The sequence below is a fragment of the Halochromatium glycolicum genome (genome assembly GCF_016584085.1).
Classification (GTDB): domain Bacteria; phylum Pseudomonadota; class Gammaproteobacteria; order Chromatiales; family Chromatiaceae; genus Lamprobacter; species Lamprobacter glycolicus.
In genome coordinates this window covers 57,672-100,724 of the sequence record NZ_NRSJ01000013.1, presented here as the reverse complement: position 1 = coordinate 100,724, position 43,053 = coordinate 57,672, and the positions used below count along the sequence as shown (strand labels likewise).

Below are 43,053 nucleotides of genomic sequence, written 5' to 3'. Positions count from 1 at the left end.
CCCAAGGGCCACCCCCGAAGGGCGCGCCGCCCGGCGGGCGCGCGATCAGGCTTCAACGGTATCGGGAGTGCGGCTCCAGTAGGCTGCAGCGAGCCCGAGCGCCGCAAAGCCGGCGGCAACGCTGAAGGTCCAGCCGGCCCCGGCCGACGACCAAAGCATCCCGCTGATCAGGCTGCCGATCGCGCCGCCGACCCCGAAGCTCAGGCTGTTGTAGAGGGCCTGCCCGCGGCCCTGGGTCGGGCCTGGGAAATACTGATGCGTCAGATGGATGGCCGCGGCATGAAACACCCCGAACGAGGCCGCATGCAGGGTCTGCGCAAGGATCTGCAGCGCAACGATCTCGACGAAGAACCCGATCATGAGCCACCGCAGCGCGGCCAGCGCCAGGCTGGCGAGGATCAGCCGGCGCGCGCCGAAGCGTTCCAGCAACCGATGCATCCGCAGGAACACCAGCACCTCGATCGCGACCCCGAGCGCCCAGAGCATCCCGATCGACATCTCGCGGTAGCCCGCGGACTCGAGAAAGATCGAATAGAAGGCGTAATAGGCGCCATGACTGGCCTGCATTAGCATGCAGGCGGTCAGGAACAACAGCAGCTCGCGGCGGCGCAGCAGCTGTCGCAACGATAGATGCTGAGTCGCCTGATGCGCATGCGGACGGTCCGGCACCAGCAGCACGCTCAGCAGGATACCGATGAACATCGCCAGCACCGCAACCGGCACCACGCCGCTACCGGCCTGCTGCTGCCACCAGCCGACCACGAGCACGGTCAGGATGAACCCGATGCTGCCCCAGACCCGCACCTGGGCATAGCGGCTGACCCGGGTGCCAAGGTGATTGAAGGTCACCGCCTCCATCAGCGGCAGTGGACCGTTCCAGAAGAAGCTCCAGACCGCCATCGTCAGGGCCATCAGCCAGAAGCCGTCGGCCCAGAACACGGCAGCGAAGCCGAGCAGCGCGAGCAGCGCGCCGAGCCGGACGATCGGCATCCGCTCGCCGCGCCAGTCGGCGAGCGCGCCGAACAGGTTTGGGGCGACAATCTTGGTGCCCATCAGGATCGCCATCAGCACCCCGATCGCGACCGGCGCAAACCCACGCTCGAGCAGATACGGTCCCCAGAAGGGCACCAGCGCACCAAGGGCGCCAAAGTGGAAGAGGTAGAAGGCGGAAAGACGCGCGTAGGGCATCGGTTCAGCCGAGCGCGGAACCTGAGTCAATGGGCCCGAGCCTCTAAAGGGCTGGAGCTCAAGGGGCCTGGGACGGGATCGGCGCGAGCGGCGGCTCCACGTGGGCGTTCTGGGCGCGGTGGCGCAGCAGGTGGTCGGCCAGCACCAGCGCCAGCATCGCCTCGGCAATCGGCGTCGCGCGAATGCCCACGCAGGGGTCATGGCGGCCCTTGGTGACGATCTCGGTGGCGGCGCCGCTGAGATCCACCGAGCGGCCCGGCAGGCGGATGCTCGAGGTCGGCTTCAGCGCCAGCCGGGCGACGATGTCCTGGCCGGTCGAGATGCCGCCGAGCACGCCACCGGCGTTGTTCGAGAGGAAGCCGGTCGGTGACATCTCGTCACGATGTTCGGTGCCGCGCTGGGCGACGCTGGCGAACCCGGCGCCGAGCTCGACGCCCTTCACCGCGTTGATGCTCATCAGCGCATGCGCGATCTCGGCGTCCAAGCGATCAAAGATCGGCTCACCGAGGCCCGGCGGCAGCCCTTGAGCGATCACGGTGACCTCGGCGCCAATCGAATCCCCGGATTTGCGCAGCTCATCCATGAACGCCTCGAGCTCGGCGACCCGCTCCACGGCCCCGCAGAAGAACGGGTTCTGCTCCACCTGCGCCCAGTCGAACCCCGCATCGCCCGGGGCGGGCAGCGTGATCGGCCCGAGCCGCGACAGGCAGCCGCGCACCTCGATTCCGGCGAGCTGGCGCAGGCAGACCTTGGCGATGCCGCCGGCGGCGACCCGGATCGCGGTCTCGCGCGCCGACGAGCGCCCACCACCGCGGTAGTCGCGACGGCCGTACTTCATCGTGTAGCTGTAGTCGGCGTGACCGGGGCGGAAGCGCGTCGCGATCTCGCTGTAGTCCTTCGAGCGCTGGTCCTGGTTCTCGATCAGCAGCCCGATCGGGGCGCCGGTGGTCTCGCCCTCGAACAGGCCGGAGAGGATGCGCACCTGGTCCGCCTCGCGCCGCTGCGTCGTGTGGCGCGACTTGCCCGGGGCGCGCCGATCGAGATCCTGCTGCAGATCGGCCTCGCAGAGCGGCAAGCCGGGCGGACAACCGTCGACGATGCCGCCGATCGCCGGTCCATGGCTCTCGCCGAAGCTGGTGAGGACGAACGAGCGCCCGAAGCTGTTACCGGACACGAGCGGCTATTACCCGAGCAGCGATCAATAGGACGGAGGTGGTACCTGATCGGCATTGGTCAGCCAGGCGTTCCCCTTCGCGAGCACGTCGCGCGTCAGGGTGCTGGTCGCCTGGTGCAGCAGGATGCCGTTGATGATGTAGTCGTAGCGCGCCGAGAGGTAGTCGAACTCGGCCTGGAACAGATTGCGCTGCGCGTTCAGGACATCGACCTGCGTGCGCGTGCCGACCTCGAGGCCGGCCTCGGTGGATTCCAGCGAGCTGCGTGCCGAGACGATCGCCGCTTGGCGCGCCTTGACGTCGCTGATGCTCGAGAGGATGCCGCGGAAGGAGTCCTTGACCTGATTGATCACCGCGCGGCGCTGCTGGTCGAGCCGATCCTGGGCGGCCCGGAACTCATGGCCGGCCTGCCGGGTCCGCGAGGCGACCGCACCGCCCTGATAGATCGGGATATTGACGTTCAGGCCGATGAACCCCGAATCGGTATCGGTGCCGAACTCCTGCTCGGTGCGGGAGAGGTCATAGCCGGCCTGCATGTCGAGGCTCGGGTAGTAGCCCGAGCGCTCGATCTCGATGCCCTTGCGCGCCGCCTCGGCCGCCGCCTTCGCTGCGGCGATGCCGTAATTGTTGGCCAGCGCGGTCTCGGCCCAGACATCGATGTCATTGGGCTGCGGAGGCGAAAGGGGCAGCCGGTCGCCGAGCCGCGCGAGCGGCACCTGCACCGGTCCGACGATCCGGCGCAGGGCCTCCCAGGCATTGTCCAGACCATTGCGCGCGGTGATCAGATCGGCACGGGAGCGGTCATAAGCGGCCTGGTTGTCGTTGACATCGGTGATCGCGACCAGCCCGACCTCGAAGCGCTGCTTGGACTGTTCGAGCTGGCGCTCGTCAGCGGCGACCAGCGCCTCCCGGACCCGGACCAGGTCCGAGGCACGCAGCACGCCGAAGTAGGCCTCGGTGGTGCGCACCATCAGGTCGATCTGGGCGTTCTGATACTGGGCCTGGGCCTGCGCGATGGTGTCATCGGCTTGGCTTAGCCGCATCCAGTCACCACGGTTATAGAGAGACTGAGAGACGACCGCTGATGCGGTCCGGCTCTGGAACTCATCCTGACGGCTGAAATCATTGCCGAGTTGGCTGCGGCCGCTCGACTCGACATCGGTGTACTCGACGCTGCCGCTGATGCCGAAGTTCGGCAGCAGCAGCGCGCGCGCCTGCGGTTTCGCCTCGCGGGTCGCGTACAGGGTCTGTTCCTCTTCGCGCAAGGTCGGGTCGCTTCTGACCGCCAGATCATAGATGTCGAGCAGATCGGCAGCCGAGGCCTGTGCGGTCCACAGCACAGCGGGGAGCATCAGACTGCATAGCAGCAGCGGGCGCAGGGTTCTGCAGAGCGGTCTCATCATCTTGGTCGGGCGCATCCGTTTTCCAGGGGCGAGCGGCAGGGCGTCGGTCTCAACTGGCGCGAGTATAGGCGAGCGCCCCGATGCGTCACAATGTCGGTTGCCGATCGATCCTGCCGCGGGAACCGAAGCCGACGATCAGCTGCCGAGACGCTTGAGCCAAATCAGTCATAGCGCCGTCGCAAATCGCCGCAACAGATCGCCGCGAACCGTTCGCCGCATTGGAGCAGACGAGATTGCCGGAATCCATGCCCGCCTCCACCGTCGCCAGCCCAGACACCGCAGCCGCCCCAGCGCGTCGCTCGCGTGCGGCGCATCCCGAGGCACCGCAACGCAGCCATTACGCCTGGCGCGACCTGCTCGGGATGATGCGCCGCCACCGGCGCGCGCTGGTGCTGGCCAATCTGATCGCGATCCTCGGCACGCTCGCCGCGGTGCCGATCCCGATGCTGATGCCGATCCTGGTCGACGAGGTCTTGTTGGATCAGCCGGGTACCGCCGTCGCGCTGATGGACCGGATCTTCCCCGCAGACTGGCAGGGGCCGGTGCTCTACATCCTCGCGGTCCTCGGCCTGACGGTGCTGCTGCGCGCGGTCGCGCTGGCGCTGCAGGTCTGGCAGACACGCGAGTTCACGGTCGTCGCCAAGGAGGTGGTCTATCGGATCAGGCGCGATCTGCTCACCCGCCTGCAGCGGGTCTCAATGGCCGAGTACGAGACCCTCGGCTCGGGCACCGTGGCCTCGTACCTGGTCACCGACCTCGATGCGCTGGATCAATTCATCGGCGGCGCGGTCTCGAAGCTGCTGGTCGCGGTGCTCAGCATCATCGGCACCGCGATCATCCTGCTCTGGATGCACTGGCAGCTCGGGCTGTTCATCCTATTGCTGAACCCGGTCGTGATCTACGTGACCACGGTCTTCGGCCGCCGCGTCAAGGAGATGAAGCGACGCGAGAACGGCGCCTATCAGGCCTTCCAGGAGAGCCTCGCCGAGACCCTGGATGCGATCCAGCAGATCCGGGCCGGCAACCGCGAGCGTTTCTATATCGACCGCAGCATCGCCACCGCCGACCGGATGCGCCAGTTCTCGAGCGCCTTTACCTGGAAGAGCGAGGCCGCCAGCCGCGCCTCGTTCATGGTCTTCCTGGTCGGCTTCGATCTGTTCCGCGCCGTCAGCATGCTGATGGTGCTGTTCTCTGGTCTCAGCATCGGCGAGATGCTAGCGGTGTTCGCCTACCTCTGGTTCATGATGGGGCCGGTGCAGGAGGTGCTGACCGTGCAGTATTCCTTCCACGCCGCCGATGCGGCGCTCAAGCGCATCAACCAGCTGACGCAGATGCATCAGGAGCCGGACTATCCGCACCGGCTGGACCCGTTCGCCGGCAAGACCACGGTCGGCGTCGCGCTCGAGGACGTGCGCTTCGCCTATGGCGACGGCCCCAATGTGCTCGATGGGGTCGGCTTTCGGATCGCGCCGGGTGAGAAGCTCGCGATCGTCGGCGCCAGCGGCAGCGGCAAGACGACACTGGTGCAGGTGCTGCTCGGGCTCTATCCGCCGACCTCCGGCAGCATCCGTTTCGACGGCGCGCCGGTCGATCAGGTCGGCATGGACGTGGTGCGCGATCATGTCTCGACCGTGCTGCAGCATCCGGCCCTGTTCAATGACACGGTGCGGATGAATCTGACGCTCGGCCGCGACCTCGACGACGAGCGCCTCTGGCATGCGCTGCGGATCGCCCAGCTCGAGCAGGTGGTCAGCGAGCTCGACGACGGCCTCGACCAGCGCATCGGCCGCGACGGGGTGCGGCTGTCGGGCGGGCAGCGGCAGCGCCTGGCGATCGCCCGGATGGTGCTCGCCGACCCGGCCGTGGTGATCCTGGACGAGGCGACCTCGGCCCTCGACAGCGCCACCGAGGGCCGGCTGCATGGCGCACTCGAGGACTTTCTCGCGAACCGCACGACCCTGATCATCGCCCACCGGCTCAGCGCGGTGCGCCGCGCCGACCGCATCCTGGTCCTGGAGCACGGGCGCGTCGTCGAGGAAGGGCGCCATGATGAGCTGATCGAGCGCGGTGGGAGCTATGCGGCGCTCTATGCGCGCCAGCGGGGCTGAGCCGCGCTCACTGGCGGAACGGGCTTCGCCAAAAACCCGCAGACCACAGCAGCGCCCCCGGAACGGACAAACGAGATCATGTCACCCGCCTCGCGCCCGACAAGCCCGACAAGCCCGCCCCACGGCCGCATCGTTGAGAGCGATTTCCGCCCCGCCTGGTGGCTGCGGAATCCGCATCTGCAGACGCTCTGGCCGAAGATCCGAATGCATCTCGGTGGCCGCCGCCAATCAAGCAACCCAGGGCGCACGGAGCTCGAGCGCCGCCGCTTCGAGCTCAGCGATGGCGACTTCATCGATCTCTCGATCCCAGTCGGCATCGAGGGACTACGGGTGCTGATCGTGCACGGTCTCGAGGGCGGGCTCGATTCCCACTACGCTGCCAGCCTGGTGGACAGCCTGGCCGACGCTGGACTTCAGCCTCTGTTCATGCACCTGCGCGGCGCCAGCGGCGAGCCCAACCGGCTCGCCCGGTCCTATCACTCCGGCGCGACCGACGACCTGGCCGAGGTGCTCGCCAAACTGGCTGAGGACCCGGAAGGCCCCGTCCAGGCCGCGATCGGCTTCTCGCTCGGGGGGAATCTGCTGCTGAAGTATCTCGGTGAGCGCACCGATCCGCTGCTCGGCCGTGCCATCGCGGTCTCGGTGCCGTTCGTCCTGCGTGATGCGATGCTGCGGCTCGACATCGGCCTCTCGCGCCTCTACCGCGGCTACCTGGTGAGCCGGTTGAAGGCGAGCTACCGCGACAAGTTCAAGCACCGGCCCGCGCCCTTGCAGGTCGATCTCGACCGCATCCGTGATTTCAATACCTTCGATGATCAGATCACCGCGCCGCTGAACGGCTTCGCCGGTGTCTTCGACTACTATGAGCAGGCGAGCTGCCGACGCTACCTGCGCGCGATTCAGACCCCGACGCTGATCATCCACGCCGCCGATGATCCGTTCATGTTCCCGACGACCGTGCCGTTCGCGCACGAGCTCGGTTCGGGCGTCACCCTCGAGCTCGCCCGCCGCGGCGGCCATGTCGGCTTCATCGCCGGCCCCTGGCCCTGGCGCTCGGGGAGCTGGCTCGAGACGCGCATCCTGGAAGCCCTAAGAGGCCCTATCAAAATGCCCGGCTAGCCCGTACAAGCTGCTGATTTGATCAACCCCGCGGCGACCACCATCGCGAGAGGCGCTGCGAAAAGGTCCGATCCGGCACGCCCTCATAGTGAGACACATCGTTGAACAGGCGCAGACGCGCCCGCACCGGGCTGACGAAGTCGAGGATGTTCAGTGCGGCAGGGCTTTGATCGAGCCGGTCCCGATAGCCGCGCGCATCGAAGCCGAGCAGGCTGCTGATCAGCAGCCGATTGGTCCCCTTGTGGCAGACCACCAGCACCGAGCCGTGCTGATGCTGCTCGACGATGCGCCGCACCACCGGCAGCGCCCGCGCGAGCACATGGACGCCGGATTCGCCCTCGCGCGGCGCAATGGTCAGCGGGTCTTCCTGCCAGTTCTCGTATTCCTCGCCATACTGGGCCTCGACCTCGGCGCGGGTCTTGCCTTCCCAGTGGCCGTAGTCGATCTCGCGCAGCGCCGAATCGACCCGGACCTCAGCCGCGTGCGGTTTGGCCAGGATGCGCGCGGTCTCGACCGTGCGTCCCATCGGGCTGGCATAGACGGCGTCGATCTGCTCGTTGGCGAGGCGCTCGGCGAGGTTCGCGACCTGCTTGCGCCCTTCATCGGAGAGCGGCACATCGGTCGCGCCTGAGAAACGATCCTCCGCAGTCAGCTCGGTCGCGCCATGGCGAACTAGAAACAGACGGGTCGGCATGCTGGGTCCCTCTTGGTCGAGTATTGGTCGAGCAATTGTCGATGAAGAAGAAGATGCGGCCCGGCCCTGAGATGGCAACGATACCTCTGCGATTGCGGCACCGCCGTTAAAACCCAGTCCACGCCCGCATGAGACTGGCCCCGGCCTGGTCTTGGTGCGCCTGCGACTCTGCGGAGGAATCAAGGCACTCCGGCTGCGGCTGCGGCTGCGGCTGCGGCTGCAAGGACAGCTCGCGCTGCGACGGCTGCTCGCGCAGCACGGCGGTACACTGAGCGTGGCTGAAGTCGCCGAACTGCTTGGTATCACCCCGGATGCGGTGCGCAAGCGCGCCCGCTGCGGCGGACTCCTCGCGCTACCGCACGGTTGCGCGTGCTCAGCGTACCGCCGGGACAGCTCTGGTATCGAATCACCTACCGCCGCCATTAGAATGCGCAGCTCGGGTCAAGTGCGATGCACCGGTTGAAATCCGGTTCCGCGTCCAGATTTCCCGAGAGCGGTATCGACAAAACCCGGACAATGCCCTTCATGCGCAGACAGATCGCCGTCATCGGCAGCGGAATCGCCGGCTTGGCATCGGCCTGGCTCATCGGCCGGTCGCACGACGTCACCCTCATCGAGCGCAACGACTACGTCGGCGGCCATACGCATACGATCGATTGCGACGAGGACGGCCGCAGCGTCCCGGTCGACACCGGCTTTATTGTCTACAACGTCGCCAATTATCCGCTGTTGACCCGGCTGTTCGAGGTGCTCGGGGTCGCGACACGCGAGGGCGACATGTCGTTCTCGGCCTCGATCGGCCCCGGCGCGATCGAATACTCCGGCGACAGCCTGAACACCCTGTTCGCGCAGCGGCGCAACCTGCTCGACCCGCGCTTCCTGCGCATGGCAGCGGACATCGTTCGCTTCAACCGGCGCTGCAAGCGGATGCTGCGCTGCGGCGGCTTCAACGGCCTCAGTGTCGGCGAGCTGATCAAGCGCGAACGGATGAGTGACGGCTTTCGCGATCATTTCTTACTGCCGATGGCGGCCGCGATCTGGTCCTGCCCGACCCGGACGATGCTCGACTTCCCGGCCGAGAGCCTGGCGCGATTCTTCAACAACCACGGTCTACTGAACCTGATCGACCGACCGCTCTGGCGGACGGTCACCGGCGGCAGCGCACGCTACGTCGAGCGGCTGCTCGATGAGATCGGCCGTGAGCGCGTCAAGCTCGATGCAGCCCGTTCGCTGCGCCGCACCGGACAGGGCGTCGATATCACGCTCGCTTCCGGTGAGCAGATGCAGTTCGACGATGCCGTGCTCGCCTGCCACGCCGATCAGGCCTTGGCCTTGCTCGAACAGCCCAACGAGGCCGAGCGCGAGCTGCTGGGCCGCTTCCGCTATCAGCCCAATCGGACCTTTCTGCACACCGACACGGCGCTGATGCCGCGCCGACGCCAGGTCTGGTCCTCCTGGAACTACCTCTCCCAGGTCAATCAGGATGGTTCCCAGGCGGTCTCGGTGACCTATTGGATGAACCGGCTGCAAGGGCTCGAGACCGAGCGCGAGTACCTGGTCTCGCTGAACCCGCTCAGCCCGCCGCGTGCAGAGCACATCATCGCCGAGATGACCTATGACCACCCGGTCTTCGTCCAGGCCGCGATGGATGCCCAGCCGCGCTTGGCGGCGCTGCAAGGGCGCGACCGGGTCTGGTTCTGCGGCAGCTACTTCGGCTACGGCTTCCATGAGGACGCCCTCGCCTCGGCGGTCGAGATGGCCGCTCACCTCGGCGTCGAGACTGGCATCTTGACCGATTCACTGCCAGACCAAGCGAGCATCCCGCGTCCGCAGCGGACCGGCAACCCTGCAACGACGACGCCCGCCGGCTCCACCGTATGAACGACACCCCGCACCGGATCTACTTCACCAAGGTGATGCACCGGCGGCTGTTCCCGGTGCAGTACCGCTTCACCTATCGGGTCTTCAGCCTGTTGCTCGATCTGGACGCGCTCGATCGTCTGCCGCCGCTGCTCAAGACCGAGGGCCGCGGGCTGTTCCGCTTCGACCGCGCCGATCACGGTCCGCGCGACGGCTCGCCGCTGCGCCCCTGGGCCGAGCAGGTGCTCGCCGCGCATGGGATCGAGCTCGCGGGCGGGCGCATCCGGCTGCTCTGCTTCCCGCGCGTGCTCGGCTACGGCTTCAACCCGCTGAGCCTTTGGTACTGCGAGCATGCCGACGGGCGGCTGCGCGCGGTGCTTGCCGAGGTCAGCAATACCTTTGGCGAGCACCATTTCTACCTGCTGGCCAACGACGGCGCGCCGCTCGAGTGGCCGGTGCGCGACACCGCCAGCAAGTGCTTCTACGTCTCGCCGCTGATGGAGGTGGCCGGGGAGTATCGCTTCCGGCTCGCCGAGCCCGGCGACAAGCTCGCGGTCTTCATCCGGCAGTTCCACGAGGACGGCCGGCTCGAGCTCGTGGCCAGTCAAACCGGCGACGGCGAGCCCTTGACCAATCGGGCGCTGTGGCGCGCCTTTGGTCGAACCCCATTGATGACCTTCAAGGTCATGGCCGCCATCCATTGGCAGGCGCTCAAGATTTGGCTGCGCGGCGCGCGCTATGTCCCGAAAACCGACCCGCCCCGTCAAGAGGTGACCTGATGGCAAGTGACAAGACGGCCGAGGCCGCCCTCCCCCGTTTGCAGCAGCCGCTGTTCGGCCCGGTCGTCAAGACCCTGCTGCGCCCGCTGATGTGGCCGATCACCAGATTGTTCGATCAGATCGCCGCCGGACAGCTCAGGCTCACGCTCGGCAAGCGCAGCTACCTGCTCGAGAGCGAGCATGAAGGCCCAAGTGCCGAGATCCGCATCCTGCGACCGGTCCGGATGGCACGCCGTCTCGCGACCAAGGGCCATCTTGGACTCGGCGAGAGCTGGATGGCAGGCGACTGGGACAGCCCGGACCCGACTGCGGCGCTGCACCTGCTTGCCGTCAATGAGCACCGCTGGCGCGAACGCCAGCGCGGCGGCCCTTTGCACCGGCTGCTCTCGCCGCTGCGCCACCAGCGCCGCAGCAATACGCGCACCGGCAGCCGGCGCAACATCGCCTATCACTACGATCTCGGCAACGACTTCTACCAGCTCTGGCTCGACCCGAGCATGACCTATTCGAGCGCGGTCTTCGACGCCGACGCTCTCGGCAACGACGCGCAGCCGGACGAGACCGCGGGCGACGACGAGCAGGGCCTGAACCCAGCTCTGAGCCCCGTTCTGAGCCCTGCTCTGAACCGGGCCCAACAGCGCAAATATCAGCACCTACTTGGGATGCTGAACGCCGAGGCCGGACAGCGCCTGCTCGAGATCGGCTGTGGCTGGGGGGCAATGGCCGAGGTCGCCGTTGCCGAGGGCCTTCGGCTCACCGGCATCACGCTCTCCGAGGAGCAGCTCGCCTGGGCCAAGGCGCGTTTCGAAGGCTCGCCACGAGCGGATCAGGTCGAGCTCCGCCTTCAGGACTACCGCGATGTCACCGAGACCTTCGACCACATCGTCTCGATCGAGATGTTCGAGGCCGTTGGCGAGGACTATTGGCCGATCTATATGCAGACCCTGCACGATCGGCTGAAGCCCGGCGGGACCGCTGCGCTGCAGGTGATCACGATTGCCGACGCCATCTTCGAGGACTACAAGGCGAGCCCGGATTTCATCCAGCACTACATCTTCCCGGGTGGCATGCTGCCGACGGTCGACCGCTTCGACGCCGCCGCGCACGATGCCGGTCTCGAGGTCGTCGAGCGCCGCTTCTACGGCAAGGACTATGCGCGCACGTTGAGCGCCTGGCACCGGCGTTTCCTGGCCCATGAGGAGGCCGTGCGTGCGCTCGGCTACGACGAGCGGTTCATCCGGATGTGGCGCTACTACCTCAGTTACTGCGAGGCCGGCTTCCTAGACGACCGGATCGATGTGATGCAGGTAGCGTTGCGGCATCGGCGCGGTTGAAAGGCGCTCGAGCGAACAAAGGGGCTCGAGTCGAATGGGCGGTCTGCCACGCGCGTACAGAGGGCGCTCAAATCGGAAAAAGCTCGCCGACAAGCTGGTTGATCACCGGGCTGGTGTTGGCCAACGTCAGGGCCAGCAGCACCAGCAGCAATGATCCCAGCAGCCAGAGGCTCAGCAGTCCATATCGCAGCAAGCGAAGCCGACGGCCAGCAGCGGCCGCTTCCTCGCAGGTGACCGCAAGGCGGAGGTCCCGCGGCCCGACCTTGAACAGGAGCCGAAACGCGAGCTGCGCTGACCACAGCAGCCGCTCGGGCCTGGTGACAGGCTCGCGGCGGTGCTGACCCGCAGCTGCGAGCGGCCGATAGAGCGGCAACGCCGCCCCCCCGTCCTGCTCCCGGCCCTGCTGCTTCACGCGCACGGGGTTGCCAGGCATCACCAGCAACCAGAACCAGGTGATTAACCAGGCCGCTGCGGCGAGCGCCAGGATGCGCTCGAGCTTCGTGCCATAGCCGGTCGGCCAGCCCCAGACGAGCCATTCGGTGATCCCCACCAACCGTGCGACAAGCCCTTCGACGAACGCCAGCGGCGCCTTCGTCAACGCGGGCAGCGGTCGCGCTTGGCGCAAGCGAAAGCGCTCGCGCTCGAGCAGGTACTCGAGCTCGAGCCGGCCGGCTGTGTCGCCGGCGGCCGCGGCGCGCGCGTGCAGCGCGGCCAGCGTGCGCAGGTCCGGCGTCGCGGCCAACACGGCGTCGCGGATCTCGAGCCAGACGAACGACAGGGAGGGAAAGTAGGCATGGGTCAGGTCCAAGGGCCCCGTCGAGTTCAGACCATGGAAATCGGTTCGCCCCGCAAGGTTAGCGTATGCGAACGAGGCGCCACCGCTGCCGAAGCGGGTCTCGACGAAACTGGATTCGCCGCGGAAGTCGGTGAAGCGGAAGCGGGCTTCGTCTATGGTGCAGCCGCGGAAGTCAGCGCGCCCGGCGAATAGCGTCAGGTTGTCGCGATCGCCGAAATCGCCGCGACCCAGGGTGCAGAAACGGAATTCCGCGTCGCCGCGGAAGTGGACATTTCGGAAGGCGGCGCCGGCCGGCATGCACACGTTCAAGAAGGCGGCATCGTCAGCGAACAAGGCCGAGCGGAAATCGGCATTGGTATGGAAGACCGAATTGTTGAACAGGGCTGGTCCCAGAAAGCTGGCCGACCTGAAGCTGATCGCACGGCTCGGCCGCTCCTCGGTCGCGAGCTCGCAGGCCAAGAGCTCTGCCCGCGCTCCAAAGCGGGTCTCACGAAAGCTCGGCCGGTGCGTCATGATCACCCGATGCAAGCGCAGCTCCCGCTCGAACTGGTTGAAGTCGAAGCGAATGATGGGCCCGGTGAGGTTGCAGTCTTCGATCCGCACCGGACCGGAAATCACCGAGTGGTGCAGCGCGAAGCGGTCCAGCTCGCAACCGCGGAAGTCGATGCCGCCTTGGAGATGCGCGTTACCGATGCGCAGGCGCAGCGGCGTCGGCGTGCGCAGGATCAGCTTGCCGCGGAGCTGCACAGCGTCCAAGCGCCAGCCGGCGGGTTGCTCCGGCGGCTCCCCGCCCTGCAGCAACCTGCCGAGATCGAGATCGCCGTCGATCGTGACGTCCGCCAACCTACCCTGCTGGCGCAATTGCCGGTAGGCGTCCTCCGGTGTCAGCGCAGGCGGTGCGGCGCTGGCTCCACCGATGACCGCAGCGATGCTCAGCGCACCCAGCCGCCGCAGCCAGCGGCTGGCTAGGGCCTGGCAGCACACCATTGCGCAACCGACGGCGTCTCAACGAGGCGCGCGCAGACGGCCGCAATCATCCCGACTTGATGGGGCTCCGCGTTGACCTCGGCCTCATCGAGTCCCTTCAGTGCCGCTGCCGTGCAGGAGCGCTGGACCGGTGCATTCGTCGCGGCAGCGGTGGACTCTGAGCAAAGGGCCGCATGCGCGCCCGCCAGGATCTGATTCTCGATCCGTCGGCGCTTGTGATCGAGATTGGCCCGGGTCAGGAAGCCGCCGTTCAACATCGCGTCCTCGACGCTCTCGGTCAGCTCGTATCGCAGGTCCTCGGGCGGAAAGCCGTCCAGGGCGTCATACCAGGTCCGATAACTCTCGGCGAAGTCCTGCTCGGACAGCATGACTGCGAGTGCATCGGCCTTTGCTGCAGATGCCAACGTCAGTAGCAGCAGCCAGAATGGGGACCGGGCGCTGTGCATCAGGAACCTCCGTAGCGGTCCTTGAGGTCGCGGCATTGGGCCTGAACGAACAGCTCGAACATCGCGATCTTTGCGGCGCTTGTCGACGGCTGAAAGCGGGCGACACTATAAGGGGACTGCTCCAGGCGCTTGAGGCTGTCATGGGCGCGGCGGATGTTGGCCGGATGGGTCTCGGGGAAGAACACCTGCACCGATCCCGGCCGATCGTCGGTTCGGTTCGCATCGAGCATCGCAAAGACCTCTGGTCCGAACTGGACCTGCAGCATCCGGCGGATAAAGGGGCTGTTCGTGGCGCTCAGCGCGCGAACCATCTGGTTGCCGATGCTGTAGACGATGTACCAGTTTGCGCCCACCTCGTAGCGCAGCATCGGCTCAGTCAGCACACCGGGCGGAAAGGTAATCTGACTCAGTAGCTCGACGGCAAAGTCATCTGCGGCCCGTTCGAGGGCTTGGATCGCTGCGTACTTGCGTTGAATGAGATCGGGGCAGGCCCAGAACAGATCGCGATCCGCCTTGGAGGCGAAGCGCATCGGTGGCAAACGCCTGCTTGGATCGTCACGCCCTATGGCCAGGTGACCCATCTCGTGGGCCAGCAGGAAGGCGGCGGCACCGGATGCATACTGGACCCAGGGCGTCGTGTAATCGGCGCTGAGCAGCGCGCGGTTGCGTTTAGGGTCCCAGATGTCGCGGAAGGCATCGATGCCGCGAGCGCTAATGGCGCCGACGGCGGCCAGGGTGTCCATCTCGGTCGTGGCGTAGAGGATCGCAGCCGTGACGAAGGACTTCAGCAGCCCGGTGTCGACCAGCAGGATGCCGGAGACCTCGTCGGCCAGCGCATTGCCGGCGAGACCGTGGATCGGGATCTCGAGCTCGGCCAGCGGATTCCGGTCCCGAAGCCGGCCGGTGTCGACCATGTAGACGTTGACGAGACCCTGCCGATAGGGGCGGTTGATGCGAAACCCGTCCCACTGTCCGGTTGCGGCGATCAGGGAGGCCATGATGTCGTCCATGGCTTCGGGCATGTAGTCCTCAAGCAGCCGCTGCTGCTTCAGGATTCGGTAGACCTGATCACCTCTGGTATCCCGCGCGGCCTCGGCACAGGAGCCGACGGTGAGGGCCGCAACCGCGACCACTGCGACGAGCACCGCGACGACGCTGCGCCGTAGACGGGTCGGACGCGCCTCCCGGAGCCTTGGGGGGCTTGGCAACCGGTCCGGCAGATGAGCATCGCGCATCGGTCTGGCTCCATTGCAGGTGGACGCAAAACGCCAACAGCCTAAGAAGCCCTAACAGAATGCACGCTACAGCCTTAACACTGCGCCGCTTGTGCAGGCTAGGCGAGCACCTTGATAGGGCCTCTAAGCACACCACAATGGTAGGTCTTGTCAAGCCTGGCTTGCTCAGAGGCGACTGGGGCGGCAGCCAGCGCCGGCCCCAAGCTGGACTTGGAAGCCCTAACAGAATGCCCATTTTAACCAGATCGATCAGGAGGTTGCGCGAGTCAAGCGGCTGTTTTGATGATGCCTGGCTAGCCTGCACAAGTTGCTGATTTGCTAGGCCGTAGAGGGCATTCTGTTAGGGCTTCTTAAGCCGGCCTCATGCGAAAACGTCTGCCGGACGCTTGCGGGCGGACGCCGAGCTGAGGGGCTGCGGATTCACAGACGTTGCGGCCCTGCTCGGCGCCGGTGTCGTGCTGTCGAAATGCGCGATGAGCCGTCCGATCTCGGCCAGCAGCAGATCGCTGGCCTTGCCCAGCGCTGCCAATTGCTGCGCGCGGAGGTCCTGGGCCTCCGGCGCGTCACCGAGCGAGAGCTTCGATGCCAGCTGGTGCACCTGGTCGTGCCGGCGCACGACCGACTGGAACTCGGGGTAGCACTGATAGCGCTCCCGCCCAACCCCGGTACACCAGGCACCGAAGTCGCAGGGTGTCTCGACCAGCTCGTTGAGCGCCACTGTATCCGAGCGCTCTGCCGCGCCTAAGACCCGCTGCAGCCAGCAGCGATGGTGCTGGGCCACGACCATCAGGTGGAGATCATCGCGGTCGAGCTCCGAGCCGAGGCCGTTCCAACCCGTCTCGGCCGACCAGCTCGCGACCCAGCCCAGTACCTCGCCGCCGGGCATCGGGCGCGCGATCCCATAGCCCTGCCCGAACCGACAGCCGAGCCAGGTCAATAGCGCGGCATGGGCCAGGGTCTCGACACCTTCGGCGACGACCGAACGGTTGAAGGCGTTCGACAACTGGACCACGCTCTCAACGATATCCCGATCGCCCGGGTCATGCAGCATATCGCGGACGAAGCTCTGATCAATCTTGAGCACGTCGACGGGCAGGGTCCGGAAATAGGCGAGCGATGAATAGCCGGTGCCGAAATCATCGAGCGCAAAATGCACGCCCAGGGCGCGGCAACTGGCCAGTGAGCGCTGCGCCTGTTCAAAATCGCTCAGCGTCGCGGTCTCCAGGATCTCGAGCTCCAGATCGGCGGCAGCGACCTCCGGATAGGCATTGAGCAACTGCTTCAGCCGTGACGGAAAATCGGCCCGCAGCAGATGCCGGGCACCGATATTGACGCTCACCGACAGCCGGTGCCCAAGGGCCTTCCAGTCGGTGAGCTGCCGCAATGTCGCCTCGATGACCCATTCATCGACCGCGACCTCGAGCTCCGTGCCCTCGATGTCGGGCAGAAAGGCACCCGGCGTCACCAGGCCCTCGTTCGGGCGCTGCCAGCGCACCAGTGCCTCGAAGCGGATGATCTCGCGGCTGATCATGTCGACCTGCGGCTGGAAATGGAGCACCAGTTGGCCATCCTGGACCGCTTGACCGAGCTGCTGGACCTTGCCTCGGCGCCGTTGGAGCAGTTTGTCCTGCTCGGCGTCGTAGAGGTGATAGGTATTCTTCCCCGAGTCCTTGGCGCGGTACATCGCCTGATCGGCATGGCGCAGCAGCGTATCCGGGTCTGGAAGATCAGGCGGGCACAGCGCAACACCGATGCTGGCCGAGACGCTATAGCTGTTCTCGCCCATCCTGAACGGCTCTCGGATCACGGCCAGCACGCGGTTCAGTAGACCGAAGCAGTCCTCCGGCCGCCCGATCTCGTTGAGCAGCAGCACGAACTCGTCACCGCCGAGCCGCGCGACGGTATCCTCTTCGCGCACCACCCGCCGCAGCGCATCGGCCACCTTGACCAGAAAACGATCGCCGACGGCATGACCGCACTGATCATTGATGGGCTTGAACCCGTCGAGATCGAGATAGCAGACCGCCAAGCCGTGCTCGGAGCGCTTGGTCCGGCTGATGGCGAGATCAAGACGATCCGTCAGCAACCGGCGATTGGGCACGCCGGTGAGCGGATCATAGTGAGCGATGCGCTCGAGCTCTGCCTCATGGCGCTTCAGATCGGTGACATCGCGGATGTAGCCGTGCCAGAGCACGCTGCCATCGGGCTGCCGCTGCGGAGATGCCTGACCTTCGACCCAGATACGCCTGCCATCCGGCAGATTGACTCGATAGGTGTCGTGCCAGAGGCTCAGCGCCTTGGCCGAATGCTCGATCGTCGCCCGCACGCGCTCGCTGTCGTCCGCGTCGAGCCGCTCGAATGCCGGGGTCGCATCCGCGGCCACCTGCGCTGGATCGATCCCGTAGACATCCTGCAAGCCCTTGCTCGCGAAGGGGAATGCGCTACGGCCATCGGGCCAGAGCTGGAACTGATAGATCACACCGGGGATATGGGCAGCGATCTTCTCGATGCGCGCGTGCAATTCCTCGCGATCGGTGATGTCCTCGCCCGCAGAGAGGATGCCGATCGCCGCACCGTCGTCATCGCGTATCAGGCTGTTGCGCCAAGCGATCGTCCGTTCCCGGCCGTCGCGGGTGCGGATGCGAGATGAGCGATCCATGGCGCCCGCCGCCGCCTGCGTGACTCGCGTCCGATAATCCGCTCGCGCTTGCTCACGCTCCTGCTCGCAGGACAGCACGATCTGGAACCAGTCCTTGCCAAAGAGCTCGTCGGCGCCGTATCCAAGCAGCTGACAACCTTTCCGGTTGATCAGCGTGATCCGGCCGTCGGCGTCCAATGCCAAGATGATCGCGTCCACGGTCTCGAGCAGCATCCGCATCCGGTCATGCTCGCGCCGCAGCGCATGCTCGTTGTCGATCCGCTGTTTCTGGCCCAACAGCAGCAACCCCAGGAGCAGGCTCGCCGCCGGCAGCACCGTCAAATAGGGGATCGCCACCTGAGCCAGGATCTGGGCACGCAACGCCTCCGGAAGGATCACGACCCAGGCCAATGCGCTCAGGTGCACGAGCAGCCCGAACAGGGCCAGCGTCCAGGGGCTCACCGGGATGATCCCGGCGCGACGGAGGGCATAGAACAGCGCCCCCATGGCCGAGGCGGTGCAGATCGTCGCGATCCCCATACCGACACCGGCACCCCCGAGCCAGGCGCGGTAGGCGGCGGCAATCGCCCCCGAGAGGAACGCCGCGGGCAGCCCGCCGAATAGCCCAGCCATGGAGACGACGGCGGTGCGGCCATCGAAGATGACACCGGGCTTGAGCGTCACCGGAATCATCATCCCCAGCAGGGCCGCAACCCCGAACAACAGCCCGATCAGGAGCTGGGTGGAGCGTTTGTCGCTTGGAAGGCGAGCGATGAACAGACTGTACGCCAGAACCAGCGCCAACAGCAGAGAGGCGTTCTGAATCAGTCCACCGAGAATGTCCATCGTGCTCGATTCCGATCACACTCCAACATCAACGGCGCGACGACCGAGGAGGATTGCTGCCGGAGCGCTGGCCGCTGCTGGCCGGAAGGAGCGCTGACCGCTGAGCCGCCATCGGGAATCGCAGCCGCCTTACATCGGGAAGCCGCCGCCTGGCGGAAAGCCGCCGCCCGGCGGCATACCGCCCATCCCGCCCATACCGGGAGGCAGACGGCCCTGCATCTGCTTCATCATCTTGGCCATGTTGCCGCCCTTCATCTTCTTCATCATCTTCTGCATCTGGGTGAACTGCTTCAGCAGCTTGTTCACGTCCTGAACCTGGGTACCCGAGCCCATCGCGATGCGCCGGCGGCGCGAGCCCTTGATGATCTGCGGATGGGCGCGCTCCATCGGTGTCATCGAATCGACGATCGCGATCAGCTTGACGACCTCCTTGTCGTTGACCTGACTCTTCATCTGCTCGGGCAGTTGGCCCGCGCCGGGCAGCTTCTCGAGCAGGCCGGCCATGCCGCCCATCGAGCTCATCTGCTTGAGCTGATCGCGGAAATCGGTCAGGTCGAAGCCCTTGCCCTTCTTGATCTTCTTCGCCAGCTTCTCGGCCTGGTCCTGATCGACCTTCTGCTGCATCTCCTCGACCAGCGAGACCACGTCACCCATGCCGAGGATGCGCGAGGCGATCCGGTCCGGATAGAACGGCTCCAGGGCATCGGTCTTCTCGCCGACGCCGAGGAACTTGATCGGCTTGCCGGTGACCTCGCGGATCGAGAGCGCCGCACCGCCGCGGGCATCGCCGTCGATCTTGGTCAGCACCACGCCGGTGAGCGGTAAGGCATCATGGAAGGCGCGCGCCGTCTTGGCCGCATCCTGACCGGTCATACTATCGACCACGAACAGGGTCTCGACCGGCTGTGCCGCGGCGTGCAGGTCCTTGATCTCCTGCATCATGGTCTCGTCGATCGCGAGCCGGCCGGCACTGTCGACGATCAGCACGTCCTTGCCTTGACGGCGTGCCGCATCGAGTGCCGCGGTCGCGATATCGACCGGCCGTTGCTGCGAGTTGCTCGGGAAGAAACTGGCATCGACCTCTTCCGCTACCATGCGCAGCTGATCGATCGCCGCCGGGCGATAGATGTCACAGCTCACCACCATCACGCTCTTCTTCATCCGCTCCTTGAGGTAGCGGGCCAGCTTGGCGGCGCTGGTGGTCTTACCGGAGCCCTGCAGGCCCGCGAGCAGGATCACTGCGGGCGGTTGAACGCGTAGGTCAAGCCCTTCGTTCGACTCGCCCATCAGCGTGACCAGCTCGTCATTGACGATCTTGATCAGCACCTGGCCGGGTGTCAGGCTCTTGGTGACCTCGGCGCCGACTGCCTTCTCGCGGACACGGTCGATGAAGCCCCGTGCAACCGGCAGCGCCACATCGGCCTCGAGCAAGGCCATCCGTACCTCGCGCAAGGTATCTTTGATATTGTCGTCAGTGAGCCGTGCCTGCCCACGCAGACCCTTGAGGACCTCGCCGAAGCGTTCCTGAAGATTGTCGAACATGCTGAGTCTCTCGATGCGGTCCGCCCCGGCCCACGGGCCGATTCCGGGCGGCGGTAAACCTGGGTGCCGATCTATCGAACGCGCGCAAGGAGGCGGTTTGTTAACCTATATCAAGGCGGCGCGACCAATTGGATGGAATGCGCCCCGACGCCTGCTCGCATGCGTTTGCAGCCCTCTGTGCTTGTGCGATGATCGCAGACTATGAACAACGTCGTCATCTCGATCGCTACCCTGATTGCCTACATCGGCTCAGCCTCCCTGATCGGCTGGAGGCTCTTCACCCATCAACCCGATACCAACACGGCGCGCCTGCGCGGCTTTACGCTCGGGCTCGCCTATGCCGGGCTGACGCTGCACACCTGGCTGCTCTACATGGCGATCTTCAGCCATACAGGGCTCAATCTCGGGTTCTTCAATGCGCTCTCGCTCGCGGCCTGGACCGTGGTCGCAGCGCTGCTGCTGTCTAGCCTGAGCAAGCCGATCGAAAACCTCGGTCTCGTGGTGCTGCCGCTCGCGGCGTTGACGGTGCTGTTGGACATGCTCTACCCCAGCGCCCCATTCCTCGGCGAGTCCACGAGCTGGGTGCTCAAGCTGCATGTGCTGCTGTCGATGCTCGCCTACAGCCTGCTCACGCTGGGCAGCGTCCAGGCCGTCCTGCTCTGGGTTCAAGACTCCTACCTGCGCAATCGTCGGCCAGGCGGTTTCGTGCGCGCGCTGCCGCCGTTGCTGACGATGGAAGACCTGATGTTCGAGATGCTCGGCATCGGCTTCATCCTGCTCACGCTGGCGCTGCTAAGCGGCTTCGCGTTCCTCGACGACATGTTCGCCCAGCACCTGGTCCATAAGACCGTGCTCTCGGTGCTCGCCTGGATGGTGTTTGGCGGCCTGCTGCTTGGTCGGCGACTCTGGGGCTGGCGCGGTCGGAAGGCGATCTCCTGGACACTGAGCGGGTTCGGCATCCTGATCCTCGCCTACTTCGGCTCCAAGCTTGTGCTCGAACTGATCCTGCACCAGCCCACCTAGAGGCCCTGAGCGAATGCCCGATACGGCTGCGAGGCCCTCACGACCCTGGCGGCCGGCCACCGCGGGTAAGAGGACGATCACCCCTATTGTTTCACGGTAACAGAATGCCCCTGTAGCCAGATCGATCAGGAGGTTGCCCGGGTCAAGCGGCTGTTTTGATAGGGTCTCTTAGAAGCGCTATCAAAACGCCCGCTTGACTTGCGCAAAGGTCTGATTTCGCTCGTGCCCGCGTGCCAGGTCCTCGGGCCGATCGATATCGACCAGAGTCGCCAGCTCCGCCCAGCGCAAGCCTGCGGCCCTGATCCGTTCCCGGGTCTTTGCCGCTACGCTATCGCTCCCCCAAGGCATGACCGCGAACAGAGCATCGAGGGCGGCCGCGGCATCCCGGTTCACGCCCAGCAGCACATAGCCGCCGTCAGCGGCCGGCCCGAGCACGACCGGCACCTCACCCAAGGCGTCCAATGCGTGCTCGAGATAGGCCGCATCCAGGTCTGGGCAATCCGTCCCGATCAACACCGCACGCTCCGCACTGGCCAAGGCAACCCTCAGGGCTCCGCCCATGCGCTCGCCGAGGTCCGTGCCGCGCTGCGCTTGAAGCGACAGCGGGTAGCGCCCGGCGAGCTGTCGGAACAGCGAATGGCTCGTGTCGGGCGCGCACCAGAGCTCGACCGGCGCCAGCCGGGTCTCGCAGGCCCGTTCAACGGTGGAGATCAACAACTCACCGGCCAGCCGTGCCGCACCCTCCCGACCCAAGGCCGGGATCAGCCGGGTCTTGCAGGCGCCCGGCACGGGCGCCTTGGCGAAGATCAGGATCTTTGCAAGCGGAAAGCGCAGATCCTCAGCGGCAACCATCGCTCGAGTTCGGCTGGTTCAGTGCTAACCCGTTCGAGCGCGGTCGGCTGTCGGCGCTCAGCTCAGTGCCCCGCCGCAGCTGCTGCCCTGCCCGGCCGTACAGCCGTAACAATGATCGCCCACCGCGATATCGCGGCCGGCGAGCGCATCAGGCGAAGCGAGCTCGCGGATGTGCAGACGCTCGCCCTGATCCACCGAGAGTGGCAGATCGAGCATCTGATTGAAGTCGCAGTCGTAGACGAAGCCCTGCCAATCGATGCTGATTAGGTCACGGCACATCACCGCATCCAGGTTGGCGTCTTGGTGCGCCTCCTTCAGCATCGCCAGGTAGCTGTCGAACTGCCGCGTGGACTGCAGCCAGCTGCCGAAGCGACGGATTGGCATATTCGCCAGGGTCAGCAGACGGTTGAAGCGGACCCCGTAACGCGACGCCAATTCGCGCTTGTAATCAGCCTCGAGCGCGCACTGCGCCGGCGGCAGCGCGGCGCCGACTGGATTGTAGACCAGGTTGAGCGCCAGCCCGCCTTCGGCATCACCGTAGCCGCGGGCATTGAGCGCCCGCAGACCCCGGATACTGGCATCGAACACGCCGCTCCCACGCTGCTGATCAACATTCTCCTCCAGGTAGCACGGCAAGGATGCGATGACCTCGACTGAATGCGCGGCGAGGAAGTCGGCAAGATCACCCTGTCCCGGCTCGTCGAGAATGGTCAGGTTGCAGCGATCCATCACATGCACCCCGAGCTCGCGCGCGCCGATGACCAGCGGGCGAAACACCGCATTCAACTCCGGCGCCCCGCCGGTGATGTCCAACAGCTCAACGCCGCCCTGCGCCAGATAACGCAGCACAGCCTCCATGGTTTCGGCGTCCATCTCCTCGGACCGCTTGGGTCCGGCGTCGACATGGCAATGCACGCAGGACTGGTTGCAGCGATAACCGAGATTGACCTGCAGCGTGCGCAATTGACGGCGTGCAATGCGGGGAAACGCGGACGGGAAGAGTAACGGCTTCGAATCGAGCACAGCAAACACCTTAGACTGGGGCTCGGAAGGCTGGTGCTGCGGGAAGCGCAGCGGCGATCGGATTTGTCACAACGTAGGCTAAGGGTGCTAACATTCAACCCCGCCGTCGGTTGGGCCACCTTACCCGGCGCCCTGCTTATCCTGACCGATGTCTGCACCAACTCAGTTCCTGGGGCCGTAGCTCAGCTGGGAGAGCGTCGCGTTCGCAATGCGAAGGTCAGGGGTTCGATCCCCCTCGGCTCCACCAATTCAATCAGCTACTGACGCTTTCCTTCACTCGAGCTCGCTGGCGCGATGAACCCTTTCTGCGGCGTCAGCAAAAGATGCCAAGATCCTTCACGCAAGACAGAAGTCAGCAGAACCACTCGAGTCAACGTTCATAGGCGCGCCACGAACGCCAGAAGCAATCGACAGACCTTTTCCAATCGTTCTTGACGATTATTTTTACAGGTTCGAGCGCCTACTCTCAGAGCATCAAAAGCACAGGCGCATGCTACGCTTGACGGTAAAGAAACTGTCTAGGCAGTTCTACTATGAAGACGATGCCGAACGAGGAAGTGAGACGCCCCCCATCCTCAGAGGGCCCTTCGCATCAGGGTTCGGTGGAAGCGAAACCGGTTAAGCGGATGCGGCCAAGATTCACGGTTTCGGGTGCGGGCGTACTGCATGAAGGAGGGTAGTACAAGACGAAGAGACGCGCTCGCCGGCGGGCGCTCATCATCGACCCGTTGAGACCTGCGTCCCAACGGCCTGTTTCAGTACTTCCCGGCCAACTTCATGATCGCCTTGTGGAGGCTGTGATAGCTCAGGCCACGGGTGACGTACATGACCGCGCAGGTGCCGGTGCGCAGGTTGATCCCGGATTCCTCGGCGAGGGCGATGGCCTCCGGGGTGTCGTGGGCCATATGCACCCAGACATCCTGGATGCCCGCCTGTGCCGCGGCAGCGATCCAATCGCGCGTCTCCTGCTTCGGCGCCTCGATGATTAGGGCCTCGACCGCCTCCGGCAGGGCCGTCAGGTCCGGATAAGCCGGATCGCCATCGATCTCCTGGGCGCTGGGATCGACCGCGTAGACGGTCTTGCCGTGTCGCTTGAGGCCGCGATAGCTCAGCAGCGGAAACGGCTTGGCCGCCGAACGGCCGACGAGCGCGAAGCGCGGGTGGTCAAAGAAGGTCTCGTAATTCGATCGCATCAGGACAGCTCGTCGAGGTCAGGGGGTTAGGGTGAATAGAGCCCTTCCAGATCCATGAGGCGCAGGGCTTCGCGCTCGTCGCGACCGAGCACCTGGGTCTCGAGGTGGCGTCCCTGTCGTCCGTAGGGCTTGAAGTAGAGCGCGCCAGGATCGAAGGCGATCCGGTGCGCACGGCGGCGAGCAGGCATCCGGAGGCTCCTCTGGTGGCGGGCGGCGGCTGGATGACGTCGATTAAAGCGTACACATGTGCGCTTCGCATTGCGTAATCTCAGGGTAGAAAGGTCGGAAATGGAGCGATGAGGCTGGGATTCCGGCAGAGGTTGCCGACGCGGTCGAGACCCTGCGTAGGCGAGATGGCCAGCGCTATCCGGCGTTCATCGAGCGGGTGCTCGGCAATCCCCTTGCTGCCCGCGTGAAGCGCGCCGATGAAGTGGAACGCGTCGCTGCATTAGGTCCCGCCCCGCTTTCTGGCTCGATCGGGGCACCGGGTCGCGGTAGCGATACCCCGTCGCTGCTGCCGCCAATCGCGCCAGTTGAGCCGAACCGAGAAGACCAGTGCCATCAACGCCAGCCCGACGACCCAGGCGTCGACCAGAACCGCGTTCCATGACCGGCCTGTCATTGCGTCTGCGTAGTACTTGACGTACGAGGCCGGCAGCCCGGTCTCGCCCAAGGCGGCCTTGACGTGCCAGTGCCAGTCGGTCATCGGACAGTAGCCCCAGCCATACCATGCGCCGAGTCCGATCCAGGAGCCGAACGTGAGCCCGATCACCAGCAGATGCGCGCGCCGGGTGCGGCGCCATATCCAGCCGGTGAGGTTGAAGACAATCAGGGCCGCATGCAGCAGTAACAGCATCTGATCGAGCATCGTCAACATCGAAGCGTCCATCGCGGGCTCTGCCCGGCCCAGATAATATATTCAGCGCCTGAACGCGAAGGATGACATCCCGCGCCTGCTGCGCGGCCTTCAGCACACCGACACGACGCCTGAACTGCGCGAACGGGTCTTCACCATCCTCGCCGAGGTGTTGCCGAAATGCGTCGATGGCGCCGGTGCGGTGAGTCCCGAGAACCGAGAGCCGCTATGCCGAGCACGGCCATGCCACCGGCGAGTACGGCGACCTCGGCGCGCTGCTCGATGCGCTTGGGCACGTGCATGCGAGCGGCGCGCGTGCCGTCGGTGTGGTCTCCTCCATCGACGTGCCGCAGCCGGTGCGCGAGGCCTACTACCGCGGCGAGCCCATCCCCGACCCCTGGGGCTCCGCCGAGGCCATCCTCACCCACACCGCCACCAGCTATTTCGGCATGACCGCGGCCCACTCGCCGCTGCTGCTGGAGGCCGCGCACACGTGCTTCGGCACCCTGGGCGACCCGCGCGACGGCGCCGAGCTCATCTCCAGCGCCTTCCTTTGCTCCATGGTGCGGGGCCTGTCGCGCTCGCCGGGGCTGATCCCGGCGACGGCACCGCACCGGGTCGGTGAGCAGCGGCTCACCGCCGATCAGGTGCGCGCCGTGGTGATGCCCGAGTCCGCCGTCGGCAACATCCCCTTCTTCGTCGCGCTGCACCGGCGCATTCCGGTGATCCTGGTGCGCGGCAACCACACCAGCGGCCGGGTGACCCCGCAACGCCTGGGGCTCACCGATCAGCATCTCGGCCGCGGGCGAGCGATCTACACCGTCGCCAGCTATGCCGTGGCGGCCGGGCTGCTGCTGGCCATGCGCGAGGGCATCGCCCCGGCGGCGCTGATGCGGCCGATCCAGGGCGTGGAGCCGATCATGCTGAAGATGATCGCGCTGGCGCCCATCAGCGTGCTGAACTATCTCCAGCTCTTCTCCCGCCGCGGCATCCTGATCAAGGACGGGCGCGTGCTGGACGCGCTGCGCGACTTGGACTCCGTGGTCTTCGACAAGACCGGCACCCTCACCGCCGAGCAGCCGGAGGTCGCCCGCGTGCATCTGCTCGGCGACCACGACGAGGCGTGCGTGCTCGGCCTCGCCGCCAGCGCCGAGCACCGCCAGACGCATCCGGTGGCGCGGGCGATTCAGGACAAGGCCGCGGCGCTCGGCCTCACGCCCGAGGTGCCGGAGGACAGCCGCTATGCCGTCGGCTTCTGCATCCGCGTGCAGGTGGCGGGTCGGACCGTGCGCGCCGGCAGCGCGCGCTTCATGCAGCGTGAAGGGCTGGGGCTGCCGGCGGGCGCCGCGGCCATCGCCGAGGCCATCGCCGAGGAGGCCCGCGACACCGGCCATGCGCTGGTCTATGTCGGCATCGACGACGCCGTCGCCGGCATCCAGGAGCTTGCGCCCAGCATCCGGCCGGAGGCGCGGGCGCTGGTGGCCTGGCTGCACGCCCGCGGCATCGAGATCTGCATCATCTCCGGTGACGGCGAGGCGCCGACCCGCCAGGTCGCGGCCCGGCTCGGCGTCGATCAGTACTTTGCCGGCACCCTGCCGCAGGACAAGGCCGCGCACGTGCGCCGGCTGCGCGAGGCGGGGCGCTGCGTCTGCTTCGTCGGCGACGGCATCAACGACGCGGTGGCGCTCAAGTCCGCGCAGGTGTCCATCTCGCTCAAGGGCGCCTCCACCGCAGCGACGGACACGGCGCAGGTCATCTTCATGGGCGGCAGCCTCGCCCCCATGCGGCCACTGTTCGAGCTGGCGCACGACTTCGAGCGCACCATGCGCCGCAACCTGCTGGTCAGCATCGCGCCGGGTGTCGCCAACATCGCCGGCATCTATCTGCTGCACATCCCGCTCGGCGTCAGCATGGCAGTGTTCTACGGCGGCACCGCGGCGGGACTGGTCAACAGCATCCTGCCGTTGGTGCGGCGGCAGCAGCCGGCGCCGGCGGTGGGCGATGGCGGCGAGCGTGTCCGGGCCGGCAAGCGCATCGGTTATGCGACTTCCGGCGCAGCGCCTTACCCGATGAGGCGTAGGTGACCGAGCTGCTGCCCACGAGGGGCCAGCGACCGAACATGAGTGACGTTGGACGGTCAGCCGTCCGTGGTGTCATCGGGATTGTCCCGCGCCAGCAGTTGCTTCAGCCGGGCGCGCGCATCGGCAGGCAAGGCGCGCAACATCTCCTCGGGCGGAACATCGCGCAGGCGCTCGTCGGGTGGCAGGCCGCGCAGGCGCTCCTCGGGCGGCAGGCCGCGCAGGCGCTCCTCGGGCGGCAGGCCGCGCAGGCGCTCCTCGGGCGACATGTCCTCAATCAGCCGCCGGCGCTCTTCCGGCGACAGCTCGGCGATGTACTCACGGGCGACATCGCGACGAAAATCGGCCAACGTGTACGACATCTCAAGACCCTCCAACCGGTAGCGGGCGGCAAGCTGGCGCTTGACGGCGGCAATCTCCGGCGTGTGCCCGCGATAGTGATCCGCACCCCAGTCGACCCGTTCCGCAACGGCGCTGAACAGGTGCCACAGGGCATTGTGCTCGGCCTCGGCGACCTCATTCAAGACTACGATGCGGATCGCATCCGTGCCCCGCTCGCTGCGGTAGACGCCTGGCATCAGCGGTGCCAGGGCCACCTCGGCCGCGAGCTTCGCCGGAAAGCGCGTCGCCACCCCGTAGAGCCGAAAGGCGTCCTCCGGCAACAGCTCAGCCCCTACCCTTGTCTGCTTGCGGTAGTTGACATAGTGGCCCGTCAGCTCCTTCAACGCCCAATCGTCGAGGGGCTCGTGCAGGGACTTGTAGGTCAGCAGGTTGTGCTCGGCCAGGTTGTCGAGCCCGTCGGGCAGGCGCTCGTTGAGCACGCCGTCGCCACGACGCAGGATGACCACGTCGAGAAACTGCTGCCTGACCGATAGGTCCCTCTCCAACTCCACCGCGTAGGGCGTGCCGGCGAAGAGATCCATGAGGGCGAGGCCGAAGAGGCGGTGCCAGTCGATCATGCGTGGGCCGCGGACAACGTATCCAGGTACGAGAAGCGTACGCTGCTCGGGCCGACATGCACAGGCGGGCGTGCCCCACCGCAGCAATCAGGCCGGCAACTCACCCAGCACAGACCCACGAATGACGGGCTGTCAGGAGCTGGCGGGTCGCCTGTATCAGACCAGGCAGAATCGAGGGCTGGCCGTCGTGGCCGATGATCCGACTTCAGGCGCGGCGCAAGCCGAAGCCGACCCGCGGCGGTGATCAGGCTCCCGGCCGCCTCGCCCAGACCCTGTCCGAGCACAAGGCCGATGGGGTCAAAGAACGGCGCGCGGCCGGGCGCTCGGTGTGCTTCAGCGGTGACGGCATCAACGACGCCATGGCGCTCAAGTCCGCGCAGGTGTCCATCCCGCTCCGCGTCAGCATGGCAGTGTTGTATGGCGGCACCGCCGCGGGAGTTGCAAGGCGGGTGGATACCGCTGTCAGCGCTGTAGAGTAGGAGACTTGATCCCGCACCGTCAGCCTGAGCCGGTGTCGGCCGGTGTCGGCGCTTCGCGCGCACAACGGACGCTTTGGCGTTGGCAAGGGCGCGGCGCCGCCCCACCAGCCTGCGGCACCCAGGGGCGTAATGGGCTTTGGCCAGGACCAGGTAGCCGTCGTCGCGCAGCTTCTTCAGCAAGCGTTCCAGGTTCCCGCGCAGCGTGCCCTCGCCACCCGGCCCCTTGCCGAGACCGGCCAGGGCATGGAGTTCGCCGCGCAGGTTGGGGTTCTCGTCGGTGGCGGCCATGAGCCGGTTCGCCTCGATGATGCTGGCCGGCGCCAGGTACAGGTCCTGCCGCAGGGCCTGCATCACGTGCACGAAGAAGCCCACCAGCAGCCGCAGGTTGTGCTTGATGTCGGCGAACGTCTCGCGCATGGCGCGGCGCTCGTCGGCGCCGATCTGCCGGTAGGCCGTGAACCAGGCGCCGCCCTACCGCGTGCTGGCCAGCCGCCGGCCGAGTCGGCCGAGGAAGGGGTCGACGTCCTTGCGTTGGGCCTCATCCTCGAGGAAACGCCAGGCGTCTGGATAGCGGACGCTGCAGACGAATTCGCCGGGCAGAAGCAGCGTGACGGTTTGCTCGAACATTGGTGTTTCGGCCAACGCGGCCCTCAGGCCGCCGCCTCGCCCTCTGCGTGGTGGCCAATCCGGTTGTGGTAGAGGTCCATGATCGGGAAGCACAGGTCGAAATCGCCCCAGAGCAGATTGCCCTATACGACGCGGTAGCCACTGAAGCGGCCTGGATCGAGAAAGGCGCGGATGTCCGGATGCCGCGACTGCGACACAAACGGCAGAAAGTCGATGGTCTGACGGCTGCCGTCGTCGAAGCACAAGCGGATGCGATATTCGCCCTCCCGCTCCGCGCTCAGGATGTTGATCTCGGGATCGCTCATTTCAGCCTCCTGGTGATGCGCTCGCTTTTCACAGTCTTGTTCGGTACGAAGAACCTCACGCAAGACAGAAGTCAGCAGAACCCCTCGAGTCAACGTTCATCGGCGCGCCACGAACGTCAGAAGCAATCGGCAGACCTTTTCCAATCGTTCTTGACGATTGTTTTTACAGGTTCGAGCGCCTACTGCTCTCAGAGCATCAAGAGCACAGGCGCATACTACGCTTAGCGGTAACGAAACCGTCTAGGCAGTCCTACTATGAAGACGATGCCGAACGAGGAAGTGAGACGCCCCCTATCCTCAGAGGGTCCTTCGCATCAGGGTTCGGTGGAGGCGAAACCGGCTAAGCGGATGCGGCCAAGATTCACGGTTTCGGGTGCGGGCGTACTGCATGTTCGTGCCTCAGATATTCTTCGCACAGAGCAAGCCCAGCGGCAATTCAAGGTCTTGCCCAGACTTACACGGAAGCCTTCTAAAGAAGGAGGGTAGTACAAGACGAAGACTAACTTCGTGGCCATATGGACTTGGTGCCTTTCTTCCTGCTGCCTTTGGTCGGAGGTTACGCGTTCGCCTCAAGCCGGGTGGTGACGCGATACCGATTTGCGCGCAACTCCGGCCACCACCTCTATTTCAAAGCCGTACTGTACGGGACCATTCCGCTTGCTGCGGCTGCGGTAAAGAGTGGAGGTATCACTCGGGGTCTTGCGTGTCACGCCGGTCGGCTAGCCTCTGGGGACGCGTTGGCCGGCGGGGCGCTCATCATCGACCCAAGGACACCTGCGCCCCAATGGCAACGCGGCGCACTCAGGTGCCGAAAGGGGTTTTCGCGTCTGCTCAACCGCCATCAGGTGCGTCTCGAGGCCGGGCTGGTCGCGCAGATCCAGCAGGCGGTGACCGCTGGCCGCGACGCGTGAGCAGGAACAGCACCGGTGCATGATGGTAAGTTGATCCGTGCGGATGACGCTGCCGTAAGGGGATGGTCTTGTCGTGGATGCTGAATCGCGCGGTCGGTCTGAAGCAACGATTAGAGAGTAAGACCCACCTTTATTCCGCTGATGCCGCGCTGTTGCGCAGCGACGCACGCACCCATGACCGATAGGAGGCTCGATGACCAGGGTACAAGCCGCAACCGACTGTTCCCGCAGAGCGGCACTGCGGAACCTTTTGCGCAAGACCCTCGTCATCGCGCTCTGTCTGACGACTGCCGCGCTATCCGTGACGAACCGGGCGGATGAGTCCACGGCGCCCGACGCGCCGACCGTACTGTTGCCGCGCCAAGCCATCACGCCGGCGCAGCTCGCAGTCATCATCAACGAGCTCGATCCGACCAGTCGCCGCATTGGCCATTACTACGCCGAACGCCGCGGCATTCCGAGCGAGAACCTGATCCGGGTCCCCTTCGCCCCGGGAAGCCCGATCATGGACCCGGGCGAGTTCGAAGACCTCTACGCGCAGGTGAAAGCCGCGACACCCCAGGGCGTCCAGGCCTATGCGCTGGCTTGGACCCTTCCCTATCGGGTCGGCTGCCTGTCCATCACGACGGCCTTCGCCGCCGGCTACGACGAGGCCTTCTGCGCCGAGGGCTGCAAGCCGACCCGAGCGACTCGCTACTTCGCATCTGAGAGCACCCGCCCTTATGCCGATTACGGTATCCGGCCGACGATGGCTCTGGCCGGTGACGACTTCACTGCGGTAAAGGCCCTGATCGACCGCGGCGTCGCCGCCGACAACAGCCGGCCGCCGGGCACGGGTTATCTCGTCAAGACCCATGACAAGGCACGCAGTGTCCGCGCGCGCGGTTACGCGGCGGCTGTCGAACAGTTGGGGAACGCGGTCCGGCTCGAACGTATCGAAGCCGACCGCATCGAGCAAAAGCCAGACGTCCTGTTCTACTTCACGGGATTAACGCAGGTGCCAGGCATCGACACCAATCGCTACCGCCCCGGCGCCGTGGCCGACCACCTGACCTCGAGCGGCGGCCAGCTCAACGGAACCCGGCAGATGAGCAGCCTTCGCTGGCTCGAGGCGGGGGCGACCGGGAGCTACGGTACCGTCGTCGAACCCTGCAATCTGCTGCCGAAATTCCCGGACCCAGCCATCCTGATCAGCTCCTACCTGAGTGGCGCGACCTTGATCGAGGCCTATTGGAAGAGCGTTCGCATGCCCGGCCAGGGCCTCTTCATTGGTGAGCCGCTAGCAAGACCATTCGGCGGCTATGAGCTGTTGCAGCGCAGCGGTCGTTGGGTCTTGCGCACCTTTGCACTGATCCCCGGGCGCTACACACTTCAGGGAGCAGCGGCACCAATGGGTCCCTATCGGGAGATCACCCGGTTCGCGAAACCGGGATTCGAGCCGACGTGGCTGCTACTGCCTGCCGAAGATGCCGGCGCCTCAGCCTACTACCGTATCGTTTCGCTCCCCGACACCGAGTGAACACACCTTCCTCGGCACCCTGACCAGCTCGCACTGGCGCTGTTGCGCTTAAAGGCGGTCGGTTGCATCCAGCCCTGTCATCCTAAGCGGAAGGCCGCGCAATGGGGGATCCTATGCGCCAAGGCCCAATGGCTCGGCGATAGCCCAAGAGGCGATGACCGTATCGATAGTCTATTCTGTGATCCGTGTCTTAGAGCAATCCCGAGAACCAACTCGGATGTAGCACCAGCCCAGGCACAACGTACCTGCCCGATCCTGACCGCATATTACCCTGGGGACTGCTTATGAACGAGTGTGCCCGCCGGGCTTGGCTTCTACCTCAAGAGGTCATTCCAGAGGTAACCGCAATTCAGAGTGTCTTCATCGGTGCTGGACTCGACACTCGGATCTCACGCCTCGAGGACTGGGTCGAGACCGGCCCACACGAACGTACGGACCTGCTGGTGATCATCCTGGACGGACACGGCACCTGCGGCCATGCCATCAACACCGCATTGGATCTCGGACAGCCCGTGATCTTTGTAAAGTTGCCGCGAGCCGGCTCGCAAATGGACGGCTTCCAACCGCATTGCGCGTTATCCTGGCCCTTCGACGTCCGGTACGTCTCGAGCAGGTTGGAGGAACTCAGCGGTGCCGGCGCCCAGCAACCGACTCGGCAAAGGCGATCGGCGGAAGTCGATCGACTCACCACGTTGGGAATGCACGGTGCATCCCCTTCATTCTCCAGGCTGCTCCACGCAATAAAACGCTTTGCGCGTAGCCAAGCCCCCATTCTCATTCAAGGCGAAACCGGCTCGGGGAAGGAGCTCGTCGCCCGGGCACTGCACTACTTCGGCCCCCGGCGCAACGGTCCGTTCATACCGGTCAACTGCAGCAGCCTTCCAGACAGCCTTTTCGAGAACGAGCTCTTCGGCCATGCCAGAGGCGCCTTCACGGATGCCAAGGAGCCGTCTCGCGGACTGGTCTCACAAGCCGCCGAGGGCACACTTTTCCTGGATGAGGTCGACGGGCTCCAACCCAGGGCCCAGGCGAGCCTTCTGCGTTTTCTGCAAGAGAAGCGGTACCGCCAGCTTGGCGGCGATCAATACATCGAAGGTCGATGCAGCATCCTGGCCGCCACGAACCATGACCTGGAGCAGATGAGCCGCGACGGTCTTTTTCGCCCAGATCTCCTCTACCGTCTCGATGCCGTCACACTCAAGGTCCCGGCCCTGCGCGAAAGACCAGAAGATATCAGTCTCATTGCTCGGACCTTTTTGAGGAATCTCTGCGATCAATACGGCCAGCCACCCAAGGCGTTCCATCCCGCGACGCTGCACTGGATGGAACAGCAGCCATGGCCAGGCAACGTGCGGCAGCTCGAGAACTACATACACCGTGAATTCCTCTTGAGCGAACGCCCCATCATCAAGCTTGATCCCGCAGAAGATCCGGCTTTGCCCCAAATGATCCCCTGCGCTCAATTACCGCCGAGGTTCGAACGATGGTCTTTCAACGAGATGCGCGACGCCTTGGTTCAGGATTTCGAGCGGAAGTATCTTCACCGCCTCATGCAGGCCACCAACGGCAATGTCTCCAAGGCAGCACGTCTAGCGAACAAGGAGCGACGCTGTCTGGGAAAGCTGCTGAAGAAGTACGAGATCGATCGCGAGCAGTTCGTGCCTGAGCGCTCACCGCTCGACTCGGATCGAACGTGGAGCGGCTGAGGGAATGGGGCGACTGCAGAGCAACGCCGTTCGAACGCTTGGGCCTTGATCATCGTGCTGGCCGGCGGTTCATGCTCTCCACAGCAGACCCGACTCAAGACCGCGATCGAGCAGCCAGACGACCAAAACCATGCCATGACCACTGCTGGGATCGTCTTCAGTAGCCACCTTGACGCAGGCCGCCGACCGCATCCGTGTTCGCACGACAGAGGGCCTTTCGTATCACGGCGATGTCGCCGCGCCGTTCCGACCAGCGATGGCGGCGCACGATCGCACGAAAATAGCGCTGATCCTGTGCCGGCCCCTTGTTATCCCAGGTCGGCGTAGCATAGCGCCGACGGATACAGCATTCGGGCGTTGCATAGCTGAAGTTGACGCGGTCGTTCGACACCAGCATTCCACACCGCACCAGCTTGACGCGAGGGCGTTGCCGAAACACCTCAACGAACCGTGCCAGATAGTCCGGATACATGTCGTCATCGTCATCGAAGAAGCACAGGAGCTCGCCACGCGCATATCGAAGGCCGGCATTTCGGGCATGACTCGAGCTCGCCTTCTCCGCGTGACGGTAGAGCCGGATGCGCTCATCCTTTGGCAAATCGCCGGCATCTCCGAAATTGTCGACGACGATCAGCTCCCAGTCAGTATGGCTCTGAGCCAAGACCATCTCGACGACGCGCATGAGCCGATGTGAACGCCGATAGGTCGGCATGATGATGCTGACCCGCAACGCGTGGTCGCCATCGGAAGCGCGGCCCTGTCGAAGCGACGGGCGCGGCGCAGCGCCTTGCGGTGTCAGTTCCCAAATCGCTGCGCTCTCGCCGACTAGATCCTCACCGACATCCCGCCGTGCCAGATGCCAGCTCTGGCTCTCGATCGGCTTCAGCAGATCCCGTGCGTTCCAACGCGTCTCCAGGAATCCCTCGCCGACGATACGCGTATCACGTGGCAGATCGTCAGAGGGCGTCACGTAAAAGGCGATCAGGACCGCTTGGCGGGCGGCACGCATCGCCTCGCGCAGCACACCCGGCATGGTCGCCACCGGCAGATGCTCCAGAATGTGCCGCATGACGACGACGTCGAAGCTAGCGTCGGCAAAGGGCAAGCGCTCGCCGTCGGCCCGGCACAGCGGCGCATCGGCGATGTGACGCCGCACTGCGCGCAGCATCTCGTCGGTCACGTCGACTCCAACGCAATAGGCGCCGGGGTGCTGCTGCGCCAGACGGAGTTGCAAGCTGCCCGCGCCGCACCCTAAGTCCAGTATCTCCTCGCCGTAGCCCAAGGCCAGATCCGCAAGCAAGGCACGGTCGCTCGCGGCTTGCGGCCGGCGCTGCTCGTTGGAGATGATTCGATCCAGCCGGCTCGGCGGCCACAGGTACCAGCGCTCCCAATCTCGATAGCCAGGCGATCGGGACGCCTCGCCCCCTGGCAGGACCGCTTCAGCCGCGTAGCGGTCGATCCGGCCGATGGACATACCTGCCATGTGCGATCCATGGCGCAGGCGCTCATAGAGTGCCCGGTTGGCCCGCGCCGACGCGTCGTCCATCGCGGCCGGCGGATGATGCAGGTGGAGCAGGGTTTGGGACAGCTGAGCGATTCGGGTCTTGGCGGCAAGCCGGTCGTAGAATTCGCGATCCTCCCGGCCCCAGCCGCGAAACGCCTCGTTGTGTCCACCGATCTCACGGTAGAGCCTGGCATCGACGAAGAGGCAGCCGCCCGATGAATTCCGGAAGGATCGGCCATCGAGCCGATCAGCACGCGTCTCATGCCCGTCCGGTCCGGAGCTGGCTTGGATGGCTGAGAGCGTGGCCTCGGGAGCGAGATAGCGAATCTCGTCATAGGGCTGCACGGCACGCGTCCCCGGGGACAGGGCGACCAGCGCTTGGGCCAGAAAGTCATGGGGCACCAGCAGATCGGCGTCGATCAGACAGAGCAGTCCCGACCGGGCGGCCGGACGGCAAGCACCGAGATTGAATCCCCAGCCGCGATTGTAGGGACCCGGATTAAACGCAAAGATCCAGGTATCGGCATAGGGTCCGAGCTCGACGCGGCATCTCGGGCAGGCATCCTGCTCGACAACGACGATGCGGTAGCGCCAGCGCGCGATGCGCTGCTGGCTCAACGCGCGCAGGCAGGCCAGCGCATTGCGCAGCCGCTCGGGCTCTCGCGGATGCACACGCACGCCGACGATGACCGTGATCTCCCGGGGCTCGTCCTGATGGGTGTCGAGCAGGCCCTGGAGCGAGCGCTCGAGCGCGGCCCTGGGCACGTCGTCCACGTCCTTGCCGGCCGCGAGGATGGCCCGGGTGCTGTACCACTGGTGGTAGACGATATCGGCGTAGGTCGATCCGAGATACACGGGCTCCGAGCGGCTCCCTCGGCACTGCGCGCCGGTTCTGGGCAGGGCCTCGATCTCGAATCCGCGTCGTTTCACCTCGGCGCTGATCCGCTCGGCGACATCGAAACGGCTCGGGCGGTCCTTCTCATTGAGGAAGGTCAGTCCGAGCGCGTCCAGCGTGTCGCGCGCGATCATCAGACAGGAGGGATGGATGTAGCCGCGGTGATGACCGATGCCGGCGACCTTGACCTTGTCCTTCAGCAGGGCGTCGAGCCGGGCCAGCCAGTCGTCGCACAGTGGAAAGGCGTCGCTGTCCAGGGTCAGGATCATCGGCGCCCCGGTCGCACGCCTGGCGCGTTCCAGTCCGGGGCCGTGACCGATGTTCGCCGGCTCGCGGATGAGATGGATGTCGCCACGCCGCGCCATCGATTCGAGCCAGACCTCGGTGCCATCATCGGAGGCGTTGTCAACGACGCACAGACGCGCCCGCGCGGCATCGATCGATCTCAGTGTGCGCAGGACCGACAGCTGGACCATCGCGAGCCCGTTGTGGACCACCATCAGGATGTCGTAGCGGTGCGTCACCTCATTGGATCTCCGTGACTCGATCGACTGGAGTGGCTGAGATGCGAGCCTTGGCACGGCAGCCGCGAGCAAGGTGGACAGCCGATCGGGGTAGCCGTGACCGGCCAGCCTCTCGGTTGACTTTTTCAGAAGCTCCTCGCACCGCTCCCGGTCCCGCAGCAGCGCTGCCGTGACCGAGACCAGCTGCTGCGGATCGGTGAAACGCGGTAGCTCCGGGAAGCGCTCCAGCAGCTCCGGACGCTCCTCCGACACCACCAGGGCGCCACAGGCGAGCGCCTCGTAGACGCGCGGATTCAGCGAATGAGGCGCGATTCGCTCCCGGTTGTAATGGTGCTGCTCGCGAAACAGATTGACGACGATCCGCGTGCGCTGATAGAGACGTCTGGTCTCGGCCGGCGGGACATTGCCCGACAGGCAGAGGCCGCGCAGCACGGCCGACTTCCAGGGTCCGCCGACGACATAGGAGAGGAGCCCCTTTTCGGCCAACGCCGAGAGGAAACGCTCGCGTCGGGCGTTGTAGCCGCCAATGAAACCGACCTCGTAGTGCTTCGGACCCGACTCCGGCTGATGCACGCGAGGGTTGTAGGCCAGCGGCAGATAGTGGGCGTTCTCGTGCCGCGACAGGGTGGATGGATCGTTGAGGAAGACGCTGTCGAAGAGAAGCGACGTTCGGACCGTGTCGTCGACCTCGTAGGGCTCGTCCACCAGCCAGACGGCCGACCGATAGCCCGCGAAGCGCCTCCCCCAGCGCTGTCGAAAGGTGCGTCCGTGGATCACCAGCAGGAGATCCGGCGCAAAGCGCTCGACCAGGACCGGCAGCCGCGGATCGTCGCAGGACGCGGTCCGGTGTTCGATATCCAGCGCGCGCGCGGCGTCGGCAAGTCCCTGAGTAATCACGTCCCCGCAGGACAGGAACTGATAGTGCACGATGAAGAGGCGCGGCGCCTTGGAGGTCTGTCCCTCCGAGCCTGGTCCTACTGCGACCCGGTCCGCGCTGAATTCGGCCAGCGACAGCTTGGGAATAGACGTCAGACGGCTGTGCTCGCCCAGGTTATAGACCTCGACGCCCAGGTCGGCACAGGCGGTGACTAGACCGCCAAACTCCTGGTCGATGGTTGCGAGCTGGGAGCCGAGCGGATGCGGCCCAGTGCGCCCGAAGAAATGATGGTCGGTGAAGTCCACACCGATCAGGCCGATCCGCTTCGCTCCCATGTGAATCGCCAGGCAGAAGGCGAGATAGGGCGAATTGCGCGTGTAGTGCAGCACGTTGGGATCGGAGAAATCCGTCCCGCCGCGACGGCCCAGCCTGAAGCGCACGACATGCGGGTGGCGGATGCCGAGATCGAGCTGGGTGAAGAGCACCTGCGCCCGGCTGCGCTCGATATAGCGGAAGCGGTCGTCCTTGAACTGGCGGCGCGGGTTGAGCACCACCAGATAGGTGGGATCGAACTTGCGACCGACGTCATTGACGCCGATGGTGATGAAGTCCTCAGGGCGCTCCAGCGCGCTCAGGGACGCGCCGCAGCCGCAGACCAGGATGGTCTCGCCCGCATGCCGATCGCGGAAGTCCGCTAACCGGTCCGATCGGGCGTTACCCGAATCAGCCTTGGGTGCTTTGGAAGCTCGGATGGCTCTGACCTCACACGAGAGGTTTACACCTGGTGATCAGGATCGGCCTTGCGAATCGTCTTTTGGGGTCTTGGCGTGCGACTCATTGTGCTCGGCCTCCGGCGAAGTCCTTGTGCTCGCATCTTCTGAGGAGCGGTCCGGGTCCTCGACCTCAGGAGCGGCGATCCCATGGGCGCGCAGCGTCTCGGCCCAGCTACGCATGCGTTGGCGCGCGCCCTGCTCTCTCTCGGGCTCACCGCTCACGGCATCGATCGTGGTTTCGGCCACGTCCTCGAGATAGGTCCGCAGCGCCCGGGCCACCGCCCGACCATCGCCGTCGAAGCGTTCCCTTGGGGTCTCCGTGATGTCAGCGAGCAGGTCCATGCCGGGGGTGGGGCTGGTTCGACGAGCGTCGTCGCCCTGTTCATCCGCGCTTGCCCGCTCGCCTTTCTCGCCACCGAGCAGCCTCGCCTTGAGCCCCGACTTCAGCAGCCCGACGACCGTCCCCAGCTGCGCCTTCGTCCAGGCAACGCCTTCCTCGGTGCTGACCTCGAAGGATGTCAGGGCGTCGGGGTGGACCTTCCGCTCGCGACCGGCCGCCGTACGCAAGGCAAAATCGCCTGGTGGAAGCTCCTGGGCATCGGGGATCAGGAAGCATCGCTTGCCGGTCTCGTCGGTCCAGAGGGTCTTTGCCAGCTCGGGATCGCTCATGCTATCGCTCTCGTCTTGGGTCATTTCTTCCGCCGTTTTGGATGGAGGGTTTGCGCATCATTCACCAGGTCCGCGGAAATTGATCCCTACCTCGTCGGTATAGGTCTCTCCCCTGCTTCCAAGGCTCCGGTTCAGCGGCCAGGAGATGATCTTGTAGCTGCTAGAGGCCGTGTTCCAGCTCTCGCGTGTACTCTGGGCCGACATGTTCCCCTGGTGATTAGTCCAGTGATCTGCGATGGGAGGATCGTGGTCCGGCGACGCCTCGGAGACCGGAACGACGGCCTTCCCGTTCTGCACAGGGAACCCGAACCTCGCCTCCTGCTGGGCCGGTGCCTCGCTGAGGAACTTGGTCTGATCGGACGGATCAATCAATCCCGGCAGCTTGGCATTCTTCACAGTGTTTCGGCTGGAGCTCGAATCGGAATAGAAGAGCGAGCGTATCGTCGAGCCTCCTTGATACTGAGGCTTGAGTGAAAAGCTCGCACCGCTGCCATTCGGCATGACATAGCTTGAGCCGTGCGAAAAACTCGTACGCTCCCAACCCGTGCCCTCTTGACTGTACGGGTGCGAGCCCGAGCCGCCTCCATCCGGAATATCGGTCGTGAAGCTCACCGGCCGCACATCGCCCCCGGCGCCTCTGCGCACGACGGACCGAGAGCTGGCCACCCGCTCGTAGGAATTGGTGCCCAAGTTCTTGATCCAGGACCCGGCAGAGACCTCCTCCACGGGCCCGGCACCGCCCAAACCGACACTGCCGTCCACTGTCGTCGTGTTTGGGGCGATGATCACCTCGAAGTCGATATCCTCGTCCTGCTCGTCGCTCCCCTTCGGATTGAAGTGAATGCTGACACCGATGCCCTCCTCCAGCACCTGCGAATATCGGATCTCGAGCGCTGCTGCCTGCTGCTCCTTCGCGCTACGCACCGCGTCGTAGTCGCCATCGGTGCCCTCCGCGCTCTGCAGATCGCGCTTGATCCGGTTCGCGACCGCCACGTGATCCGATGGATCCAGCTCCTCTGGCTCCTTCTCTTCCTCTTCATCGCCACCAACCCCCAACGCCCGCAACAGCGCCCGCGCCCGCTCGGCGAGCCAGGCGACCACCCGATCGATCGCCGAGAGCACCATCTCCTGGAAACCGCGGATGGTGTCGGCGATGCGATCGGGCAGGTCGCCGAGACCGAGGAAGCCGGCCAGGAAGTCGATCACCGGCGAGATTAATCCGGCGAGTGCGCTTTCCACCGCCGCTGCCATACCGCTGGTGTTGCCGGCGATGAGCTGGGCGGCGCCGTTCACCACCGTCTCGACCAGACTGAAGATGCGCGCGGCGTTCTGGAACACCCAGGCGAGGATGCGGTAGATGACCTCCACCGCCTGGGCGATGGCACCGGCGGGATTGAACATCGCGATGATGCGCGGGGTGACGGCCGAGATCAGCGCGTCGATCAGAAAATCCACCGCCGCGCTCAGCACGGCGTCCAGGATGGCGCGCGGATCGAGCTGCTGCTCGATCATCGCGAAGATGCCGTCTACGCCCTGCTCCACCAGGGTCGCGATGAGCTCGTAGGCCTTCTCGAGCAGGGCGACGTTCTCCTCGCCGATGTGCCGGGCCAGGATCCCGCGGATCCGCGCCCAGGTGATGCCCATCAGCTGCAGGAAGAAGGTGATGAGGCTGCTGAGCGACAAATCGCTCGGGATCTGCACACCCACGGCCCCGAGCCCGGAGAAGAGCCAGTCGAAGAAGCCGCCGACGACATGATTGCTGAAGTTGTCGAAGAAGCGTTGGAAGCCCTGCCCGAGCGCGGCGGCTAGGTTGTTGGCGAAACTGAGCGGATCATCGGCGATGTCCTCGATCACCTCGCCGATGCGATCAACCAGCGCCCAGAAGGCGCCAGGCGAGATGCCGACCAGCTTGAGCAGACCGTTGATGATGAAGCGCGCCGGATCTTCGGCGAATTGCTCGATGGCCGCGCCGATCTGCCCGATGAGACCCTGGGCCTCCTGGCGCATCGCATGGATGCTCTCGCGCACCTGCTGGACCGACTGCGCCGCCTGTTGGGTAAGGTCTCGGTTGAAATTCTCACGGGTGCTGTTGGCGCGCTCGCGCAGCCCCTCCAACTGGGCGCTGAAGCCCGCCTGCTGACCCGCCGCCCATTCCTGCAGGCTCGCTGGAAGCCTGGCGAAGACGGCCTCGATCTGGCGATTCGCGGTGTCGATGATCTCTTCGCAGGTCGCGATGACCGAGTTGACCTCGGTGGAGATCTCGCGAATCAGGTCGCAGACGTCGTCGCCGAAGCTGCGCTCGATGCCGTTGAGCCATTCGATCGCCCAATCGGGCAGCCCGGTGAAATACTCGACCACCTGGAGCGCGGTGCCGCCGGCGCCCGAATAGCGCTCCTCCTTCCAGCGGTTGAACTCGGTGGACTGCTGCTCAACACGGGTCGAGAGGACCTGGATGCCGGTCTCCCAGCGACGCATCGCGGTCCGGGGCAGCGGATTCAGGAGTCCGTCGACCTGGCTCTTGGCCTCGGTGAAGATGCGGCGCGCCTCGATCCCAGCGTTGGTGCGCATCTCCTCCTCGGTCGTGCCCAGGTCGACCATGCCCGTGCCGACCTCGCCTGCCGTGCCGGCGCGGCTGGTGCGCAATGCCTCGAGCGCGCGCTGCTGCAGGCCCTGCATCTCGCCGCGCGCCTGATCGCGTACCGCGCTCTGCTCGGCCAGCACCTCGGCGGGGGCGCGCTCGGCGACCGCGCCGAGATCGCCCTGGGCCTCGCGCGCCTGCACCACCGGGTTGGCAGGGTCCTCGATGAGCTCGGCCGGCTCGGTGGTCATCCCGGCGTCGTCCATCCGCTGACCCTGCGCCGCGACGTCGGCGTCGAGCGAGACGTCCTCGGCCGGGACCGCGTCCGGGACCGCCTGGGTCGCATTCACCGGCGGGGTCTCGACCTGCTCCGGCGGTGTCTCCAGCGGTGCCGCCTGCTGCTGCGGCGTGCCCGTCGGCTCCTGATCCAACTCCTCGTAGTCGCCCTGGACCCGCTCGGCGTCGCCCTCCACCGAGGAGGTCAGCTGACCGCCGGCGGATTCGGCAGCGGCGCGCGGATCGAACTTGACCAGCGATTCCTCGTCCGGCGGGCGCTTGCTGCGGATGACCTCGCGGATGCGCTCGCAGAGATCCTCGATCTCGGGGCTGGGGGCGGCGCGCTCGCCCAGTGTCGCGGTCAGCTCGCCGGCCGCGCGCGCGGCGGTCTCGGCCTCCGGCTCCTCGACCGCGCCCCGGGCCTCGTCCACCGTCTCGTCCGGCGAGGGCATGGACTCGGTGGCCTCGGTCGCGGCGCTCGCCTGGTCCTCGACGCCCTGGATGCGCTCGCGCTCGCTCGCCGACAGGCCCGAGGGCGGCTCGGGCATGAGCAGCTCCTCGCCCCCGCCCTCCGGCGTCGGAGCCGGACCGCCCGGCGCGGGCGCACCGGTCTGAGCGCCGGCCTGAGCACCGGCCTGAGCGCCGGCTTCAGACTGGGCGCCGGCTGGAGCACCCGCCGGGGTCTGGGCCGCCCCACCAGCGCCTCCACCGGCCTCTGCGGCGGGTCTCTCGCCGGCGGCGGACTGCACCGAGGCGGGCGCGCCGGGTGCGGGTCCGGTCCCAGCAGAGGCCCCAGCGGCCGCTCCAGGCGGAGCCGGACTCGCGGATGCTGCAGACCCTCCGGCTACCCCAGTGCTCGGCTCAGTGCCGGTTCCCGGACCGGCCTGGCCCGCCGGCGTTTGTCCGTTGCTCTCGGTCGCGACGCCGCGCCCGGCCGGCTTGCGCCGAATCACCGCCTGCTGCTGCAGCACATGGGTGCTCTCGTGCGCCATCAAGCGGATGTCATTCTGCGACTCGCCGCGGCCCAGCCAGATATGGTTGCCATGAGTGAAGGCACGTGAGTTCAGCGCATCGTTGGCGCGGCGGGCATGGGGGTCTTCATGCACGCGCACTTCACTGAAGTCCTGCCCGATGCCAGATTCCAGCCGCTGGCGCGTAACGCCGTGCAGGTTCGAACCCGGACCGCTGGCCCGGATCGCGCTCTCGGCGACGGCCGGGGCGCTGGGGGCAGCTGAAGCAGGGCTGGCGGCGGCTGGCACGGGGCCGCCGGCCGCTGCCG

31 protein-coding genes, 1 tRNA gene and 1 pseudogene (1 of these 33 cut by a window edge) are annotated in these 43,053 nt (G+C 65.8%); 11 read left to right on the top strand and 22 right to left on the bottom strand.

The window, feature by feature from the left end; translation table 11 throughout:
- Window positions 1-45: 45 nt before the first annotated feature.
- The 4 genes from CKO40_RS09420 to CKO40_RS09405 all read right to left on the bottom strand — a co-directional run bounded on the left by CKO40_RS09420 (window position 46) and on the right by CKO40_RS09405 (window position 4,010).
- On the bottom strand, window positions 46-1,188 hold the full coding sequence (locus tag CKO40_RS09420) for an MFS transporter (protein WP_200345954.1): 1,143 nt from the start codon (window positions 1,186-1,188) through the stop codon (window positions 46-48).
- A 58-nt stretch (window positions 1,189-1,246) separates the two neighbouring features.
- Window positions 1,247-2,362 carry a chorismate synthase gene (aroC, locus tag CKO40_RS09415; RefSeq protein ID WP_200345953.1) on the bottom strand — a complete coding sequence of 372 codons (1,116 nt, stop codon included), beginning with the start codon at window positions 2,360-2,362 and terminating at the stop codon, window positions 1,247-1,249.
- Between the two features lie 24 nt (window positions 2,363-2,386).
- Complete coding sequence (locus CKO40_RS09410) at window positions 2,387-3,760, bottom strand: TolC family outer membrane protein (protein WP_420827375.1); 1,374 nt, start codon at window positions 3,758-3,760, stop codon at window positions 2,387-2,389.
- A gap of 88 nt (window positions 3,761-3,848) precedes the next feature.
- Window positions 3,849-4,010: a hypothetical protein gene (locus CKO40_RS09405; protein ID WP_200345952.1), complete on the bottom strand. Its 162-nt coding sequence runs from the start codon at window positions 4,008-4,010 to the stop codon at window positions 3,849-3,851.
- Between CKO40_RS09405 and CKO40_RS09400 the strand changes: the two genes are divergently transcribed.
- Together CKO40_RS09400 and CKO40_RS09395 are read left to right on the top strand one after the other, a co-directional pair.
- Entirely contained in the window at window positions 4,009-5,871 is a 1,863-nt protein-coding gene (locus CKO40_RS09400) for an ABC transporter ATP-binding protein (RefSeq protein WP_200345951.1), read from the top strand. The two genes, CKO40_RS09405 and CKO40_RS09400, sit on opposite strands and share 2 nt — an antisense overlap.
- A 78-nt stretch (window positions 5,872-5,949) precedes the next feature.
- Window positions 5,950-6,990: a YheT family hydrolase gene (locus tag CKO40_RS09395; RefSeq protein WP_200345950.1), complete on the top strand. Its 1,041-nt coding sequence runs from the start codon at window positions 5,950-5,952 to the stop codon at window positions 6,988-6,990.
- Between the two features lie 22 nt (window positions 6,991-7,012).
- Here the strand turns inward: CKO40_RS09395 and CKO40_RS09390 are convergent, their stop codons facing one another.
- Complete coding sequence (locus tag CKO40_RS09390) at window positions 7,013-7,684, bottom strand: histidine phosphatase family protein (RefSeq protein ID WP_200345949.1); 672 nt, start codon at window positions 7,682-7,684, stop codon at window positions 7,013-7,015.
- 525 nt (window positions 7,685-8,209) lie between these two features.
- Between CKO40_RS09390 and CKO40_RS09380 the strand changes: the two genes are divergently transcribed.
- The 3 genes from CKO40_RS09380 to CKO40_RS09370 are packed head-to-tail and all read left to right on the top strand — an operon-like array spanning window position 8,210 to window position 11,657.
- On the top strand, window positions 8,210-9,565 hold the full coding sequence (locus CKO40_RS09380; protein WP_200345947.1) for an NAD(P)/FAD-dependent oxidoreductase: 1,356 nt from the start codon (window positions 8,210-8,212) through the stop codon (window positions 9,563-9,565).
- Complete coding sequence (locus tag CKO40_RS09375; RefSeq protein WP_200345946.1) at window positions 9,562-10,323, top strand: DUF1365 domain-containing protein; 762 nt, start codon at window positions 9,562-9,564, stop codon at window positions 10,321-10,323. The genes CKO40_RS09380 and CKO40_RS09375 overlap by 4 nt, the downstream gene beginning before the upstream one ends.
- On the top strand, window positions 10,323-11,657 hold the full coding sequence (locus tag CKO40_RS09370; protein ID WP_200345945.1) for an SAM-dependent methyltransferase: 1,335 nt from the start codon (window positions 10,323-10,325) through the stop codon (window positions 11,655-11,657). Before CKO40_RS09375 ends, CKO40_RS09370 begins: the two co-directional genes overlap by 1 nt.
- A gap of 67 nt (window positions 11,658-11,724) precedes the next feature.
- Here CKO40_RS09370 and CKO40_RS09365 read toward each other — a convergent pair whose 3' ends face one another.
- The 5 genes from CKO40_RS09365 to ffh all read right to left on the bottom strand — a co-directional run bounded on the left by CKO40_RS09365 (window position 11,725) and on the right by ffh (window position 20,147).
- A complete protein-coding gene (locus CKO40_RS09365) occupies window positions 11,725-13,440 on the bottom strand; it encodes a pentapeptide repeat-containing protein (protein WP_207173529.1) in 1,716 nt (571 codons plus the stop codon).
- On the bottom strand, window positions 13,419-13,886 hold the full coding sequence (locus CKO40_RS09360; protein WP_200345943.1) for a hypothetical protein: 468 nt from the start codon (window positions 13,884-13,886) through the stop codon (window positions 13,419-13,421). The genes CKO40_RS09365 and CKO40_RS09360 overlap by 22 nt, the downstream gene beginning before the upstream one ends.
- A complete protein-coding gene (locus tag CKO40_RS09355) occupies window positions 13,886-15,121 on the bottom strand; it encodes a hypothetical protein (protein WP_200345942.1) in 1,236 nt (411 codons plus the stop codon). The genes CKO40_RS09360 and CKO40_RS09355 overlap by 1 nt, the downstream gene beginning before the upstream one ends.
- Window positions 15,122-15,482: 361 nt before the next feature.
- Entirely contained in the window at window positions 15,483-18,605 is a 3,123-nt protein-coding gene (locus CKO40_RS09350; protein ID WP_200345941.1) for an EAL domain-containing protein, read from the bottom strand.
- A 129-nt stretch (window positions 18,606-18,734) separates the two neighbouring features.
- On the bottom strand, window positions 18,735-20,147 hold the full coding sequence (gene ffh / locus CKO40_RS09345; protein ID WP_200345940.1) for a signal recognition particle protein: 1,413 nt from the start codon (window positions 20,145-20,147) through the stop codon (window positions 18,735-18,737).
- A gap of 201 nt (window positions 20,148-20,348) precedes the next feature.
- Between ffh and CKO40_RS09340 the strand changes: the two genes are divergently transcribed.
- Window positions 20,349-21,170, top strand: coding sequence for a cytochrome C assembly family protein (locus CKO40_RS09340; protein ID WP_200345939.1), 822 nt, complete (start codon window positions 20,349-20,351; stop codon window positions 21,168-21,170).
- 180 nt (window positions 21,171-21,350) lie between these two features.
- Here the strand turns inward: CKO40_RS09340 and CKO40_RS09335 are convergent, their stop codons facing one another.
- Window positions 21,351-22,022: a TIGR04282 family arsenosugar biosynthesis glycosyltransferase gene (locus tag CKO40_RS09335; protein WP_200345938.1), complete on the bottom strand. Its 672-nt coding sequence runs from the start codon at window positions 22,020-22,022 to the stop codon at window positions 21,351-21,353.
- Between the two features lie 57 nt (window positions 22,023-22,079).
- A complete protein-coding gene (arsS, locus tag CKO40_RS09330; protein ID WP_200345937.1) occupies window positions 22,080-23,045 on the bottom strand; it encodes an arsenosugar biosynthesis radical SAM (seleno)protein ArsS in 966 nt (321 codons plus the stop codon).
- 171 nt (window positions 23,046-23,216) lie between these two features.
- Between arsS and CKO40_RS09325 the strand changes: the two genes are divergently transcribed.
- Window positions 23,217-23,292, top strand: a tRNA-Ala gene (locus CKO40_RS09325).
- A gap of 508 nt (window positions 23,293-23,800) precedes the next feature.
- Here CKO40_RS09325 and CKO40_RS09320 read toward each other — a convergent pair.
- From CKO40_RS09320 to CKO40_RS09310, 3 genes are all read right to left on the bottom strand, one after another.
- Window positions 23,801-24,238: a CoA-binding protein gene (locus CKO40_RS09320; protein WP_200345936.1), complete on the bottom strand. Its 438-nt coding sequence runs from the start codon at window positions 24,236-24,238 to the stop codon at window positions 23,801-23,803.
- A 26-nt stretch (window positions 24,239-24,264) separates the two neighbouring features.
- Window positions 24,265-24,426, bottom strand: coding sequence for a hypothetical protein (locus CKO40_RS09315; RefSeq protein WP_200345935.1), 162 nt, complete (start codon window positions 24,424-24,426; stop codon window positions 24,265-24,267).
- Between the two features lie 260 nt (window positions 24,427-24,686).
- Window positions 24,687-25,127 carry a DUF2784 domain-containing protein gene (locus CKO40_RS09310; protein ID WP_200345934.1) on the bottom strand — a complete coding sequence of 147 codons (441 nt, stop codon included), beginning with the start codon at window positions 25,125-25,127 and terminating at the stop codon, window positions 24,687-24,689.
- A 197-nt stretch (window positions 25,128-25,324) separates the two neighbouring features.
- Here CKO40_RS09310 and CKO40_RS24905 point away from each other — a divergent pair.
- Both CKO40_RS24905 and CKO40_RS24900 read left to right on the top strand, forming a co-directional pair.
- Window positions 25,325-25,972: pseudogene (locus tag CKO40_RS24905) on the top strand (DUF3326 domain-containing protein); the annotation flags it as partial.
- A complete protein-coding gene (locus tag CKO40_RS24900; RefSeq protein ID WP_338074157.1) occupies window positions 25,955-27,178 on the top strand; it encodes a heavy metal translocating P-type ATPase in 1,224 nt (407 codons plus the stop codon). The pseudogene CKO40_RS24905 and the gene CKO40_RS24900, both read left to right, overlap by 18 nt.
- 53 nt (window positions 27,179-27,231) lie before the next feature.
- Here CKO40_RS24900 and CKO40_RS09300 read toward each other — a convergent pair whose 3' ends face one another.
- From CKO40_RS09300 to CKO40_RS09285, 4 genes are all read right to left on the bottom strand, one after another.
- Window positions 27,232-28,131 (bottom strand): magnesium transporter, encoded by a 900-nt coding sequence (locus tag CKO40_RS09300; protein WP_200345932.1) that lies wholly within the window; start codon window positions 28,129-28,131, stop codon window positions 27,232-27,234.
- Entirely contained in the window at window positions 28,128-29,027 is a 900-nt protein-coding gene (locus tag CKO40_RS09295) for a hypothetical protein (RefSeq protein ID WP_200345931.1), read from the bottom strand. Before CKO40_RS09295 ends, CKO40_RS09300 begins: the two co-directional genes overlap by 4 nt.
- A gap of 54 nt (window positions 29,028-29,081) precedes the next feature.
- The gene (locus CKO40_RS09290; protein ID WP_200345930.1) at window positions 29,082-29,237 is read right to left on the bottom strand and encodes a hypothetical protein; all 156 of its coding nucleotides are present in this window, start codon (window positions 29,235-29,237) and stop codon (window positions 29,082-29,084) included.
- A gap of 122 nt (window positions 29,238-29,359) precedes the next feature.
- Window positions 29,360-29,542, bottom strand: coding sequence for a hypothetical protein (locus CKO40_RS09285; protein WP_200345929.1), 183 nt, complete (start codon window positions 29,540-29,542; stop codon window positions 29,360-29,362).
- A 1,161-nt stretch (window positions 29,543-30,703) separates the two neighbouring features.
- On the opposite strand from CKO40_RS09285, the gene CKO40_RS09280 reads away from it, so the two are divergent.
- Both CKO40_RS09280 and CKO40_RS09275 read left to right on the top strand, forming a co-directional pair.
- On the top strand, window positions 30,704-31,972 hold the full coding sequence (locus CKO40_RS09280; protein ID WP_242476934.1) for a TIGR03790 family protein: 1,269 nt from the start codon (window positions 30,704-30,706) through the stop codon (window positions 31,970-31,972).
- A gap of 284 nt (window positions 31,973-32,256) precedes the next feature.
- On the top strand, window positions 32,257-33,678 hold the full coding sequence (locus CKO40_RS09275) for a sigma-54-dependent transcriptional regulator (protein WP_200345927.1): 1,422 nt from the start codon (window positions 32,257-32,259) through the stop codon (window positions 33,676-33,678).
- A gap of 157 nt (window positions 33,679-33,835) precedes the next feature.
- On the opposite strand, the gene CKO40_RS09270 is transcribed toward CKO40_RS09275, so the two are convergent.
- From CKO40_RS09270 to CKO40_RS09260, 3 genes are all read right to left on the bottom strand, one after another.
- A complete protein-coding gene (locus CKO40_RS09270; RefSeq protein WP_200345926.1) occupies window positions 33,836-38,032 on the bottom strand; it encodes a glycosyltransferase in 4,197 nt (1,398 codons plus the stop codon).
- A 234-nt stretch (window positions 38,033-38,266) separates the two neighbouring features.
- Window positions 38,267-38,920, bottom strand: coding sequence for a type 1 periplasmic-binding domain-containing protein (locus tag CKO40_RS09265; RefSeq protein WP_200345925.1), 654 nt, complete (start codon window positions 38,918-38,920; stop codon window positions 38,267-38,269).
- Window positions 38,921-38,977: 57 nt separating this feature from the next.
- Window positions 38,978-43,053, bottom strand: partial view of an eCIS core domain-containing protein gene (locus CKO40_RS09260; RefSeq protein ID WP_200345924.1) — the 3' portion only. The gene runs 856 nt beyond the window's last position; only the last 4,076 of its 4,932 coding nucleotides appear in the window; its start codon lies off the right edge, out of view — the gene reads right to left on this strand; the stop codon is at window positions 38,978-38,980.

Excerpts from the sequence above, each read along its gene's own strand:
- CKO40_RS09420 (WP_200345954.1), bottom strand. The coding sequence starts at position 1,188 with ATGCCCTACGCGCGTCTTTCCGCCTTCTACCTCTTCCACTTTGGCGCC.
- CKO40_RS09410 (WP_420827375.1), bottom strand. The coding sequence starts at position 3,760 with ATGAGACCGCTCTGCAGAACCCTGCGCCCGCTGCTGCTATGCAGTCTG.
- CKO40_RS09400 (WP_200345951.1), top strand. The coding sequence starts at position 4,009 with ATGCCCGCCTCCACCGTCGCCAGCCCAGACACCGCAGCCGCCCCAGCG.
- CKO40_RS09405 (WP_200345952.1), bottom strand. The coding sequence starts at position 4,010 with ATGGATTCCGGCAATCTCGTCTGCTCCAATGCGGCGAACGGTTCGCGG.
- CKO40_RS09395 (WP_200345950.1), top strand. The coding sequence starts at position 5,950 with ATGTCACCCGCCTCGCGCCCGACAAGCCCGACAAGCCCGCCCCACGGC.
- CKO40_RS09390 (WP_200345949.1), bottom strand. The coding sequence starts at position 7,684 with ATGCCGACCCGTCTGTTTCTAGTTCGCCATGGCGCGACCGAGCTGACT.
- CKO40_RS09380 (WP_200345947.1), top strand. The coding sequence starts at position 8,210 with ATGCGCAGACAGATCGCCGTCATCGGCAGCGGAATCGCCGGCTTGGCA.
- CKO40_RS09375 (WP_200345946.1), top strand. The coding sequence starts at position 9,562 with ATGAACGACACCCCGCACCGGATCTACTTCACCAAGGTGATGCACCGG.
- CKO40_RS09370 (WP_200345945.1), top strand. The coding sequence starts at position 10,323 with ATGGCAAGTGACAAGACGGCCGAGGCCGCCCTCCCCCGTTTGCAGCAG.
- CKO40_RS09365 (WP_207173529.1), bottom strand. The coding sequence starts at position 13,440 with ATGGTGTGCTGCCAGGCCCTAGCCAGCCGCTGGCTGCGGCGGCTGGGT.
- CKO40_RS09360 (WP_200345943.1), bottom strand. The coding sequence starts at position 13,886 with ATGCACAGCGCCCGGTCCCCATTCTGGCTGCTGCTACTGACGTTGGCA.
- CKO40_RS09355 (WP_200345942.1), bottom strand. The coding sequence starts at position 15,121 with ATGCGCGATGCTCATCTGCCGGACCGGTTGCCAAGCCCCCCAAGGCTC.
- CKO40_RS09350 (WP_200345941.1), bottom strand. The coding sequence starts at position 18,605 with ATGGACATTCTCGGTGGACTGATTCAGAACGCCTCTCTGCTGTTGGCG.
- ffh (WP_200345940.1), bottom strand. The coding sequence starts at position 20,147 with ATGTTCGACAATCTTCAGGAACGCTTCGGCGAGGTCCTCAAGGGTCTG.
- CKO40_RS09340 (WP_200345939.1), top strand. The coding sequence starts at position 20,349 with ATGAACAACGTCGTCATCTCGATCGCTACCCTGATTGCCTACATCGGC.
- CKO40_RS09335 (WP_200345938.1), bottom strand. The coding sequence starts at position 22,022 with ATGGTTGCCGCTGAGGATCTGCGCTTTCCGCTTGCAAAGATCCTGATC.
- CKO40_RS09320 (WP_200345936.1), bottom strand. The coding sequence starts at position 24,238 with ATGCGATCGAATTACGAGACCTTCTTTGACCACCCGCGCTTCGCGCTC.
- CKO40_RS09315 (WP_200345935.1), bottom strand. The coding sequence starts at position 24,426 with ATGCCTGCTCGCCGCCGTGCGCACCGGATCGCCTTCGATCCTGGCGCG.
- CKO40_RS09310 (WP_200345934.1), bottom strand. The coding sequence starts at position 25,127 with ATGGACGCTTCGATGTTGACGATGCTCGATCAGATGCTGTTACTGCTG.
- CKO40_RS24900 (WP_338074157.1), top strand. The coding sequence starts at position 25,955 with ATGCGCGAGGGCATCGCCCCGGCGGCGCTGATGCGGCCGATCCAGGGC.
- CKO40_RS09300 (WP_200345932.1), bottom strand. The coding sequence starts at position 28,131 with ATGATCGACTGGCACCGCCTCTTCGGCCTCGCCCTCATGGATCTCTTC.
- CKO40_RS09295 (WP_200345931.1), bottom strand. The coding sequence starts at position 29,027 with ATGCGCGAGACGTTCGCCGACATCAAGCACAACCTGCGGCTGCTGGTG.
- CKO40_RS09290 (WP_200345930.1), bottom strand. The coding sequence starts at position 29,237 with ATGTTCGAGCAAACCGTCACGCTGCTTCTGCCCGGCGAATTCGTCTGC.
- CKO40_RS09285 (WP_200345929.1), bottom strand. The coding sequence starts at position 29,542 with ATGAGCGATCCCGAGATCAACATCCTGAGCGCGGAGCGGGAGGGCGAA.
- CKO40_RS09275 (WP_200345927.1), top strand. The coding sequence starts at position 32,257 with ATGAACGAGTGTGCCCGCCGGGCTTGGCTTCTACCTCAAGAGGTCATT.
- CKO40_RS09265 (WP_200345925.1), bottom strand. The coding sequence starts at position 38,920 with ATGAGCGATCCCGAGCTGGCAAAGACCCTCTGGACCGACGAGACCGGC.